This is a genomic window from Streptomyces diastatochromogenes (assembly GCF_002242805.1).
Classification (GTDB): domain Bacteria; phylum Actinomycetota; class Actinomycetes; order Streptomycetales; family Streptomycetaceae; genus Streptomyces; species Streptomyces diastatochromogenes.
In genome coordinates this window covers 57,672-112,376 of record NZ_MCGQ01000010.1, presented here as the reverse complement: position 1 = coordinate 112,376, position 54,705 = coordinate 57,672, and the positions used below count along the sequence as shown (strand labels likewise).

Annotated in this window: 56 protein-coding genes (2 of these 56 running past the window's edge); 29 read left to right on the top strand and 27 right to left on the bottom strand. The window is 71.5% G+C overall.

Going from position 1 to position 54,705, the window contains the following annotated elements; genetic code table 11:
* A protein-coding gene (locus BEK98_RS11380) for a hypothetical protein (protein WP_143684101.1) crosses the window boundary here: on the bottom strand, nt 1-1,453 show its 5' portion. It extends 59 nt beyond the left edge of the window; only the first 1,453 of its 1,512 coding nucleotides appear in the window; its start codon is at nt 1,451-1,453; its stop codon lies off the left edge, out of view.
* Nucleotides 1,454-1,546: 93 nt separating this feature from the next.
* Nucleotides 1,547-2,038, bottom strand: coding sequence for a MarR family winged helix-turn-helix transcriptional regulator (locus BEK98_RS11375; RefSeq protein ID WP_094216334.1), 492 nt, complete (start codon nt 2,036-2,038; stop codon nt 1,547-1,549).
* 132 nt (nt 2,039-2,170) lie between these two features.
* Between BEK98_RS11375 and BEK98_RS11370 the strand changes: the two genes are divergently transcribed.
* Nucleotides 2,171-2,686, top strand: a complete 516-nt coding sequence (locus BEK98_RS11370; RefSeq protein ID WP_094216333.1) for a YceI family protein — start codon at nt 2,171-2,173, stop codon at nt 2,684-2,686.
* Here BEK98_RS11370 and BEK98_RS11365 read toward each other — a convergent pair.
* Nucleotides 2,667-4,439, bottom strand: coding sequence for a hypothetical protein (locus BEK98_RS11365; RefSeq protein ID WP_425276604.1), 1,773 nt, complete (start codon nt 4,437-4,439; stop codon nt 2,667-2,669). The two genes, BEK98_RS11370 and BEK98_RS11365, sit on opposite strands and share 20 nt — an antisense overlap.
* 225 nt (nt 4,440-4,664) lie before the next feature.
* Here BEK98_RS11365 and BEK98_RS11360 point away from each other — a divergent pair, with 225 nt between their 5' ends.
* The 4 genes from BEK98_RS11360 (at nt 4,665) to BEK98_RS11345 (ending at nt 7,411) form a co-directional block, all read left to right on the top strand.
* Nucleotides 4,665-5,054 carry a cell division protein SepF gene (locus BEK98_RS11360; protein ID WP_094216331.1) on the top strand — a complete coding sequence of 130 codons (390 nt, stop codon included), beginning with the start codon at nt 4,665-4,667 and terminating at the stop codon, nt 5,052-5,054.
* A gap of 104 nt (nt 5,055-5,158) precedes the next feature.
* Nucleotides 5,159-6,403, top strand: a complete 1,245-nt coding sequence (locus BEK98_RS11355) for an AAA family ATPase (protein ID WP_208643078.1) — start codon at nt 5,159-5,161, stop codon at nt 6,401-6,403.
* Nucleotides 6,400-6,744 (top strand): nucleotide pyrophosphohydrolase, encoded by a 345-nt coding sequence (locus BEK98_RS11350; protein ID WP_094216330.1) that lies wholly within the window; start codon nt 6,400-6,402, stop codon nt 6,742-6,744. Before BEK98_RS11355 ends, BEK98_RS11350 begins: the two co-directional genes overlap by 4 nt.
* Nucleotides 6,745-6,946: 202 nt before the next feature.
* On the top strand, nt 6,947-7,411 hold the full coding sequence (locus tag BEK98_RS11345; protein WP_094216329.1) for a DUF6099 family protein: 465 nt from the start codon (nt 6,947-6,949) through the stop codon (nt 7,409-7,411).
* Between the two features lie 53 nt (nt 7,412-7,464).
* Here BEK98_RS11345 and BEK98_RS48940 read toward each other — a convergent pair whose 3' ends face one another.
* On the bottom strand, nt 7,465-7,623 hold the full coding sequence (locus tag BEK98_RS48940; protein WP_167444138.1) for a hypothetical protein: 159 nt from the start codon (nt 7,621-7,623) through the stop codon (nt 7,465-7,467).
* A 213-nt stretch (nt 7,624-7,836) separates the two neighbouring features.
* On the opposite strand from BEK98_RS48940, the gene BEK98_RS11340 reads away from it, so the two are divergent.
* The 3 genes from BEK98_RS11340 (at nt 7,837) to BEK98_RS11330 (ending at nt 10,109) form a co-directional block, all read left to right on the top strand.
* A complete protein-coding gene (locus tag BEK98_RS11340; RefSeq protein ID WP_094216328.1) occupies nt 7,837-8,760 on the top strand; it encodes an LLM class F420-dependent oxidoreductase in 924 nt (307 codons plus the stop codon).
* A gap of 124 nt (nt 8,761-8,884) precedes the next feature.
* Nucleotides 8,885-9,397 (top strand): hypothetical protein, encoded by a 513-nt coding sequence (locus BEK98_RS11335; protein ID WP_094216327.1) that lies wholly within the window; start codon nt 8,885-8,887, stop codon nt 9,395-9,397.
* Between the two features lie 19 nt (nt 9,398-9,416).
* Nucleotides 9,417-10,109, top strand: a complete 693-nt coding sequence (locus BEK98_RS11330; RefSeq protein ID WP_244201830.1) for a CbrC family protein — start codon at nt 9,417-9,419, stop codon at nt 10,107-10,109.
* A gap of 48 nt (nt 10,110-10,157) precedes the next feature.
* Here BEK98_RS11330 and BEK98_RS11325 read toward each other — a convergent pair whose 3' ends face one another.
* A complete protein-coding gene (locus BEK98_RS11325) occupies nt 10,158-11,087 on the bottom strand; it encodes a D-alanyl-D-alanine carboxypeptidase family protein (RefSeq protein WP_094216326.1) in 930 nt (309 codons plus the stop codon).
* A gap of 178 nt (nt 11,088-11,265) precedes the next feature.
* On the opposite strand from BEK98_RS11325, the gene BEK98_RS11320 reads away from it, so the two are divergent.
* The 3 genes from BEK98_RS11320 to BEK98_RS11310 are packed head-to-tail and all read left to right on the top strand — an operon-like array spanning nt 11,266 to nt 16,304.
* Nucleotides 11,266-12,216, top strand: coding sequence for a hypothetical protein (locus BEK98_RS11320; RefSeq protein WP_094216325.1), 951 nt, complete (start codon nt 11,266-11,268; stop codon nt 12,214-12,216).
* 60 nt (nt 12,217-12,276) lie between these two features.
* Nucleotides 12,277-13,743: a 3' terminal RNA ribose 2'-O-methyltransferase Hen1 gene (locus BEK98_RS11315; RefSeq protein WP_094216324.1), complete on the top strand. Its 1,467-nt coding sequence runs from the start codon at nt 12,277-12,279 to the stop codon at nt 13,741-13,743.
* A complete protein-coding gene (locus BEK98_RS11310) occupies nt 13,740-16,304 on the top strand; it encodes a polynucleotide kinase-phosphatase (RefSeq protein WP_094216323.1) in 2,565 nt (854 codons plus the stop codon). The genes BEK98_RS11315 and BEK98_RS11310 overlap by 4 nt, the downstream gene beginning before the upstream one ends.
* A gap of 1 nt (nt 16,305) precedes the next feature.
* Here the strand turns inward: BEK98_RS11310 and BEK98_RS11305 are convergent, their stop codons facing one another.
* On the bottom strand, nt 16,306-17,196 hold the full coding sequence (locus BEK98_RS11305) for an NAD(+)/NADH kinase (protein WP_094216322.1): 891 nt from the start codon (nt 17,194-17,196) through the stop codon (nt 16,306-16,308).
* Nucleotides 17,193-18,338 carry an SPFH domain-containing protein gene (locus tag BEK98_RS11300; protein ID WP_094216321.1) on the bottom strand — a complete coding sequence of 382 codons (1,146 nt, stop codon included), beginning with the start codon at nt 18,336-18,338 and terminating at the stop codon, nt 17,193-17,195. The genes BEK98_RS11305 and BEK98_RS11300 overlap by 4 nt, the downstream gene beginning before the upstream one ends.
* A gap of 130 nt (nt 18,339-18,468) precedes the next feature.
* Between BEK98_RS11300 and BEK98_RS11295 the strand changes: the two genes are divergently transcribed.
* The 3 genes from BEK98_RS11295 to BEK98_RS11285 all read left to right on the top strand — a co-directional run bounded on the left by BEK98_RS11295 (nt 18,469) and on the right by BEK98_RS11285 (nt 22,378).
* Complete coding sequence (locus BEK98_RS11295) at nt 18,469-19,692, top strand: arginine deiminase (protein WP_094216320.1); 1,224 nt, start codon at nt 18,469-18,471, stop codon at nt 19,690-19,692.
* 99 nt (nt 19,693-19,791) lie between these two features.
* A complete protein-coding gene (argF, locus tag BEK98_RS11290) occupies nt 19,792-20,820 on the top strand; it encodes an ornithine carbamoyltransferase (RefSeq protein WP_094216319.1) in 1,029 nt (342 codons plus the stop codon).
* Nucleotides 20,821-20,932: 112 nt separating this feature from the next.
* Nucleotides 20,933-22,378, top strand: a complete 1,446-nt coding sequence (locus tag BEK98_RS11285; protein WP_094216318.1) for an amino acid permease — start codon at nt 20,933-20,935, stop codon at nt 22,376-22,378.
* Here BEK98_RS11285 and BEK98_RS11280 read toward each other — a convergent pair.
* Nucleotides 22,338-22,790 carry an ATP-binding protein gene (locus tag BEK98_RS11280; protein WP_094216317.1) on the bottom strand — a complete coding sequence of 151 codons (453 nt, stop codon included), beginning with the start codon at nt 22,788-22,790 and terminating at the stop codon, nt 22,338-22,340. The two genes, BEK98_RS11285 and BEK98_RS11280, sit on opposite strands and share 41 nt — an antisense overlap.
* 294 nt (nt 22,791-23,084) lie before the next feature.
* Here BEK98_RS11280 and BEK98_RS11275 point away from each other — a divergent pair, with 294 nt between their 5' ends.
* From BEK98_RS11275 to BEK98_RS11260, 4 genes are all read left to right on the top strand, one after another.
* The gene (locus tag BEK98_RS11275) at nt 23,085-23,912 is read left to right on the top strand and encodes an enoyl-CoA hydratase family protein (protein ID WP_094216316.1); all 828 of its coding nucleotides are present in this window, start codon (nt 23,085-23,087) and stop codon (nt 23,910-23,912) included.
* Nucleotides 23,913-23,914: 2 nt separating this feature from the next.
* A complete protein-coding gene (locus BEK98_RS11270; RefSeq protein ID WP_094216315.1) occupies nt 23,915-26,197 on the top strand; it encodes a bifunctional salicylyl-CoA 5-hydroxylase/oxidoreductase in 2,283 nt (760 codons plus the stop codon).
* Between the two features lie 49 nt (nt 26,198-26,246).
* Nucleotides 26,247-26,750: a hypothetical protein gene (locus tag BEK98_RS11265; protein WP_094216314.1), complete on the top strand. Its 504-nt coding sequence runs from the start codon at nt 26,247-26,249 to the stop codon at nt 26,748-26,750.
* Between the two features lie 143 nt (nt 26,751-26,893).
* On the top strand, nt 26,894-27,229 hold the full coding sequence (locus BEK98_RS11260) for a hypothetical protein (RefSeq protein WP_094216313.1): 336 nt from the start codon (nt 26,894-26,896) through the stop codon (nt 27,227-27,229).
* A 12-nt stretch (nt 27,230-27,241) separates the two neighbouring features.
* Here BEK98_RS11260 and BEK98_RS11255 read toward each other — a convergent pair whose 3' ends face one another.
* Together BEK98_RS11255 and BEK98_RS11250 are read right to left on the bottom strand one after the other, a co-directional pair.
* Nucleotides 27,242-28,057, bottom strand: a complete 816-nt coding sequence (locus BEK98_RS11255; RefSeq protein WP_094216312.1) for a PaaX family transcriptional regulator — start codon at nt 28,055-28,057, stop codon at nt 27,242-27,244.
* 15 nt (nt 28,058-28,072) lie between these two features.
* On the bottom strand, nt 28,073-29,665 hold the full coding sequence (locus BEK98_RS11250; protein ID WP_094216311.1) for an AMP-binding protein: 1,593 nt from the start codon (nt 29,663-29,665) through the stop codon (nt 28,073-28,075).
* Between the two features lie 118 nt (nt 29,666-29,783).
* Here BEK98_RS11250 and BEK98_RS11245 point away from each other — a divergent pair, with 118 nt between their 5' ends.
* Together BEK98_RS11245 and BEK98_RS11240 are read left to right on the top strand one after the other, a co-directional pair.
* On the top strand, nt 29,784-30,920 hold the full coding sequence (locus tag BEK98_RS11245) for an acyl-CoA dehydrogenase family protein (RefSeq protein ID WP_094216310.1): 1,137 nt from the start codon (nt 29,784-29,786) through the stop codon (nt 30,918-30,920).
* A complete protein-coding gene (locus tag BEK98_RS11240) occupies nt 30,917-31,315 on the top strand; it encodes a RidA family protein (protein ID WP_094216309.1) in 399 nt (132 codons plus the stop codon). The genes BEK98_RS11245 and BEK98_RS11240 overlap by 4 nt, the downstream gene beginning before the upstream one ends.
* A 19-nt stretch (nt 31,316-31,334) precedes the next feature.
* Here the strand turns inward: BEK98_RS11240 and BEK98_RS11235 are convergent, their stop codons facing one another.
* Nucleotides 31,335-31,529 carry a DUF5999 family protein gene (locus BEK98_RS11235; protein ID WP_094216308.1) on the bottom strand — a complete coding sequence of 65 codons (195 nt, stop codon included), beginning with the start codon at nt 31,527-31,529 and terminating at the stop codon, nt 31,335-31,337.
* A 235-nt stretch (nt 31,530-31,764) separates the two neighbouring features.
* On the opposite strand from BEK98_RS11235, the gene BEK98_RS11230 reads away from it, so the two are divergent.
* Nucleotides 31,765-32,190 (top strand): DUF6299 family protein, encoded by a 426-nt coding sequence (locus BEK98_RS11230; protein ID WP_094216307.1) that lies wholly within the window; start codon nt 31,765-31,767, stop codon nt 32,188-32,190.
* Between the two features lie 83 nt (nt 32,191-32,273).
* On the opposite strand, the gene BEK98_RS11225 is transcribed toward BEK98_RS11230, so the two are convergent.
* The 4 genes from BEK98_RS11225 to BEK98_RS11210 form a co-directional block, all read right to left on the bottom strand.
* Nucleotides 32,274-32,465, bottom strand: coding sequence for an acyl-CoA carboxylase epsilon subunit (locus BEK98_RS11225; protein ID WP_094216306.1), 192 nt, complete (start codon nt 32,463-32,465; stop codon nt 32,274-32,276).
* Between the two features lie 11 nt (nt 32,466-32,476).
* Complete coding sequence (locus BEK98_RS11220; protein WP_094216305.1) at nt 32,477-34,021, bottom strand: acyl-CoA carboxylase subunit beta; 1,545 nt, start codon at nt 34,019-34,021, stop codon at nt 32,477-32,479.
* Between the two features lie 32 nt (nt 34,022-34,053).
* A complete protein-coding gene (locus tag BEK98_RS11215; protein WP_094216304.1) occupies nt 34,054-34,488 on the bottom strand; it encodes a hypothetical protein in 435 nt (144 codons plus the stop codon).
* Between the two features lie 122 nt (nt 34,489-34,610).
* Nucleotides 34,611-35,396 carry an AfsR/SARP family transcriptional regulator gene (locus BEK98_RS11210; RefSeq protein WP_094216303.1) on the bottom strand — a complete coding sequence of 262 codons (786 nt, stop codon included), beginning with the start codon at nt 35,394-35,396 and terminating at the stop codon, nt 34,611-34,613.
* A gap of 410 nt (nt 35,397-35,806) precedes the next feature.
* On the opposite strand from BEK98_RS11210, the gene BEK98_RS11205 reads away from it, so the two are divergent.
* The 7 genes from BEK98_RS11205 to BEK98_RS11180 all read left to right on the top strand — a co-directional run bounded on the left by BEK98_RS11205 (nt 35,807) and on the right by BEK98_RS11180 (nt 42,149).
* On the top strand, nt 35,807-36,814 hold the full coding sequence (locus tag BEK98_RS11205; RefSeq protein WP_094216302.1) for a DUF2156 domain-containing protein: 1,008 nt from the start codon (nt 35,807-35,809) through the stop codon (nt 36,812-36,814).
* A gap of 28 nt (nt 36,815-36,842) precedes the next feature.
* Nucleotides 36,843-36,992 carry a hypothetical protein gene (locus BEK98_RS48935; RefSeq protein ID WP_167444137.1) on the top strand — a complete coding sequence of 50 codons (150 nt, stop codon included), beginning with the start codon at nt 36,843-36,845 and terminating at the stop codon, nt 36,990-36,992.
* Between the two features lie 238 nt (nt 36,993-37,230).
* Nucleotides 37,231-38,346, top strand: a complete 1,116-nt coding sequence (locus tag BEK98_RS11200; protein WP_094216301.1) for a fatty acid desaturase family protein — start codon at nt 37,231-37,233, stop codon at nt 38,344-38,346.
* A gap of 162 nt (nt 38,347-38,508) precedes the next feature.
* Nucleotides 38,509-39,876, top strand: coding sequence for an MFS transporter (locus BEK98_RS11195; RefSeq protein ID WP_094216300.1), 1,368 nt, complete (start codon nt 38,509-38,511; stop codon nt 39,874-39,876).
* Between the two features lie 28 nt (nt 39,877-39,904).
* Nucleotides 39,905-40,234 carry a ferredoxin gene (gene fdxA / locus BEK98_RS11190; RefSeq protein WP_094216299.1) on the top strand — a complete coding sequence of 110 codons (330 nt, stop codon included), beginning with the start codon at nt 39,905-39,907 and terminating at the stop codon, nt 40,232-40,234.
* Nucleotides 40,231-40,998, top strand: a complete 768-nt coding sequence (fabI, locus tag BEK98_RS11185) for an enoyl-ACP reductase FabI (protein ID WP_094216298.1) — start codon at nt 40,231-40,233, stop codon at nt 40,996-40,998. Before fdxA ends, fabI begins: the two co-directional genes overlap by 4 nt.
* A 164-nt stretch (nt 40,999-41,162) precedes the next feature.
* Nucleotides 41,163-42,149: a L,D-transpeptidase gene (locus BEK98_RS11180; RefSeq protein WP_425276603.1), complete on the top strand. Its 987-nt coding sequence runs from the start codon at nt 41,163-41,165 to the stop codon at nt 42,147-42,149.
* A gap of 73 nt (nt 42,150-42,222) precedes the next feature.
* Here BEK98_RS11180 and serS read toward each other — a convergent pair whose 3' ends face one another.
* The 12 genes from serS to BEK98_RS11120 form a co-directional block, all read right to left on the bottom strand.
* Nucleotides 42,223-43,500: a serine--tRNA ligase gene (serS, locus tag BEK98_RS11175; RefSeq protein WP_094216296.1), complete on the bottom strand. Its 1,278-nt coding sequence runs from the start codon at nt 43,498-43,500 to the stop codon at nt 42,223-42,225.
* Entirely contained in the window at nt 43,493-44,974 is a 1,482-nt protein-coding gene (locus BEK98_RS11170) for an APC family permease (protein ID WP_094216295.1), read from the bottom strand. Before BEK98_RS11170 ends, serS begins: the two co-directional genes overlap by 8 nt.
* Nucleotides 44,975-45,082: 108 nt before the next feature.
* On the bottom strand, nt 45,083-46,303 hold the full coding sequence (locus BEK98_RS11165) for a beta-ketoacyl-[acyl-carrier-protein] synthase family protein (RefSeq protein WP_094216294.1): 1,221 nt from the start codon (nt 46,301-46,303) through the stop codon (nt 45,083-45,085).
* On the bottom strand, nt 46,303-46,533 hold the full coding sequence (locus BEK98_RS11160) for a phosphopantetheine-binding protein (RefSeq protein WP_020942802.1): 231 nt from the start codon (nt 46,531-46,533) through the stop codon (nt 46,303-46,305). The genes BEK98_RS11165 and BEK98_RS11160 overlap by 1 nt, the downstream gene beginning before the upstream one ends.
* A gap of 67 nt (nt 46,534-46,600) precedes the next feature.
* Nucleotides 46,601-47,608, bottom strand: coding sequence for a beta-ketoacyl-ACP synthase III (locus BEK98_RS11155; protein WP_094216293.1), 1,008 nt, complete (start codon nt 47,606-47,608; stop codon nt 46,601-46,603).
* A complete protein-coding gene (locus BEK98_RS11150; protein ID WP_094216292.1) occupies nt 47,605-48,585 on the bottom strand; it encodes a ferritin family protein in 981 nt (326 codons plus the stop codon). Before BEK98_RS11150 ends, BEK98_RS11155 begins: the two co-directional genes overlap by 4 nt.
* Nucleotides 48,582-49,130 (bottom strand): flavin reductase family protein, encoded by a 549-nt coding sequence (locus BEK98_RS11145; RefSeq protein WP_094216291.1) that lies wholly within the window; start codon nt 49,128-49,130, stop codon nt 48,582-48,584. Before BEK98_RS11145 ends, BEK98_RS11150 begins: the two co-directional genes overlap by 4 nt.
* The gene (locus BEK98_RS11140; RefSeq protein ID WP_094216290.1) at nt 49,127-49,660 is read right to left on the bottom strand and encodes a hypothetical protein; all 534 of its coding nucleotides are present in this window, start codon (nt 49,658-49,660) and stop codon (nt 49,127-49,129) included. Before BEK98_RS11140 ends, BEK98_RS11145 begins: the two co-directional genes overlap by 4 nt.
* An 18-nt stretch (nt 49,661-49,678) precedes the next feature.
* Nucleotides 49,679-50,164 carry a type II toxin-antitoxin system RatA family toxin gene (locus BEK98_RS11135; protein WP_094216289.1) on the bottom strand — a complete coding sequence of 162 codons (486 nt, stop codon included), beginning with the start codon at nt 50,162-50,164 and terminating at the stop codon, nt 49,679-49,681.
* 2 nt (nt 50,165-50,166) lie between these two features.
* Complete coding sequence (locus BEK98_RS11130; protein WP_208643077.1) at nt 50,167-51,474, bottom strand: aspartate aminotransferase family protein; 1,308 nt, start codon at nt 51,472-51,474, stop codon at nt 50,167-50,169.
* A 128-nt stretch (nt 51,475-51,602) separates the two neighbouring features.
* Nucleotides 51,603-52,745 (bottom strand): acyl-CoA dehydrogenase family protein, encoded by a 1,143-nt coding sequence (locus tag BEK98_RS11125; protein WP_094216288.1) that lies wholly within the window; start codon nt 52,743-52,745, stop codon nt 51,603-51,605.
* A gap of 27 nt (nt 52,746-52,772) precedes the next feature.
* Entirely contained in the window at nt 52,773-54,404 is a 1,632-nt protein-coding gene (locus BEK98_RS11120) for an aldehyde dehydrogenase family protein (protein ID WP_094216287.1), read from the bottom strand.
* A gap of 161 nt (nt 54,405-54,565) precedes the next feature.
* On the opposite strand from BEK98_RS11120, the gene BEK98_RS11115 reads away from it, so the two are divergent.
* Nucleotides 54,566-54,705, top strand: partial view of an acyl carrier protein gene (locus tag BEK98_RS11115; protein WP_094216286.1) — the 5' end (the start) only. 160 nt of this gene lie beyond the right edge of the window; the window shows 140 of its 300 coding nt (coding positions 1-140); it begins with the start codon at nt 54,566-54,568; its stop codon lies beyond the right edge, outside the window.

Sequence of the window (54,705 nt, the reverse complement as noted above, 5' to 3'; positions counted from 1 at the left end):
GCTTGATCTGGAAGAAGGCTTCCAGCCCCGGTTCCTCGTCGCGGTCCGTGCCGTACGTGACCGCGTGGGCCGACCCGTCGTCGAGCAGTCGGCCCACGATCTGGGCCAGCGTGCCGGGGCCCGATCCGCTGTAGCCCCAGGAGAGTCCGGGGGCGTCCATGCTCGGTGCGGGATACAGGACGCCCTTGGTGGTGCGGACCCAGATCGGGTCGTCGAGGACGACCTCCTTCAGGACCGACCCGGCGGGCAGCCGCTTGGGTGCGCTGCCGAGGTAGCTGATCTCGCGATGGCCGCCGGAGAGGAACCGCCCCTTGAACGCCACCACCGGACTGCCTGTGACGGGATCGACGAACGTTCCCACCGGAGCTTCGTTCCGCGTCCACACCCGGTGAATCGCCGTCGGGCTGACGCGGCGCAGGCGGTTGATCCACTCCGCGCCCTCGCGGGTGACACCGGTGCGTGTGATGCTGAAGGCACCACCGAACGGCAGGTGTTCGCCGCTCCACATGCTGATCTGCTCCAGGCACTCCACCGCGGCGTCGTCGGCGCGTGCGCACAACTCGGCCAGGCCCAGCACGACCATGTCGGGCAGGACGGTCTCGGACCGGCCGGGATCCTCGGTCGCGGGGGCCGCCGGGAGGACCATCGCGGCGCGTTCGGCTGTCGCCCGGGGACTCTTGGGGCCGCCGAACTCGCCCCTCTTCTCCAGGATCTGCGTCACCTCGTGCTCGACCCAATCGGCGGCCTGGGTCCGCATCTCGTGGCCGATGGTGAAGCAGGCGCCGCGCACGGGTGAGCCTTCCGGCTCTGCTCGAGCCAGCTCGTACAGAGGTTCCCAGGAGGGCCAGGTGATCACGGCCACGGGTGTCTGCTCGTCGCCGGGCCGCCAAGCGGTCAGGTGCTCCGGCCTGCGCAACTGGGAGGGCCACCAGGGAACCTGAGTGCCGATGTGGGACGCGATGTCCGACCACATGGGCTCGTACGGCAGATCGGGGTGCGCGCGGTCGATCGCTTCGAGGGCGGGGCCGTAGAGGTCGTAGTCGGACTGTACGACCACGACGGTCGCGGCGCCGTCGTGGAATTCGAGGAGATCGCGGGGCGCGCGGATCCGCGAGCGCGGGTAGACGACCGCTACGACTCCGCCGTCCGTCCTCCACAGCCCGGCGAAGTGTTCCCGGTCGTATCCCACCTCGTCGGATGCGGCGAACCGGCCCTCCAGGTAATGCGGTTTGGTCTCGGGCGCCGGACGCAGCAGGGCGGGGACGGCCTCGGCCAGCTCCGGGTGCCGACGGGCCAGCCAACGGGCGAACGCCTGCCCCGCCCACTTCGTGACGCCGTCGGTGTACCGCGGGTCGATCGGCTCGACCACGTCCGGATCCGAACTGATCCGTTCCCACGCGGCGCTCGACAGCCCGAACGCGCCCTGAAGTTCGGCCGCCGTCATGGATTCCAACGCATCCCCCTCCGAGTCCAGACCCTCGTCCGCCTCCCATCATGCGGGGGACCACTGACAATCGGGGCACCGCATGGTCGGTGAGGTGAGGCGTCAGGAGTCCGTGAGGTTGGGCACCAGTGCGAACAGCGCCTCGCGCTGCTCCGGGCCGACGAAGCGGGCGAGGGCCTCGCGGACCGTCTCGGCGAGGGTGTCGGAGGCCTCCCGCAGCAGGCGCCGGGCCTTGTCGGTGAGGGCTACCTCGATGCCGCGTTTGTCGCCGCACACGGACTCGCGGGTGACCAGGCCGGACCGCTGGAGGCAGGCGATCTGGTAGGTGAGGCGGGTCTTGGGGCGGCCGAGGAGCTCGGCGATCCGGGTCATGCGCAGGCCGCCCCGCGGCTGCTCGGCCAGCAGGCACAGGATGAGGAACTCGTCGTGCGAGACGTCGAGGGTCTGCTTCACCACCGACCGGAGCCGCTGCTCCACCGCTCCCGTCGCGGCCAGCAGCAGCATCCAGGCGCGCAGCTCGGCCGGGAGCAGTCCGCCGCCCGCGGCGGAGGGGCAAGGGGGCTGGTCGGCGGGGTGTGCGTCGGGGGCGGCCATGGCTTCGAGTCTACCTGTTGTCCAAATTTGGATAGTGGGCTAGCGTGAGGTCATCCAAATTTGAACGACTGTAGGTCGTCGAATCCGCGACCGAACCCGTCATCGAACGTGTCATCGAAAAGGAGGGCGGCCATGTCCGTCGCCGTGGAAACAGGTACCTGGCAGCTCGACCCGACCGCGTCCACCGTGGGCCTGCGGCACAAGACCTTCTGGGGCCTGGTCACCGTCAAGGGCACCTTCGCCGCCGTCACCGGCCACGGCGAGGTCCGGCCGGACGGCTCCGCCACCGGCACCGTGACGCTGGACGTGGCCTCCCTGGACACCAAGAACGCCAAGCGGGACGAGCACCTGCGCTCGGCCGACCTCCTGGACGCCGGCAACCACCCGGAGATCACCTTCGCCGTCCGCGGCGCCGACCGCCTCGACGGCGACAGCGTCCGGGTGACCGGTCAGCTGACCGTACGGGGCATCAGCCGGCCGGTGAACCTCAGCGCACGGCTGACCTCGGCGACGGCCGAGGCGCTCGGCCTGGAGGCCGAGTTCACCGTGGACCGCGAGCAGTTCGGCGTGACCTGGAACCAGCTCGGCATGATGCGCGGCCTGACCACGGTGACGGCCGCGCTCAAGTTCACCCGCGCCGCGGCCTGACGCCCAGCTCGGCCGGCCGTACGTCCAGGGTGGAGAGCGTCTGCGGGCTCGCCGTGAAGGCGCGCAGCCGGATGTGGGCGCTCTGCTTGACGGGCAGCGGGAACCGGCCGGAGGGCGCCCGCAGTTCGACGGTCGCCGTGCTGTGCGCCGGGATCGTGACCGGACCGCGCCCCAGGGTCCAGTACCTGCTCATGCCCTGGCCGTTCGTGAGCATGTAGTGCGGGGTGAGCGGGGAGCTCCCCGTGTTGGTCACCCGCACGGTCAGCGCGGCCAGCGACTGCCCCGTGGCTCGGCGCGCCGACGTGATGTCCATCCGCAGCGGCGGCCGGCCCGTCACCGCCAGGGTCGCGCTCACCAGCGCGGGCAGCACCAGCAGGACCACCGCGCCCACCAGCGCCGGGCGCCGGCGTGGCCCCTTCAGCCAGTGGGGGCGCGGCTGCCAGGCCCGCGCGAAGTCCGACAGGGGCACGGTGATCGCCGCCGCGAGCCACAGCGGGGTCATCATCAGGTAGTAGCCGTCCTGGGAGCGGGTCGCCAGGTAGAAGGCACACCAGGGGAGCACGGTCGCGGCCGGGCCCAGCCGCCGTACGAACAGCACGAACAGCGCCAGCAGGGCGGCGGCGAGCAGCACGCTCGCGTGGCCGTACCAGTCGAGCCGGTCGCTGCCGTGCGTGAAGTACAGGGAGATGTCCACCAGGCCCTGGCCGTGCAGCACCGCGCCCTGGGTGATGGGCAAGGCGATGCCCTGGAGCCAGGGGCCTGGCTCGGTCACGATGAAGTACGTGTTGATCAGCAGCCAGGTCAGGGCGGCGATCCCGGCGATCCGCAGCACCACGCGAACGGCCTCCCGCCCGCCCAGTTCACCGCGGCGTACGGCGTAGACGCCGGCCAGCAGGAACGGCGTCACGAACCAGGGCAGTTGCTGGGCCGCGCAGGCGGCGCCGAGGCAGACGGCCCGCGCGATCCCGGCGGCGCCGAGCCGTCCGCCGGTGCCGATCCGCGGCCAGCGCACCACCACCGGCACCAGCAGAGCCATGGCGACGATCGCCGGGTATCCCTGGCGGGCGTACATCGGAAGGAAACTGAAGCCCAGGCACACCATCGTCGCCGCCGAGCGCCACGGCACCGGCAGCATCCGCCACAGCACGACCGCGCCCACGATCAGTACGAGTGTCGCCATCGCCGTCGCCGGGGCGCCGCCGTGGCCCAGCCACAGCAGGGGCGCGGTGAGCAGGGGGGTCAGCGGGGGATAGCCGTACGTGAAGTCGTAACCGCCGTCTATCGTCGCGGTCAGGGCGACGCCCTTGGTGTGGAAGAGCCACGGCCAGGGCTGCGCGTACAGCCTGTGCCCGTTGACCATCTCCCTCGCGGCCTGCGTGGTCAGGACCGCCTCGTCGCCGCCGGCGTGGTTCAGCGCCCAGGTGCACAGGACCAGCGCGATCGCGGTCAGCAGGACGACGAGGTCCAGGCGGGCCAGTGAGCGCGCTCGGCGGACCGTCAGGGCGAGGACGCCGCTGACCAGGATCGAGGCGTAGCAGACGGAGATGACCGCGGCGAGGGCGAGACGGTGCGTCGCGGCCTGCGTCCACACCGCGCGGGTGCCGATGAAGAGGCTCACATCCGCGAGCAGGGTCAGGACGCGATGCCACTGCGCGGGGCTCTGGAGGTCTTCCGTGCGACCCCCCGGGGCGGCGGACACCGCCGACTGTGTCCGCCGGCCGGGTGTCACCAGCTGTGTTTCTGCCAAGTGCACGGCACCGGACGCTAGTGGCAGCCGGTGAGCGAGGCGTCGTGGCAGGTGAAGAGTCCGGTGTGAGGGCGGTAAGAAACGGGCGTATTCGTACATGTGCCGCGTGGCGGAGTGGAGGAGTGGCCGACGGATCTGTCGCGCTTCGTGTCGCTGTTGGGCCGAACGGGTGACTTGGCGTAAGAATTGGCTGGTGCAGGCATTGAGTGCGAGTCAGGTCAGGGGGAGCCGGTGAGCCGTTACGACGTCACCGATGAACAGTGGGAAGGGCTCGCCCAGGTCGTGCCGCTGCGGGGCCGGGACGCCTGGCCGTCCGCGGTGAACCACCGCTCGCTGCCGGACGCGGAGACCGAGACGCGGCGCCGTTTCGTCGTCCTGCGGGTCAACGTCTTCGCGGACGCCCGCGAGGTCGCCGAGACGCTGATGGCAGGGGTGCCGGTGCTGCTGGACCTCTCCAGCGCGGAGGGCGAGGTCGCCAAGCGCGTCCTCGACTTCAGCACCGGCGTCGTCTTCGGTCTGGGCAGCGGAATGCATCGGGTCGACCGCAACGTGTTCCTCCTGACCCCGCCCGGCACGGAGGTCAGCGGGCTGATGGAGGGCGCGGGGGTTTCCGGGGGCTGAGGTGCGGGGCGGGGGGCCGGTTTTGTGTCCTACGGTCCCCCGATCGTAGGAAGGTGCCCTCGGCAAAACGGTTCGGCGTTGCCGTGGAGGCCTACCGTCCGGATATGGCCGTGCCTTCCGCGTCCGCCGAGTCCTCCGCGTCGTGCGGGGCCTCCGCGGTCCCTGACCTCTCCGCGTCCACCGAGTCGGCGGTCGTTCCGGCGCAGCTTGCCCGTACGTCGGAATCCGCCCCCGTCGACGTACGCGCCCGGATCACCGAGTTGCGGCTGTCGGCCTTTGCCGGGCATCGGCGGGTCGCGTTTCCGCTGGGGGCCGCGACGCTGTTCGCCGGGCCGAGTGGTGCGGGGAAGTCGACCGCGCTCGGGGCGTACGGGGCGCTGGCGCGGCTCGGGGGAGGGGCCTGGCTCGCCGAGGTGTTCCCGGATCCGGTCGCCTGTGTGCCGGAGCGGGCACGGCCCGACGCCGAGGGGCGGCGGGGGTTCCGGATCGGGTGTACGGCCGACGGTGCCGAGGGACCGGTCCGGCTCGACATCGCCGTACAGGCCGAACCGGAACTGCGCATCGTGGGCGAGCGGCTGACGGCGCGGGGCGTGGTCCTGCTGGAGACCGCACTGCGCGACCCCGGCCGCCGGACCGTACAGGCCGCCTGGCACACCGCGGGCTCGGCCCCGGTGACCCGCGCCCCGCTGCCCGACGACCGGCTCGGCACCGCCCTGCTGCCGCTGCGGGTGGCCGGCAAGACGGACGGACAGCGGCATGTGCTGGCCGCCGCCGAGCAGATGGTCGTCGCCCTGCGCTCCGTCTTCGCCTGCGACCCGCGCCCCGAGTACATGCGCACCCCCGTCCCGACCGGTACGGGACGGCTCATGCCCGGCTGCGACAACCTCGCCGACGTCCTGTGGCGCACCCGGTTCGAGTGCGGCCGCCGGCACTCCGCGCTGGTCGAGGCGCTGCGCGCGGGCTGCGCGGGGCCGGTGACCGACCTGGTCGCCGAGCCACTGGCCGACGGCACGGTCCGGGCGCTGCTGGACCGCGGCGACGGCTTCCGCACCGAGCTGGCCCGGCTGGGCGACGGCGAACTGCGCTATGTGGCGCTGGCACTGGTGCTGCTGACCGGACCAGGCGTCCTGGACGTGGACACGCCGGGCGAGGTGCCCGACGCCCTGCGGACCCTCACCGTGCTCGCCGACGGCTTCGACCGCGCTCTCGACCCGGTCCAGCGCCGCGCACTGCTGGGGATGGCGGCCCGGATGGGCGAGCGCGGGCACATCCGCTGCGTCGGCGCGGTGAGCGACGCCTCGTGGGCGGCGGGGACCGAGGGGGTCACAGTGGTACACCTGAACGCGTGACGGAACACCCTGACCTCGCCGGACTCCAGCGCAGGCTGGCCGAGTTCGCCGCCGCGCGCAACTGGCAGCCCTACCACACCCCCAAGAACCTCGTGGCAGCCCTCAGCGTGGAGGCCTCCGAACTGGTCGAGATCTTCCAGTGGTTGACCCCGGAGGAGTCGGCCCGCGTGATGGACGACCCCGACACCGCGCACCGCGTCACGGACGAGGTCGCCGACGTGCTCGCTTATCTCCTTCAGCTCTGCGAGGTCCTCGGCATCGACCCGCTGACCGCCCTGTCGGCCAAGATCGACCGCAACGAACGGCGCTTTCCGGCCCCCGGCGCGGACGACACCCCCTGACATCGACCCGCCACCCCAACTCCCGGACCGCACGGCTCCGTTATTACTCTACGGAGTCAAACCCCCTACCGAATCCGAATTGTTGTCCACAGAATTCGGACTACCTCTGGCTTTTCACCCTAAGGGGTTTCACGCTGGGTAGTGGACAAGGGAGTTCAAGCGGACGTGCGACGACGCACGACGAGTGGGACGGGGGCAGCGCATGGATGCGGTGCGGCTCATTGGGACCAGCAGGCGTGCTCTGGCGGCAGGCGCCGACATACCCGAGATCATGGCCGAGGTGTGGCAGGCGCAGGCCCTGGCCCAGGCGATCGGCAGCCGCCTCGCGGTGTCCGGCCCGCCGGAGCTACGGGGCGAGGCACTGGGCCTGACCGAGCTGGCGGGCCGGGGCTGCGGCGTCCTGGACCCTCCCGAACTCGACCCGGGCGACCTGCGCGCCGCCCAGCTCACCGAGCTGGACGACGCCCGGCAGACGCTCCTCAGCCTCGGCGGGCTGCTCGGCGAGGTCGGCATCGCCCTGGTCGGCATGGCCAGCTCCGCGGCCGACGAGACGACCTACTGGCAGTGCATGGAGGCCATCGACGCCGCGGACGAGTCCCGGGACCGGGTCCTGGAGATGCTGCGCAAGCTGGCGGCGCGGGAGGAGGTGTTACCGGACCACACCTGAGCGGGGGTCATCGGCGGGGGCCTGGGGGCGGCGGCCCCCAGTGCGACCGCATGTCAGGCGAGCTCGCCCTCTTCGGCCGACGCCCGCTGCAGATCCGCGTCCAGGGCTGACAGATCCGCGTTCAACGCGGCCATCAGCTCCTCCATCTGCTCCAGCAGCCCCTTCGGCTGACCGGCGGATCCACCCCGCGAAGGAATGGACTCTTCTGACATGACGGCCTCCTCGGCCCGACGCGCGACGGCGACGACCGTCCGCCGCGGGTGCCGGACGGCCCGGCTCCGACGGCCCAACGATCACCGCCGGGGCCGGTCACTGGCCCACGCCTCACCCGGTGCGATGGGCGGGCGAATTTCACCCGACCGGGGACGGCCGCGCCCGGCGGTACCGGTGAGGTTGACGGGGCAGGGGCCGTGCAGGATAGGTGTATGGACCTTCGAATCTTCACCGAGCCCCAGCAGGGGGCGACGTACGACACCTTGCTCACCGTGGCCAAGGCAACCGAAGACCTCGGATTCGACGCCTTTTTCCGCAGCGACCACTACCTGCGGATGGGCAACGTGGACGGCCTGCCCGGCCCCACGGACGCCTGGATCACCCTGGCCGGCCTGGCCCGTGAGACCAAGCGCATCCGCCTCGGCACCCTGATGACGGCCGCCACCTTCCGGCTGCCCGGCGTGCTCGCCATCCAGGTGGCCCAGGTCGACCAGATGTCCGGCGGCCGCGTGGAACTCGGCCTGGGCGCAGGCTGGTTCGAGGAGGAGCACCGGGCGTACGGCATCCCGTTCCCGAAGGACAAGTTCGCGCGCCTGGAGGAGCAGCTGGAGATCGTCACCGGGCTGTGGGCGACCAAGGAAGGCGCGACCTTCGACTTCCACGGCACGCACTACGACCTCACCGACTCGCCCGCGCTGCCCAAGCCGGCCCAGGCGAAGATCCCGGTGCTCATCGGCGGGCACGGCGCGACCCGCACCCCGCGCCTCGCGGCCCGGTACGCCGACGAGTTCAACATGCCCTTCGCCTCCGTCGAGGACAGCGAGCGGCAGTTCGGCCGGGTGCGCGCCGCCGCCGAGGAGGCGGGCCGCAAGGCGGACGCCCTGACGTACTCCAACGCGCTCGTGGTGTGCGTCGGCAGGGACGACCAGGAGGTCGCCCGACGCGCCGCGGCGATCGGCCGCGAGGTGGACGAGCTGAAGGTCAACGGTCTGGCCGGCTCGCCCGCCGAGGTGGTCGACAAGATCGGCCGGTACGCCGAGGTCGGCTCCCGGCGGATCTACCTCCAGATCCTCGACCTGGCCGACCTCGACCACCTGGAGCTGATCTCCTCCCAGGTCCAGTCGCAGCTGTCGTAACGCCCCCCGTCCGCCGTCCCCTCCGACCCGGGTCGGAGGGGACGGCGTGACCTGTGACGGTCCTGTGACCGGAACTATGGCCTCCACCACAGCCATGCCGGCCGGTCCCTGGTGATCTCGTCCGATGGACGACGACTCCTTGCTCGGCACGCTGTTCGCCCTGCTGTGCATTCCCGCCCTCTTCGCCGTCCCGGTCTGGCTGATCGTGGTCGCCTTCAAACTCGTCTCCGTGGCCCTGCCCGGCCGGCGGCCGGACTGGCGGTCGGATCTGCTGCGCTGGTCCGCGCGGATGACCGGTTCGGGCGCCGTGATCCTCTACGTGCTCGGCGCCGGGGCGGTCGCGCTCTCCGTGCACGAGTCCTCGTCCGGCGCGGACTCGACGCCGGCCCACGAGTGCCGCGACGACCACCGGGCCGACCACCTGGTCGGCCAGACGGCCTCCTGGCTGCCGCTCCGCTTCGACTGTGTCCTGGACGACGGCGGCACCTACCCGAGCAGCCCCGCCTATTTCTGGATCAACACGCTGGTCGCCGTACTGGGCCTGGCCTCGATCGCGCTGGTCGTGGCGAACGGGTACGTCGCCGAATTCCGGGCCCGGGCGAAGGCAGACGAAGGAGAGCGAGGAGCAGAGCGATGAGCTGTTCTGTGCCGGCGAGTTGCTTCTCACAGCCTTCCGGGGTCCGCGGGGCAAGGCCACAAGCCTGTCGTTCACCCACGTCTCCAGCGGCCTCGTCCTCGACGCGCTGGCCGAACTCGCCCGCCGCACCGGTGCCGTGATCATGCCGCATGAGTGTCCCGTGCTCCTGCAGCGGGAGCACGACCGGCGGCACCTGCCCGACGACGACATGCGCGCCCCCGCGATCGTCGTGCCGCCCGCCGACTGGTCGGGCCGGGCGATCGAGCAGGTCGTCAGCCCCCTGCCGGAGCCCCCGCAGCGGCCGGTCCTGCCCCGGTTCGCCTACCACTCGCTGGTCGGGGTGGTGGTGCCGACGGACGAGCCGTGCGTGTGCTGCGGGCAGGTGCGCGGCTGGGTGTACACGGGGCCGGTGTTCGGGGCCGAGGCGCCGGGCGCGGGCATCTGCCCGTACTGCATCGCCTTCGGCAAGGCCGCCGCACGCTACGGCGCCACGTTCAACGACGTCATCGACGGTGACGTCCCCGACGAGGTGGCGCGGGAGATCCTGGAGCGCACGCCGGGCATCCCGTCCTGGCAGTCCCCGCGCTGGCTGACCCACTGCGGCGACGCCGCCGAGTACCTCAAGGCACTCGACGCGGACGGTCAGCCGACCTCCTACCAGTTCCGCTGCCGGGTCTGCGGCACCAGCCTCGCCTACTCGGACTTCACCTGAGGGGGCCGGGCAGGCAGACAGGTGCCCGCCTGCCCGGCCCGCCGTCCGTCAGCCGCTCTGCGTGAAGCCGTAGTCCAGGATCTTCTTCGCGTCCTTGAGCCGCTCGTCCACCGACGTGTCCGCGAGCACGGTGCCCACGACCGTCTTGCCGTTGCGGGTGGCCGCGAAGACCAGGCAGAACTTCGCCTCCGGCCCCGATCCGGTCTTCACGCCGATCGCGCCCCGGTAGGTGTTCAGCAGCGTGTTCGTGTTCTTCCACGGGGACATCGCGTGCGTTCCGCCACCGGGCCGGTACGACTTCATGTCGTCCTTCACCTTGGTGCCGACGACCGTCTTGAACGTCTTGTTCTTCAGCGCGACCCCGGCCAGCTTGGCCAGATCCCGCGGGGACGCGTGGTTCTTGCCGTTGGACACCCCGTCGAAGGAGTCGAAGTGGGTGTGCGTCAGGCCCAGTTCGCGTGCCTTGGCGTTCATCTTCGCGATGAACGACTTCGTCCGCTTGGCCGTCGTCGACCCCGACCCGTAGGTGTCCGCGAGCGCGTACGCCGCGTCGCACCCGGACGGCAGGAGAAGCCCGTACAACAGGTCCCGCACGTTCATCGAGTCGCCCAGGATCAGGTTGGCACTGGAGTACCGCTGGGTGTGGGTCACCGGATCGATGACGTAGTCCGTGTACTCCTTCTTGATCTTCACCTTGCGGTTGAGATCCACGTTCCGCTGCGACAGCACCACGAGGGCCGTCATGATCTTTGTCGTGGAGCCGGTCCGCAGCTCGGTGTCCGCCGCCTTCCCGAACAGCGCCTTGCCGGTGGCCGCGTTCATCGCGTACGCGCCCTGCGCCGACACGGAAGGCGCCGACGGAGCCGACGGAGCCGCATGGGCGGGAGCGGCCGCGAGAACCCCCGTGGACAGTACAGCGGCGGCCGTCGCCGCGATCGCGGCTCGTCTGTGCATGGGTACGCCTGTGTCGATGGTCATTCCCATCCCCGTTCTGTCAGTGGTCAGTTGACGGTCGCTCACTTCACCAGGTCCGGGACCGAAGGGCCATGGTGGAGATCACAGTGGGCAGGGTGATGTGCTCGGAATGTGGACTCTCCGTGCCGGAACTGTGGGCTCCATCACGGCGCACATGATCCAGTCCTGATCGGATGACCGGGTGCGTAAAGTGCTCCCTCTCGCCTCTCTCGCTGCCACCGGCCTGCTGGCCCTGTCGGCCTGCCAGTTCGCCGGCCACGACGACCCCGCCGACGCGGCCCGACGCCTCAACACCATGGAGTCGTTCCCGCTGCACGCCTACATACCGGACCCGTCGTCGGACGGGGGAAAGGCCGTCAGCAGGGCGCAGTGGATCCTCGCGAAGAAGTGCATGGTCCGGCTCGGCTTCTCCGGCTTCACGGTGCTCGACACCAAGGCCGTCGAGTCGACGTACCCGGTCCGGCAGGGAACCCTGGTGGGCCGCGGCACGACCGGTGACGACAGCCCCTACGGGGTGGACGATCCCGACCGGGCCGCCGAGCACGGGTACCACAACCGGAACCTGAAGGAGTCCGACGCCCAGCCCCAGGAGTGGCCGGCCGACCAGTACGTCGCCCTCACCGGCTCGTTCGACTCCGGTGACAGCCACCGTGCCCATGGTCAGCCCATCCCCGAGGGCGGTTGCCTGGGACGGGCGACGCGGACGATCTACGGCTCTCCACCCAAGGCGACGAAGGTCAACGGCGTGAAGCTCACCGGCTTCTACTCACTGGCCCTCGCACTGTGGTCCGAGTCCCACAAGGAGGCGCGGAAGGACCCGGCCTGGAAGAAGGCCGACCGCGCGTGGTCGGCCTGCATGAAGGAGAAGGGCTTCCGCTACCCCGACCCGGACGAGGCGTCGTTCGACACCGCCTGGTACCGGACGGACGAGCCGACGGGCCACGAGAAGAAGACAGCGGCCGCCGATGCCCGGTGCAAGCTCGACACCGACTACATCGACACCGTCCACGCCGTCGAGGCCCGCGCTCAGAAGACGGTCATCGGCCGGCACGAGAAGGACCTGGACGCCATGCGCGCGGCGGACGACCGGGCAGTCGAGAACGCCCGGACGATCGTCGAGAAGGAGTCCTGAGCCGGGCTATGCGCTAAAACCGATGGTCGGAGAGGTGCCGTACACGGGAGAATCGGACGCGTGTTCCTGACGATCTCCACGAGCGGCACCGCCGCCTTCCCGGCCACCGACCTCGGGTTCCTGCTGCACAAGCATCCCGACAAGGCGCAGAAGTTCTCGACCTCCTACGGCACCGCGCACGTCTTCTACCCGGAGGCGGACGCCCAGCGCTGCACGGCCGCGCTGTTGCTCGAGGTCGATACGGTCGCGCTGGTCCGGCGGGGCAAGGGCAAGGGCCGCGGCGGAGCACCCGACGCGGCACTCGCCCAGTACGTCAACGACCGCCCCTACGCGGCCTCCTCGCTGCTCGCGGTCGCGCTGAGCGGCGTGTTCTCCAGCGCCCTGCGCGGTGTGTGCAACGCCCGCCCGGAGCGGGCCGCCGCGCCCCTGCCGCTGCGCATCGAGGTGCCCGCGCTGCCCGCCCGCGGCGGTCCGGATCTCGTACGACAGCTCTTCGAACCGCTCGGCTGGGCGGTGACCGCCGACCCGGTCGCCCTCGACACCGAATTCCCGGGGTGGGGCGACTCGCGGTACGTCCGCCTCGTCCTGGAGTCGGAGAAGCTGACCCTCGCCGAGGCGCTGCGCCACCTGTACGTGCTGCTCCCCGTCCTCGACGACGCCAAGCACTACTGGGTCTCCTCCGACGAGGTCGACAAGCTGCTGCGGGCCGGGGACGGCTGGCTGCCCGGGCACCCGGAGCAGAAGCTGATCACCAGCCGCTACCTCTCCCGTCGCTGGTCCCTGACCCGGCAGGCGATGGAGCGGCTGGAGCTGGTGCGCCTGGCCGAGGCCGACGACAGCGAGGTCGAGTCGATCGACAACGCGGTCGAGGAGGAGTCGGAGGCCGAGGAGAAGCCGACCCCGCTCGCCGTGCAGCGGCGCGAGGCGATCCTCGCCGCCCTGCGCGCGTCCGGTGCCGCCCGGGTGCTCGACCTGGGCTGCGGGCAGGGCCAGTTGGTGCAGGAACTGCTCAAGGACGTGCGGTTCAGCGAGGTCGTCGGCGTCGACGTGTCCGTCCGGGCGCTCACCATCGCCTCGCGGCGGCTGAAGCTCGACCGCATGGGGGAGCGGCAGGCGGCCCGCGTCAAGCTCTTCCAGGGCTCGCTCGCCTACACCGACAACCGGCTCAAGGGCTACGACGCCGCCGTGCTCAGCGAGGTGATCGAGCACCTCGACCTGCCTCGGCTGCCCGCCCTGGAGTACGCGGTGTTCGGACACGCGCGCCCGCGCACGGTCCTGGTGACCACCCCGAACGTCGAGTACAACGTCCGCTGGGAGACCCTGCCCGCCGGACACGTCCGGCACGGCGACCACCGCTTCGAGTGGACCCGGGAGGAGTTCCGCACCTGGTCGGCGACGATCGCCGAACGGTACGGCTACGAGGTCGAGTTCGCTCCCGTCGGGCCGGACGACCCCGAGGTGGGTCCGCCCACCCAGATGGCCCTGTTCCACCGCAACGACACCGAGAAGGAGGCGAAGGCAGCATGACCGAGAACCGTACGGGACGGGTCCTCCCCGTCACCGACCTCTCCCTCGTCGTCCTCGTCGGCGCCTCCGGCTCCGGCAAGTCCACGTTCGCCCGCCGGCACTTCAAGCCGACCGAGGTGATCTCCTCCGACTTCTGCCGCGGTCTGGTCTCCGACGACGAGAACGACCAGAGCGCGACCCGGGACGCCTTCGACGTCCTGCACTACATCGCCGGCAAGCGGCTGGCCGCCGGCCGCCGTACCGTCGTCGACGCCACCAGCGTGCAGCAGGACAGCAGGCGCCAGCTCATCGAGCTGGCCAAGCAGTACGACGTGCTGCCCATCGCCATCGTGCTGGACGTGCCCGAGGAGGTCTGCGCGGAGCGCAACGCGGCCCGTACCGACCGCGCCGACATGCCCCGCCGGGTCATCCAGCGGCACATCCGCGAACTCCGCCGCTCCCTGCGGCACCTGGAGCGCGAGGGCTTCCGCAAGGTGCACGTCCTGCGCGGGGTCGAGGAGGTCGACAGCGCCACCGTCGTCACCGAGAAGCGCTTCAACGACCTGACCCACCTCACCGGCCCCTTCGACATCATCGGCGACATCCACGGCTGCGCCTCCGAACTGGAGTCGCTGCTGGCCGAGTTGGGCTACTCCGACGGCGTGCACCCGGACGGCCGTACCGCCGTGTTCGTCGGCGACCTGGTGGACCGCGGCCCGGACAGCCCGGGTGTGCTGCGCCGGGTGATGTCCATGGTCGGGTCGGGCAACGCGCTGTGCGTGCCCGGCAACCACGAGAACAAGTACGGCCGTTACCTCAAGGGCCGCAAGGTCCAGCACACCCACGGGCTCGCCGAGACCATCGCGCAGATGGAGGGCGAGAGCGAGGAGTTCAGGGCGGAGGTGCGCCGCTTCCTGGAGGGGCTGGTCAGCCACTACGTCCTCGACGGCGGCAAGCTGGTCGTCTGCCACGCCGGTCTGCCCGAGAAGTACCACGGCCGCACGTCCGGCCGGGTGCGCTCGCACGCCCTGTACGGCGACACCACCGGCGAGACCGACGAGTTCGGGCTGCCCGTGCGCTACCCGTGGGCCGAGGACTACCGGGGCCGCGCGGCGGTGGTGTACGGCCACACCCCGGTCCCGGAGGCCACCTGGCTCAACAACACCATCTGCCTGGACACCGGCGCCGTCTTCGGCGGCAAGCTGACCGCGCTGCGCTGGCCGGAGCGCGAACTGGTCGACGTACCGGCCGAGCAGGTCTGGTACGAGCCGGCCAGGCCGCTGCGCGGCGAGGCGCCCGGCGGGCACGACGGGCGGCCGCTGGGCCTGGCGGACGTGCACGGCCGCAGGGCCGTGGAGACCCGGCACGCGGGCCGGGTCGCGGTCCGCGAGGAGAACGCGGCCGCGGCCCTGGAGGTCATGAGCCGCTTCGCGGTCGACCCGCGCCTGCTGCCGTACCTGCCGCCGACGATGGCACCGACGGCGACCTCGCAGGAGGATGGCTACCTGGAGCACCCGGCCGAGGCCTTCGCGCAGTACGCGGCGGACGGCGTCGCGCGGGTCGTGTGCGAGGAGAAGCACATGGGCTCGCGGGCGGTGGCCCTGGTGTGCCGGGACGCGGACGCTGCTCGCGAGCGGTTCGGTGTGGACGGGCCCACGGGGTCGCTGTACACCCGTACCGGACGGCCGTTCTTCGACGACGAGACGGTGACCGAGGAGATCCTCGGCCGGCTGCGCTCGGCCGTCGGGGACGCGGGCCTGTGGGAGGAGCTGGCTGCAGCCGACAGCGCCTCCGGCGCGGGCGACTGGCTCCTGCTCGACGCCGAGCTGATGCCCTGGTCGCTGAAGGCCTCGGGGCTGTTGCGCAGCCAGTACGCGGCCGTGGGCGCCGCCTCCGGTGCGGTGTTCCCGGGTGCGCTGGCCGCACTGGAGGCCGCCGCGGCCCGTGGCACCGACGTGGGCGGGCTGCTGGACCAGCAGCGTGACCGCGCGGCCGACGCGGCCGCGTTCACCGACGCCTACCGCCGGTACTGCTGGACGACCGACGGCCTGGACGGGGTCCGCCTGGCCCCCTTCCAGATCCTGGCCACCCGCGGGCGCAGCCTGGCCGCGCTGCCGCACGACGAGCAACTGGCCCTGATCGACCGGCTGGTGGAGCACGACGGCACCGGACTGCTGCAGACCACCCGGCGCCTGTACGTCGACACGGGCGACCCCGAGTCGGTCCGCGCCGGCGTCGACTGGTGGCTGGAGATGACCGGCCGGGGCGGCGAGGGCATGGTCGTCAAGCCGGTGGGCGCGGTGGTCCGCAGCCCGGAGGGCCGGCTGGTGCAGCCCGGCATCAAGTGCCGGGGCCGCGAGTACCTGCGGATCATCTACGGTCCCGAGTACACCCGGCCGGACAACCTCGCCAAGCTGCGGCAGCGGTTCCTGAACCACAAGCGGTCGCTGGCGATCCGCGAGTACGCCCTGGGCCTGGAGGCCCTGGACCGGCTCGCGGACGGGGAGCCGCTGTGGCGGGTGCACGAGGCGGTGTTCGGTGTGCTGGCCCTGGAGTCCGAGCCGGTCGACCCCCGTCTCTGAGCTAACCCGCCAGCCGCAGCCGCTGCCCGCACACCCCCACCCGGACCGTCTGTCCCCAGGTGAGCTGGAGTGCGTCGCTCTCGATGCCGTCGCCGAAGGCGATGAGCCGGTCGGACTCCACGGTGACCGTGAGCGACGCCGAGGCCGCGAGTTCGCCCGCCACCAGGGTCGTACCGGTGGCGGGTGACGGCCAGGCCTCCCGGACGAACCACACCAGCCGGTCCTCGGTGGGGGAGGGCAGCGGGAGCCGGCTGTCCCGCTCCTGCCACACCGAGCGCAGCCAGCCGGTCGCGCCGGTGCCGGTTCCGACCAGCACCCCGGAGGAGGCCTGGGCCTCGACGGCACCCCCGTCGTCGTCGAGGCCCAGGCGGTAGCGGGCGGTCTGGTGGCCCGGTGTGCCGAGGTAGATCTCGTTGAGCGCCACCAGCCGCTGGGTGTCGTCGGCGACGGCCTCGACCATGGTGAGTTCGTCCACCGTGACCGGTGCCGCCGCCAGCAGCTTCACCGCGTCCTGCGGGCGGTGCCGGACCAGCACCCCGGGGTTGCGGCCCGGGTCGGTGTCGATGCCGATCACCGGCTGGCCCGTCAGGTACTTGGCGACGTTGGCGACCAGTCCGTCCTGGCCGACCACCACGACCACGTCCTCCGGCGCGAACAGGAAGCGGTCCAGGTCGGCCCGCTCCACCCGCGCCTGACGCCAGGTCAGGGGGACGGCCGCGGTCACCTCGGCCAGGGCGCCGCGGGCCCGGCGGTGGCGTTCGGCGACCTCCTCGATGTCCCGGCCCCGGGAGGCGAGGAAGAAGGCGGCCTGGCCGTGCGTGCCGTGCCGGGCCACCAACTCCTCGTACTCCGTGGTGCGATGGACCAGGACGGCACGCGGCGCGAGGCTCACTCCGCGCTCCCCGGGGAGAGCCTGGCGAGCAGTCCGGTGAGCACGTCCGGCGAGACGGTGACGCTGTCGATGCGGGGCAGGTTCTCGGCCAGCCGGGTCGCGGTGAGCGCCTGCAGGGTCGTCGTCCCGTCGATCCCGGCCTCCGCGTGCACCCGCAGCCAGGCCGCCTGGGCCTGCGCCCGCGCCTCGCCGACCTCGCGCGCGCCCTCGGCCTCCGCGCGGGCGACCCGCTCGGCCCGTGCCGCCTCCGCCTCGGCGAGCTTCGTCGTCCGGGCCGCCTCCGCCTCCGCCAGCGTGACCGACCGCGCCGCCTCGGCCTCGGCGAGCTTGACCGACCGCGTGGCCTCGGCCTCGGCGAGCTTCACCGACCGTGCCGCCTCCGCCTGGGCGCGTACCGCGTCCGCGGCCGCCTGCTCCTCGGCCTCGCGGCGCGCGTTGGTGCCCCGCTGCTCGACCAACTGCTCTTCCCGGCGGGCGAGTTCGATCCGGCTGGCCAGTTCGTTCTCGGCGATGGTCCGCTCCCGCTCGACCGCGACGGCCCGCCGCTCGTAGGTCGCCCGGTCGGCCTCCTGCTGGATCTGCTCCCGGGCCGGAGTGCGCAGTGCCCGCTCCACCTCCGGTTCCGGCCGCAGCGCCATCACGCGTACGGCCACCACCTCGATGCCGGTGGCGGGCAGCCGCGGTTCCGCGCCGAGCCCGGCCGCGACCCGCTCGCGCACCGCCGCGACCCCGTCCACCAGCGCCGCCGAGAGCGGCGTACGGGCGAGGACGTCCAGCGCGTGCTGCTGGGCCGTCTCGGTGAGCAGCGTGCCCAGCTGTTCCAGCGGGGTGCCGCGCCAGGCGCCGGTGTCGGGGTCGATCGAGAAGTCCAGGCGGGCGGCGGCGACGCCCGGGTCGGCGATCCGGTAGGTGACCGTCGCCTGCACCGCCACGTCCTGGAAGTCGGAGGTGCGGGCGTGGAAGGTCATCGCCAGTTCCCGGTCGTCCACCGGCACCTCGGACAGGGCGGCGGACAGCGGGCGGAACCAGAAGCTGAGCCCGGGACCGTCGTGGACCAGGGTGCCGGAGCGGTGGTGCCGGATGTGCGCCGTGGGCGCGCCGCGCAGATGGCGCCAGCCCAGGCGCCGGGTGATGTCGGCCATGAGTCCCCCTCGCTTTTCGTCATGGCGACGATAATCGTACGACCGCTTCTCGTCAAGGGGACGAAAACAGGAAGGGGCGGAAACGGCCAAGAAGGGCGTGAAGGCGAGCATCAATGGCCAGGATGGTGGCATGGCATACCACGTCGACTCCGAGGCCGGTCGGCTGCGCCGCGTGATCCTGCACCGGCCCGACCTGGAGCTCAAAAGGCTCACCCCCAGCAACAAGGACGCCCTGCTGTTCGACGACGTGCTGTGGGTGCGCCGGGCGCGCGCCGAGCACGACGGGTTCGCCGACGTCCTGCGCGACCGCGGGGTCGCCGTGCACCTCTTCGGCGACCTGCTCGCGGAGGTGCTGGAGTTCCCGGCGGCGCGGGCGCTCGTCCTGGACCGGGTCTTCGACGAGAAGGAGTACGGCCCGCTGGCCACCGACCACCTCCGGGCCGCCTTCGAGTCCCTGCCCGCGCGCGAGCTGACCGAGGCCCTCGTCGGCGGCATGACCAAGCGGGAGTTCCTGGAGGCGCACGAGGAGCCGACCTCCGTGCGGTTCCATGTCATGGACCTCGACGACTTCCTGCTCAGGCCCCTGCCCAACCACCTCTTCACCCGCGACACCTCCGCCTGGATCTACGACGGCGTCTCCATCAACGCCATGCGCTGGCCGGCGCGGCAGCGCGAGACCGTGCACTTCGAGGCGATCTACCGGCACCACCCGCTCTTCCGCGACGAGATGTTCCACATCTGGTCCGAGGGGCAGGCCGACTACCCGTCCACCATCGAGGGCGGCGACGTCCTGGTCATCGGCAACGGCGCGGTCCTCATCGGCATGAGCGAGCGCACCACCCCGCAGGCCGTCGAGATGCTCGCGCACAAGCTGTTCGCCGCGGGGTCCGCGCAGACGATCGTCGCGCTCGACATGCCCAAGAAGCGCGCCCTGATGCACCTCGACACCGTGATGACCATGGTCGACGGCGATGTCTTCACCCAGTACGCGGGCCTCGGCATGCTCCGCTCGTACACCATCGAGCCGGGCGCCGCCGACAAGGAGCTGAAGGTCACCGACCACCCGCCGGAGCACATGCACCGCGCGATCGCCGCCGCCCTCGGGCTCAGCGAGATCCGCGTCCTGACCGCCACCCAGGACGTCCACGCGGCCGAGCGCGAGCAGTGGGACGACGGCTGCAACGTGCTCGCCGTCGAGCCCGGTGTCGTCGTCGCCTACGAGCGCAACGTCACCACCAACACCCATCTGCGCAAGCAGGGCATCGAGGTGATCGAGATCCCGGGCAGCGAGCTGGGGCGGGGCAGGGGTGGCCCGCGCTGTATGAGCTGTCCCGTCGAGCGTGAGGCGGTGTGACCGAGCGGACTGCATCGGCCCGCATACCGGACTGTATATAAATGCTGACCGTCGTATAGAATTCCAAGGTCCGTCCACCCGTACCCCTGGAGCGCCCCCATGGCGACAGTTCCGACCGCCCTCGCCGGCCGCCACTTCCTCAAGGAGCTTGACTTCACCGAGGAGGAGTTCCGCGGTCTGGTCGAGCTGGCCGCCGAGCTGAAGGCCGCCAAGAAGGCCGGGGCCGAGACGCAGTACCTGCGCGGCAAGAACATCGCACTGATCTTCGAGAAGACCTCGACGCGCACCCGCTGCGCGTTCGAGGTCGCCGCCGCCGACCAGGGCGCCCACACCACCTACCTCGACCCGTCCGGCTCGCAGATCGGGCACAAGGAGTCCGTGAAGGACACCGCCCGCGTCCTCGGCCGGATGTTCGACGGCATCGAGTACCGCGGGCACGGTCAGGGCGTGATCGAGGAGCTGGCCACCTACGCCGGAGTCCCCGTCTACAACGGCCTCACCGACGAGTGGCACCCCACCCAGATGCTCGCCGACGTGCTCACCATGACCGAGCACAGCGACAAGCCGCTGGCCGAGATCGCCTTCGCCTACCTCGGCGACGCCCGGTACAACATGGGCAACTCCTACCTGGTCACCGGCGCCCTGCTCGGCATGGACGTCCGGATCGTCGCGCCCAAGCTGCTGTGGCCGGACGAGACGATCATCGAGGTGGCCCGGCAGCTCGCCACGGCCTCCGGCGCCCGGATCACCCTCACCGACGATGTGAAGGACGGCGTGCGGGGCGCCGACTTCATCGCCACCGACGTCTGGGTCTCCATGGGCGAGCCCAAGGAGGTCTGGGACGAGCGCATCGCCCTGCTGGGCCCGTACGCCGTCACCATGGACGTGCTGCGCGCCACCGGCAACGACCAGGTGAAGTTCCTGCACTGCCTGCCGGCCTTCCATGACCTCGGCACCGCCGTGGGCCGCGAGATCCACGAGCGGCACGGACTGACCGAGCTGGAGGTGACCGACGAGGTGTTCGAGTCCGAGCACTCCGTCGTCTTCGACGAGGCCGAGAACCGGATGCACACGATCAAGGCGGTTCTCGTGGCCACCCTGGCGGGCGCGTCACACAGCCTTGCCTGACCCACCTCACCAGGCCTTATCCTGACCGGCGGCCCGGCGCCACCCCTGCCACGGCCGCCGCAGCGATCGACCAGTGATCGCGCCCGCACCACCAGAAACGAGCACCACCCGCATGCCCGCTCCCCGCATCAAGTCCCCCGGCGCGCTCATAGCCGAATCCGGCGCCGACCGCGAAGGCCACGGCCTCAAGCGCACGATGGGACTCTTCCAGCTGATCTGCTTCGGCGTCGGCGCCATCGTCGGTACCGGCATCTTCGTCGGCCTCTCCGACTCCGTCGCCCAGGCCGGCCCCGCCGTGGTCGTCTCCTTCGTCCTCGCCGCGATCACCTGCGTCTTCACCGCCCTCTCCTTCGCCGAGCTGGGCGGCGCGATCCCGGTCTCCGGCTCCTCGTACTCCTTCGCCTACGCGGGCCTCGGCGAGTCCACCGCCTTCCTGGTCGGCTGGTGCCTGCTGCTGGAGTACGGCATCTCCATCTCGGCGGTCGCGGTCGGCTGGAGCCAGTACGTCAACGAACTCCTGCACAGCCTCACCGGCTGGCAGCTTCCCGCCGTCCTCTCGGCCGGTCCGGGCGACGGCGGCGTCGTGAACCTCCCCGCCATGATCGTCATCGCGATGGCGTCCCTGCTGCTGGTGCGCGGGGTGCGCGAGAGCGCCCGGGCCACCGCCGCCATGGCGGCCGTGAAGCTCGTCATCCTCCTGGCCTTCTGCGCCATCGGCTACAGCGCCTTCAAGGACGGCAACCTCACCCCGTTCTCCCCGGCCGGCCTCGGCGGCATCGGCGCGGGCACCACCGCCGCGTTCTTCTCCTACATCGGCTTCGACGCGATCACCACGGCCGGTGAGGAGGCGAAGAACCCCCGCCGGGACATCCCGATCGCGATCCTGGTCTGCATGGGCCTGGTCACCCTCCTCTACTGCGCGGTCGCGGTCGCCGCGATCGGCGCCATCGGCGGCGACCAGGTCGCCGGCCGTCCCGCTGCCCTCTCCTACGTCGTCAACGAGGTCACCGGCTCCACCGTCGGCGGTGGGGTCATCGCCTTCGGCGCGGTCGTCGCCATCGCCTCCGTCGTCCTCGCGGTGATGTACGGCCAGACCCGCATCCTGATGTCGATGTCCCGGGACGGCCTGATCCCGCGGGTCTTCGAGAAGGTGTCGCCGCGGACCTCCACCCCGGTGGCCGGAACGGTCATCGTCGCGGTCGTCTTCGCGGTCCCGGCGGCCTTCGCCTCCCTGGACGCGGTGATGAACCTGTGCACCATCGGCACGCTCGCCATCATGGCCGTGGTCAACATCGCGGTGATCGCCCTGCGCCGCCGCGAGCCGGGCCTCGACCGCAGCTTCCGGGTGCCGCTCTACCCCGTCGGCCCGCTGCTCGGCGTCGCCTTCTGCCTGTACCTGATGTACGAGACCGGCTGGCAGACCTGGCTCCAGTTCGCGGTGTTCCTCGCGGTGGGCCTGCTCGTCTACGTCGCCTACGGCCGCCGGCACTCCACGCTGGCCCAGCCGTCCCGCGAGGTCACGCCGGACGCCGCTGACCAGGAATTGCAGGCAGTCTGAACCACACCGCCTTGCCCGACGGGGTCGGGCGGTGACCGCAGGACGAGCTGAGAGCGCGGATCAGCAGCAGACCGCGCCCTCCCTCCTGCCAGGGGTCGGGCTCCTCGATCACCGGACGGGTGAGATGGCCCGGCGGCGCCGGGTCCGGGTCGTGCACCTCGACCTGGCAGCCGCTCGGCAGCAGCTCGACCACCAGCTCTATCGGGCCACGCCCGTCGGTGTGCTCCACCGCGTTGGCGACCAGCTCGGCCGTCAGCAGCTCGGCGGTGTCGGGATCGGCCGCGTGCTCCACCTCGGCGAGGGCCGTTCGGACCAGGGCACGCGCCACGGGCACCGCCGCTGCGGTGTGCGGCAGCGGGATGCGCCAAGAGGCCGGTTGGGCGGGGCGTTGGTACAAGGCGAGTCCGTTCATGGAGCAGGCTGTCCTGCTTTCAACCTCAGAAATGGTACGGGCCCGGCCACAGGGACCGTCGTCGGGCACCGCTCGGGACCTTCGGCCCCGGTACCGGGCGGCTTACCCGGCTGAACGTCCCGCCTCGCCCGGCTGTGCCCACTGTTACGACGCTGTGGACGATCAGTGACGCGCGTGACGGGACCCGGCCATCCAGAGGCGCGCTGTCGCGCCCTCGTGACGACAGTCACAAACACGTGTTAACTTCGTGGGGAGCGCTGCGTGAGGCACCACCCCCCTAGGAGGCCGCACGTCATGAGTCCCTTCACCGGCTCCGCCGCCCGCACCTCCGACTGGGAGCACCTGCGGGTCCAGCTCGCCGACGGGGTGGCCACCGTCACCCTCGCCCGCCCCGACAAACTCAACGCCCTCACCTTCGGCGCCTACGCCGACCTGCGCGATCTGCTCGCCGAGCTGAGCCGGGAGCGGTCGGTCCGCGCCCTCGTCCTGGCCGGCGAGGGGCGCGGCTTCTGCTCCGGCGGCGACGTGGACGAGATCATCGGCGCCACCCTGTCCATGGACACCGCCCAGCTGCTCGACTTCAACCGGATGACCGGTCAGGTGGTACGGGCGATCCGCGAATGCCCGTTCCCGGTGATCGCCGCCGTCCACGGCGTGGCGGCCGGCGCGGGCGCGGTCCTGGCCCTGGCGTCCGACTTCCGGGTCGCGGACCCCTCGGCCCGCTTCGCCTTCCTCTTCACCCGCGTCGGCCTCTCCGGCGGCGACATGGGCGCGGCGTACCTGCTGCCCCGGGTCGTCGGCCTAGGTCATGCGACCCGCCTCCTGATGCTCGGCGAGCCGGTACGCGCACCCGAGGCCGAGCGCATCGGCCTGATCAGCGAACTGACGGAGGAGGGCCGCGCGGACGAGGCGGCTTCGGAGCTGGCCCGCCGCTTGGCAGACGGCCCGGCTTTGGCGTACGCCCAGACGAAGGCCCTGCTCACGGCAGAACTGGACATGCCCTTGGCGGCATCGGTGGAACTGGACGCCTCGACCCAGGCGCTGCTGATGAACGGCGAGGATTACGCCGAGTTCCACGCGGCATTCACGGAGAAGCGCCCGCCGAAGTGGAGGGGGCGGTAACCATGCCCACTCAAGGCCGACGCATCGCGATCATCGGCGGAGGCCCCGGCGGCCTGTACGCGGCAGCGTTGCTGAAACGACTGGACCCCTCCCGCGAAGTCACCCTCTGGGAACGCAACGCCCCCGACGACACCTTCGGCTTCGGAGTGGTCCTCTCGGACGAGACCCTGGGCGGTATCGAACACGCCGACCCCGTGGTCTACGCGGCCCTACAGAAGGACTTCACCCGCTGGGACGACATCGACATCGTCCATCGAGGCACCCGCCACACCTCCGGAGGACACGGTTTCGCGGCCCTCGGCAGGAAACGCCTCCTCCAAATCCTGCACGACCGCTGCCGCACCCTCGGCGTGGACATCCGCTTCCGCACTGAGGCCCCGAACCCCGACCACCTCTCGGCGACCCACGACCTGCTCATCGCCGCCGACGGAGTCCACAGCACCACCCGCCAGACCTACGCCGATGTGTTCCGTCCCCATGTGACCGAACACCACTGCCGCTACATCTGGCTGGCCACCGACTTCGCCTTCGACGCCTTCCGCTTCGAGATCGCCGAGACCGAACACGGTGTGATGCAGCTGCACGGCTACCCGTACGCACCCGACGCCTCCACCGTGATCATCGAGATGCGCGAGGAGGTCTGGCGCGCGGCGGGATTCGACGAAGCCACCCCGCAGGAGTCCATCGAGCGCTGCACCAAGATCTTCGCGGAAGCGCTCCGCGGACGACCCCTGCGCTCCAACAAGTCCACCTGGACCACCTTCCGTACGGTGGTCAACGACCGCTGGTCCCACGGCAACGTCGTCCTCCTCGGGGACGCGGCCCACACCGCCCACTTCTCCATCGGCTCCGGCACCAAGCTCGCCGTGGAGGACGCGCTGGCCCTGGCGGCCTGCCTGGAGGAACAGCCCGACGTGCCACGGGCGCTCGCGGCGTACGAGGAGGAGCGCAAGCCCGTCGTCGCCTCCACCCAGCGGGCCGCCCGGGCGAGCCTGGAGTGGTTCGAGAACCTGCGGCGCCACCTCGACCAGCCGCCCCGCCAGTTCGCCTTCAACCTCCTCACCCGCAGCCGCCGCGTCACCCACGACAACCTGCGGCTGCGCGACGCCCGCTTCACCGAGGCCGTCGAGCGCGAGTTCGGCTGCCCGCCCGGCACACCCCCGATGTTCACCCCGTTCCGGCTGCGCGGCCTGACCCTGCGCAACCGGGTCGTCGTGTCCCCGATGGACATGTACTCGGCCGTGGACGGCGTCCCGGGCGACTTCCACCTGGTCCACCTCGGCGCCCGCGCCCTCGGCGGGGCGGGTCTGGTGATGACGGAGATGGTGTGCGTGAGCGAGGAGGGCCGGATCACCCCCGGCTGCACCGGCCTCTACACCGGCCGCCAGGCGGACGCCTGGAAGCGGATCACCGACTTCGTGCACACCCAGGCACCGGGTACGGCGATCGGTGTGCAGCTCGGGCACTCCGGCCGCAAGGGCTCGACGAAGCTGATGTGGGAGGGCATGGACGAGCCGCTCCCCGACGGCAACTGGCCGCTGGTGGCCGCCTCCCCGCTGCCGTACAAGCCGGACAGCCAGACCCCGCGCCAGCTCTCCAGGGCCCAACTCACCGACATCCGCGAACAGTTCTCGGCGGCCGCCTGGCGGGCCGCCCGCGCCGGTTTCGACCTGCTGGAACTGCACTGCGCGCACGGCTACCTGCTCTCCGGCTTCCTCTCCCCGCTCACCAACCGGCGCACCGACGCCTACGGCGGCTCGCTGGAGAAGCGGCTGAGGTTCCCGCTGGAGGTGTTCGACGCCGTACGCGGGGTGTGGCCGGACGAGAAACCCCTGACCGTGCGCATCTCGGCCACCGACTGGGCCGAGGGCGGCACCACCGCCGAGGACGCGGTCGAGATCGCCCGGGCCTTCGCCGCGCACGGCGCCGACGCGATCGACGTGTCGACGGGACAGGTGGTGGCCGAGGAGCGGCCGGAGTTCGGGCGGTCGTACCAGACGCCGTTCGCCGACCGCATCCGGCACGAGGCCGGCGTCCCGGTGATCGCGGTCGGCGCGATCTCCTCCTGGGACGACGTCAACTCCCTGATCCTGGCCGGGCGTACGGACCTGTGCGCCCTGGCCCGGCCACACCTGTACGACCCGCACTGGACCCTGCACGCGGCCGCCGAGCAGGGCTACGACGGCCCCGGCATCACCTGGCCCGCGCCCTACCGGGCGGGCAGCCGCCGCCCGCAGACCGGCCGCACGGACGCCCCGAAACCCCGCCTGACGCTCGGCGGCTGAGGCTCGTCTGCTGTACTCGCGTGCGACACGGCGAGACGACGGAGAGACCATGAGCACGCTGTACGACTACTTCTGGGCGGCCGACCGGGCCACGGCGGTCGACTGGGCGGTCGGCCCGGACGGGGACTGGCGCAGCGGAGGGTCGCTGGAGGAGGCGTGCGCGGACCGGCTGGAGGTCAAGGGCCTGGACCCGAACGTGGTGCTGGGCAAGCTGGTCTCCTTCGCCGCCGGCATACCGTTCGGCAGCGTCGTGGACCCCGAACTGGTCTGGCCCGACCCGGTGGAGTGGCCGTACGGCCGGCAGGCGCCACCCGGCACGGCGTCCCCCTGGGAGAGCGGCCTCATCCTCCAGGAGCTTCCCGAGAGCTGGCGGGACGCCCTCGCCGGGGTCGTGGAGGACGCCGTGCCCATGCTCGCCCTCCAGTGGTGGGACATCGAGGAGACCCGCTTCGCCGACTACCTGCACGCCGAGGAAAGCGTCCGCACGTTCGTCGGCATGGCCCGCCGGGCCAGGTCGGCCGGTGCGCGGCTGTACTGCTCCTGCTACGTGTGACCGGCCGCGCGGCCCGGACAGCCTGCCCCCCGCTTGGTCACACCCCTTCCACGTGATTCGCACGGTTCCTGAACCGACCTGTTATCGGCGGCTGCCTAGGTTCTTTCGAGCCATTCGGAAGACGCACAGGGATCGAGACTCAGATGACTGACACCAGGCCGCTGCCCGAGCCCCCGGGATACGGCTACGACCCCTCTCCGCGCCCGGGCACCCAGCGTGCCGCGCTGGTCATCCACACGATCGCCGACGTCGCGGCGGCGTTCCTGGGGCTGTGGATCGCGCTGTACCTGCTGGAGGCCAACCACGCGAACGTCTTCGTCGGGTTCGTGGAAGGTGTGGCGGACACATTGGCCTGGTGGTCGCAGGACATCTTCACGATGGACACGGAGAACCTTCGGGTGCTCCTCAACTACGGTCTGCCCGCGGTGATCTACCTCGTGGTCGGGCACGGCATCGCGATGCGGCTGCGCCGCTTCTGAGTCACCGGCCGCTCACGCCGCTCCCGCGAACCCCGCCCCCGCGTCCCGCAGCCGCTCGTGCAGCCCGCGGAACACCTGGGCCGAGCGGACGCCCGGCCAGTCGGTGGGGAGGAGGTGGGTGGGGAGGCCGGGGTCGGTGTAGGGGAGGTGGCGCCAGGAGTCGAGGGCGAGGAGGTAGTCGCGGTAGGCCTCCTCGGGCGGGGTGTCCGTGCGGTGTTCCCAGGCGCGCAGGACGGGTGCGTGGGCGTCCAGGAAGCGCTCGTGTTCCTTGGCGATCGCCGCGAGGTCCCACCAGCGGGTGACGGCCTCGGGCGTGGCGGCGAAGCCGAGGTGTTCGCCGCGGAAGAGGTCCACGTAGGGGTCGAGGCGGAGCCGGCGCAGGGTGTGCCGCGTCTCCTCGTAGAGCCGGGCCGGGGCGATCCACACCCCGGGGGCCGCCGTGCCGAAGCCCAGGCCGGCCAGCCGGGAGCGCAGGACGTGCCGTTTCTGCCGCTCCGACTCGGGGACGGAGAAGACCGCCAGGACCCAGCCCTCGTCCTCGGGCGGGGCCGTCGCGTAGATACGGCGGTCGCCGTCGTCCAGCAGCTGGCGGGCCTCGGGGGAGAGTGCGTACCCGGCGGCCCCGGTCTCGGTGCGGGCCGGCAGCAGCAGGCCGCGGCGTTTGAGCCGGGACACCGAGGAGCGTACGGAGGGGGCGTCCACCCCGACCGCGGCCAGGAGCCGGATCAGCTCGGCGACGGGCACCGGGCCGGGCATGAAGCGGCCGTACGCGCCGTAGAGCGTGACGATGAGGGACCTGGGGGCGTGCTGCTCGGACACGTTGATCATTTTAAGTCGTCGGCATCACTGCTGGTCGCCTCCGGTCCGCAGCCGGAACCGCTGCAGCTTGCCGGTGGCCGTACGGGGCAGTGAGTCGAGGAAGACGAACTCGCGCGGGCATTTGTAGGGCGCCAGTTCGGACGTCAGGAAGGTGCGCAGGGGTTCCGGGTCGTGCGGTGCCCCGTCCCGCAGGACCGTGTAGGCGACCACCACCTGGCCCCGCGCCTCGTCGGGGCGGCCGACGACCGCCGTCTCGACCACGTCCGGGTGGCGCAGCAGCGCGTCCTCCACCTCCGGTCCGGCGATGTTGTAGCCAGCGGAGATGATCATGTCGTCGGCGCGGGCCACGTAGCGGAAGTAGCCGTCGCTCTCGCGGACGTAGGTGTCGCCGGTGATGTTCCAGCCGCCGCGCACGTACTCCCGCTGCCGCGGGTCGGAGAGGTAGCGGCAGCCGACCGGGCCGCGGACCGCGAGCAGGCCGGGCTCGCCGTCGGGCACCGGGTCGCCGTCGGCGTCCTGGACGCGCGCCTGCCAGCCCGGCACCGGGACGCCCGTGGTGCCGGGTCTGATCCGCTCGTCGGCGGCGGAGACGAAGATGTGCAGCAGCTCGGTGGCGCCGATGCCGTTGATGAGGCGCAGCCCGGTGCGCTCCTGCCAGGCCCGCCAGGTGGCCGCGGGCAGGTTCTCGCCGGCCGACACACAGCGCCGCAGGGACGAGGTGTCGTACCTGGCCAGGTCGTCGAGCATCGCCCGGTAGGCGGTCGGCGCGGTGAACAGGACCGAGACCCGGTGCTCGGCGACGGCGGGCAGCAGCTGGCGGGGACCGGCCTGTTCGAGCAGGAGGGAACTGGCGCCGGCGCGCAGCGGGAAGACCACCAGGCCGCCGAGGCCGAAGGTGAAGCCGAGCGGGGGACTGCCGGCGAAGACATCGTCCTCATGGGGGCGCAGCACATGTCGGGAGAAGGTGTCGGCTATGGCCAGCACATCCCGGTGGAAGTGCATGCACCCTTTCGGGCGACCCGTGGTGCCCGAGGTGAACGCGATCAGGGCCACGTCGTCGGAGGCGGTGTCGACCGCCGGGTAGGGGGTGCCGGGCGCGGGCAGGTGCAGCAGGTCGTCGGGCCCGTCACCGCCGTACGTGGTGATGCGCAGGCCCGGGATCCCTGCTTTCGCCAGGTCGTCCACGGCCCGGATGTCGCACAGGGCGTGCCTCACCTGGGCGATCTCGCACACCGTGGCCAGCTCGTGCGGACGCTGTTGGGCCAGCACGGTGACCGCGACCGCGCCCGCCTTCAGCACGGCCAGCCAGCAGGCGGCCAGCCAGGGGGTGGTGGGGCCGCGCAGCAGGACGCGATTGCCGGGTACGACGCCCAGCTCGCCGGTGAGGACGTGCGCGATGCGGTCGACGCGGGCGCGCAGGTCGCCGTAGGTCCAGCTGGGACCGTCCGGGGTGTGGAAGGCCGGGCGGGCGGGGTCGGTGCCGCCGAGCAGCTCGACGGCGCAGTTCAGCCGTTCGGGGTAGCTCAGCTCCGGCAGCTCGAAACACAGCTCGGGCCACTCGTCCGGCGGCGGAAGGTGGTCGCGCGCGAAGGTGTCGACATGGGCCGAGAGATGCATGGCGCCCCCTTTGCCGGGTTGGCTCGTGGTGGCCTAGCACAAGGAGCGTATCGTGTTGGTGACGACAGTCAATGGAGCGCGATACGGTCGGGTGACAGCACGGGAGAGGGGACCGGCGATGCCTGCATTCTCACTCGGACCGGAACAAGTCGCCTGGTGTGCCGAGCTGCGCACCCTGGCCGCGGAACGGCTGCGCCCGCTCGCCGAGAAGGCCGAGCCCGGGCGGGTCGACCGGCCGCTGGTCGCGGAACTCGGGCGGCTGGGGCTGCTGTCCCGGCTGTTCGCCTCCGGCGCCCTGGACCTCTGCCTGATGCGGGAGTCCCTGGCCTACGCCTGCACAGAGGCCGAGACCGCCCTCGCCCTGCAGGGCCTGGGCGCCCACCCCGTCCACGCGCACGGCACCCCGGCCCAGCGGGAGCGCTGGCTGCCCCGCGTGACCGACGGCACCGCGGTGGCCGCGTTCGCGCTCAGCGAGCCGGGGGCGGGGTCGGACGCGGCGGCCCTCGCTCTGGCGGCCGAGCCGGACGGCGGTTCCGGCTGGCGGCTCACCGGGCGCAAGTGCTGGATCTCCAACGCCCCCGAGGCCGACTTCTACACGGTCTTCGCGCGCACCACCGCCGACGCCGGCGCCCGTGGCGTGACCGCCTTCCTCGTCCCCGCCGACCGGCCCGGCCTCACCGGCTCCGCCCTGGAGATGCTCTCCCCGCACCCCATCGGCAGTCTCGACTTCGACGCCGTACCCGTGACCCAGGACGACGTGCTCGGGGAGGCCGACCGCGGTTTCCGGGTCGCGATGGGCACGCTCAACCTCTTCCGGCCGAGCGTCGGCGCCTTCGCCGTCGGCATGGCCCAGGCGGCGCTCGACGCGACGCTCGCCCACACCGCCCGGCGGGACGCCTTCGGCGGCAAGCTGATGGACCTTCAGTCCGTCGCCCACCAGGTGGCCGAGATGGCCCTGCGCACGGAGGCGGCCCGGCTGATGGTGTACGCGGCGGCGACGGCGTACGACGAGAGCGCCCCGGACGTGCCCAAGCGGGCCGCGATGGCGAAGCTGCTGGCCACCGAGGCCGCGCAGTACGTCGTCGACGCGGCCGTCCAGCTGCACGGAGCGCGGGCGCTGGAGCGGGGCCATCTGCTCGAACACCTCTACCGCGAGGTGCGCGCCCCGCGGATCTACGAGGGCGCGAGCGAGGTCCAACGGGGCATCATCGCCAAGGAGTTGTACGCCACCGCCACCCGGGAGGACCGACCGTGACGACCGAGCGCATCAACCCGCCGGAGCTGTCCCCGCCCACGGGCTTCTCGCACGCCGTCGTCGCCGTCGGCTCCCGTGTGGTGTTCCTGGCCGGCCAGACCGCCCTCGACGCCGACGGCAAGGTCACCGGCGCCACGCTCCCCGAGCAGTTCGAGAAGGCGCTCACCAACCTCCTCACCGCACTCGGCGCGGCCGGCGGCACCCCCGCCGACCTCGCCCGCGTCACCGTCTACGCCACCGACGTCGCCGCCTACCGCACCCACGCCCGTCAACTGGGCGGCATCTGGCGGCAGTTGGCGGGCCGGGACTATCCGGCGATGGCGGTCGTGGAGGTCGTACGGCTGTGGGACGAGCAGGCGCTGGTGGAGCTGGACGGGTTCGCGGTGCTGCCGTAGCCGGTCAGGTCAGGGCCGGTCAGGCCGCCACGGCGAGCCGGCCCGCGGGAACCCGGCGGGGCGGGACCACGCGGCCGTCCGCGAGCAGCTCCCCGCTGTCGTCGAAGCGGATCGAGCCGTCGCAGAGCAGGGCCCAGCCCTGTTCGGGGTGGGCGGACACGGTGTGCGGGGTGCCGGTGTCGGACGCGGCGCACGAGATTTCGTAGGAGCACATGGCGCACCTCCACAGCGGATGTGAGGGGGCGGACCGGTTCGGCCGCCGCCCGTCATGGATAGACCATGCTCCCGGCGTGAACGCCCCGGAACCGCCCGCCGTGAAGCGTGACAACATGCGGACAACTCCCGGACGGTTCCATGACGCGCCACCGAAGGGGTGACGATCACGCCCGGCGGCACGGCCGCCCGGTACCAGTGGAAGCCCCCACCCCCACGGAACCGGGAGGTTTCCCATGCCCGTACGCCCCGCCCTCGCCGCCGCACTCGGTGCCGCGGCGCTGCTGTGTGCCGCCGCCGGCCCGGCCACCGCCGACGCGAGCGAGACCGTCACCGTCGCCCCCACCGGCCGGATCGCCGCCGACGGCACCATCACGCTCTCCGGCACCTACCGCTGCACCGGCAACACCGGACCGGTCTTCGTCAGCTCCTCGGTCAGCCAGGACGACCCCCGGCTCAAGCACGGCATCGGCGGCAGCGCCGCCCTGTGCGACGGCGCCGAGCACCCCTGGCAGAACTCCGGCAAGGTCTCGGCCGACTCCCTCAGGGCCGGCACGGCCCATGTGGAGGCCACCCTCATGGAGCTGCGCCCCTCGGGCATCGTCCCGCTGCCCGCCTTCCACGCGATCCAGGAGCAGGACGTCACCCTCGTCCAGGAGTGACACCCACGCCGAACGGCCCGGCACCCGTCCAGGTACGTGTGCCGGGCCGCTCGGTCCTGTCGTCAGGAGTCAGGAGTCAGGAGTCAGGAGCGCTGCCAGCTGTGGGGGGCGTGGAAGGCGTGCGGGCGCCAGGACGTGGTGCCGGGGGAGGCGGGCTCGGCGCCGGATCCGGCCAGGGCGGTGCGGCTGAGCAGCAGCACCGCGAGGGCGGCCAGCTCCTCCTCGGTGGCCTCGCCCTTCTCGACGCGGATGGGGGCTGTGGGGGATACGGACATGGGGACCTCCGTCACTGAGGGGGGTTGCCGTGCTTGCGGGCGGGGCGTTCGGCGTGCTTGGTACGCAGCATCGCCAGCGCGCCGATGAGGACGCGGCGGGTGTCGGCCGGGTCGATCACGTCGTCCACCAGGCCGCGCTCGGCGGCGTAGTACGGGTGCATCAGCTCGGCCTTGTACTCCTTGACCAGCTCGGCACGCTTGGCCTCGGGGTCGTCGGCCTCGGCGATCTGGCGGCGGAAGATGACGTTCGCGGCACCCTCCGCGCCCATCACCGCGATCTCGTTGGTGGGCCAGGCGTAGGTGAGGTCGGCGCCGATCGACTGGGAGTCCATGACGATGTAGGCGCCGCCGTACGCCTTGCGCAGGATCAGGGAGATGCGGGGCACGGTCGCGTCGCAGTAGGCGTAGAGCAGCTTCGCGCCGTGGCGGATGATGCCGCCGTGCTCCTGGCCGACGCCGGGGAGGAAGCCGGGGACGTCGAGCAGGGTGACGATCGGGATGCTGAACGCGTCGCACAGCTGCACGAAGCGCGCCGCCTTCTCGGACGCCTCGATGTCCAGGACGCCGGCCAGGCTCTGCGGCTGGTTGGCGACGATCCCGACCACCTGGCCGTCGAGGCGGGCCAGCGCACAGATGATGTTCCGCGCCCAGCGCTGGTGGACCTCCAGGTACTCGCCGTCGTCGACGATCTCCTCGATGACCTTGGCCATGTCGTACGGCCGGTTGCCGTCGACCGGCACCAGGTCGGCCAGCGACTCGCAGACCCGGTCGGCCGGGTCGTCGCAGGGCACCGCCGGCGGGGTCTCGCGGTTGTTGCGGGGGAGGAGGGACAGCAGATAGCGGACCTCCTCCAGGCAGGTCTCCTCGTCGTCGTACGCGAAGTGGCACACGCCGCTGGTCTCCGCGTGCACGTCGGCGCCGCCCAGGCCGTTCTGGGTGATCTCCTCGCCGGTGACCGCCTTGACCACGTCCGGTCCGGTGATGAACATCTGGGAGGTCTCGCGGACCATGAACACGAAGTCGGTGAGCGCGGGGCTGTAGGCGGCACCTCCGGCGCACGGGCCGAGCATCACGCTGATCTGCGGGATGACCCCGGACGCCGCCGTGTTGCGCCGGAAGATGCCGCCGTAGCCCGCGAGGGCGGTGACGCCCTCCTGGATGCGGGCGCCGGCGCCGTCGTTCAGGGAGACCAGGGGCGCGCCCGCCGCGAGGGCCATGTCCATGATCTTGTGGATCTTGGCGGCGTGGGCCTCGCCCAGCGCACCGCCGAAGATCCGGAAGTCATGGGCGTAGACGAAGACGGTACGGCCCTCGACCGTGCCCCAGCCGGTGACGACACCGTCGGTGTACGGCTTCTTCGCCTCCAGGCCGAAGCCGGTCGCCCGGTGCCGGCGCAGCGGCTCGACCTCCTGGAAGGAGCCCTCGTCGAGGAGCAGGCCGATCCGTTCGCGCACGGTGAGCTTGCCCTTGGCCTTCTGGGCGGCCGTCGCCTTCTCACCGGGGCCGGCGAGGACGCTCTCGCGTATGCCGGCCAGTTCCTCGACGTGGGACCTCATGTCTCCCCCTGCTTCCCTGAAGTGACGGAACGTCAGTTGCCGAGCCGGCGCAGCCCGCTCGACTGGAGCGCGGCGAACGCCCCTACGACCGCTGCCTGCAGCACGGTCCACACCGTGCCGACGATGTTCGGGCCGAACCAGCCGAAGACCGCGGTGGCGACGGACGCCACCGTCCACAGCGCGTTGGCCTCGATGACCGCCTTGGTGGCGGCCGTGCCCGGGACCGGGCGGCTCGCCAGCAGCGCCACGAGGCCGCCGTACAGCGTGAGGAACACGCCGATGCCCCGCAGGAACCCGGTCCCGAGGCCGAGCAGGTCGCCCACCGGGCCCGCGGCGAGCAGGTAGATCAGGCCGTTGGCGGCGGTCACGGCCGCGTCCAGCGCGAGGAAGGTCCGTAACGGGCGCGCCGCGGCGGCACGGGTGGGCGCATGCGTCGCCGCGTGTGCCGGGGTCTGGCTCGTGGTCATGGGGCCTCCGTAGGTAGGGGGTCTGATTCCACTTGCCCGTCGAGCGTGCCAAGGCGGACTGACCGGTGGCTGACGGAAGGCTTACGCGGTCCGGCTCGCGCCGTCCTCAAGTCGCCCGGCTGTCAGGCGGGTTGCAGCCGCAGGTCTCCGGTGAGCGCGGGGTCGTGGGAGAGGATCGCGCTCTCCACCCGGCGCAGGGCGGGGGAGGGCTGGATGCCGAGTTCGTCGTCGAGGTGGCGGCGCATCCGGCGGAAGACGTCGAGGGCGTCGGCCTGCCGTCCCGAGCCGTACAGGGCGATCATCAGCTGCTCGCAGAACCGTTCCCGCAGGGGGTGGTTGGTGTGCGCCTCCGTCAGCTCCGCGAGCACGGCGGAATGCCGGCCGAGCCGCAGCTCGGCGTCGAAGCGCAGCTCCATGGCCCGCATCCGGTACTCCTCGTAGCGGGCGCCCGCCAGCTGGCACAACGTCCCGCCGGCGAAGCCGCCGAAGACGGGGCCGCGCCACATCCCGAGCGCGTCGCCCAGCAGCCGTGCGGTGCGGGCTGCGTCGTCCGGCGCGGCGGACTCGGCCAGCCGCACCGCCCTGATGAACTCGGCCGCGTCCAGCTCGCCCTCCCCGACGCCGAGCCGGTACCCGGAGGGGTGCATGGTCACCCGGGAGGCCGGCCGGTCCGGCTCCAGGTCGCGGAGTCTGCGGCGCAGCCGGCTGACATGGGCCTGGAGCGCGTTGGCCTGGTTGTCGGGGACGGCGTCCCCCCACATCTCCTCGGCCAGGCTCTCCCCGGACACCGGCTGGCCCTCGCTGACCAGCAGCGTCTGCACGAGAGTGCGCTGCAGATCGCCGGAGATGTCCGCCGGGCCGAACGCGGTGAGTATCTGCAGTGCACCGAGAACGGAGAACCTCAGCATGTATTCCCCCCTTGGTGAAAAATCCTGGCGAAGGTGTTTCTTTCTGGGGTCGGGCCGCGGTGAAAGAAAGGGTGACCGAACGCGCCACGCCCCGGCGGGCGTCTGCTTCCTCGACGACCCGCCGGGGCGGTTGCTCCGCCGGGACGGGGGGCGGCCGGCGGTCCTGGGACAACCGGTGCCGAGCCGCCATTGGCGCAGCACCGGGTGGGAAAAGCTCGTTCCGCACGACGTCGGTGAATTCGAGGTCACCGTGTACGGAATTCCGGTCGAGCACCACATTGGCACCACTCGCTGACGGAATGCTGACACGCTTCTGACACCGGCAATGAATTCCTTGTGGCCCTTTTCCCGGGCCTCCTCTCGGTGCTGTACTCCCTTCGATGGAAAACGCTCCCGAAAGGGGTACGGGAATGACCGCGACCACCACCGAAACCAGCACGGACAACCCGCTTCTCGACGCCGTACGCACCCACACGGCAAGCGAGAACCCGAGTTCGTTCCTGGCGCTCAACAGCGGAAACAGTACGTTCACCGTCCCGGACGCGGACGGTGTCGTCGTCTACCGTCGCACCGGCCGCTACGCCGTGCAGTTCGGCGGCCCCTTCGCTGCCGAGCAGGACTACGGCACCCTCCTGGCGGCCTTCCGGCAGTACGTCCGTGACGAGGGCCTCACTCTCGTCGGCGTCCAGCTCCAGCGCGCCGACGCCGAGCGCTACGCCGCGCTCGGCCTCACCGTCAACCAGGTCGGCGCCTCCTGGGCGGTGAGCCTGCCGGAGTTCACCCTGCGCGGCACCAAGTTCATGCAGCTGCGCAACAAGATCTCCCGCGCCCACCGCAACGGCCTGCAGATCCAGGAGGCCGACGCGGCCGACGTGCGGGACGCCATCGCCGCCATCGACCAGGCCTGGCTCGGCTCCAAGGGCGGCGCCCAGCAACTGGAGTTCCTCGTCGGCCAGATCGGCGGCGAAGCCCAGGAGCACCGCCGGCTCTTCATCGGCACCATCGACGGCGCCCCCGTCGCGTACATCTCGTACTCGCCGGTGTACGGCAGCCGGGCCGGCTGGATGCACGACCTCAGCCGCCGGATCCCCGAAGGCTCCCCGGGCCTGATGGAGGCCATCAACGCGCACGCCATCGAGGTGTTCCGGGCCGAGGGCGTCGAGTGGCTGCACTTCGGGTTCACGCCGTTCACCGGCCTGGACGCGAGCCACGAACTCGACGGCCACAGCCCCGCGTTCCAGTGGCTGATGCACGCCCTGTGGGCCGAGGGCGCGGCGCTGTACCCGGCGCAGACGCAGCTGTCGTACAAGCAGAAGTGGGCCCCCGACGTGGTGATCCCCGAGTACGTCGCCTTCGACGGCCCGCAGGCCTCACTGCCCGGCTTCGCGCACATCTTCCGTGCCTGCAACGCCTTTTGACGCACCGCCACAACGACAGGAGACCGACATGAGCCAGTCCACCGAGGAACTCCAGCACGCCATGGTCGAGCAGCTGATGGCCGTCATCGGCGCCCCCGACGACCAGGCGGTCGCCGAGGCGGCCGACGCGGTCGTCCGCGCCCTGGACGAGCGGCTGAACGCCGGGGCGGCTGCCTGAACCCGGCACGGCACGTCCGATCAGAGAGACATCAGTGTCACATCAGCGCTCCACGGAACGCTGGACACACGTTCGCCCGGCGGTCCGGGCCCGGGAGCACCGCACTGTGCCCCCGTCTCCTCGGTCCGCCGGGCGGGCACCCCGCACGCGGGAGCCTTGTCGACTCGCGGCGCCCGCAGGTCCGCGGGGCAGCGGCGCCGCCGCCCGATCCGGGCACTTCTCCCAAGGAGAGCAACGCATGCAGCGTCCGCACACACAAGAAGCCGGGGCACTCGCCGCCGGTGGAGGCGCCGGCGCCGGGCAGCGCTCCGGTGCCTCGGCGACCTTCGCCGAGCTGCTCAAACGGGTCAAGGCCGAGGGCCTCCTCGACCTCGACCCCCGTTACTACGTGGGCAGGCTGGCCCTCAACACCACCCTGCTGCTGATCGGGTTCGCCGCCTTCTTCGAGCTGGGCGACTCCTGGTGGCAGCTGGTCACGGCCGTGTGGATGGGCCTGTGCGGCGGCCAGTCGGCGTTCATGTGGCACGACGCCGGCCACAAGGCGATGTTCCGCAGCAAGAAGGCCGCCTCCGCGGTCGGCTACGTCCACGCCAACCTGGTCAACGGGGTCAGCTACGGCTGGTGGGTCAACCACCACAACCGGCACCACAGCAACCCCAACCACCTGGACATGGACCCGGACATCGGCCGGCGCACCGCCATCTTCGACCTCAAGCAGTACCCGAGCCGCAAGGGCACCCAGAAGTTCGTCGTGCGCTACCAGAGCGTGCTGTTCTTCGTGCTGCTGGTGCTCGAAGGCTTCAAGATGCTGCGGACCGCCGTCCTGTCGATCGTCCAGGGCAAGACCAAGCGGCCCGCCCTGGAGACGTTCCTCATCGTGCTGCGCGCCGCCGTCTACCTCGGCCTCGTCTTCACCGTGCTGTCCCCGGGCCTCGCGGTCGCCTTCATCCTGGTCCAGCACGCCGCCCTCGGCGTCTACTTCGGGATGATCTTCGCCCCGAACCACAAGGGCATGGACGTCCGCGACGGCGAGGAGGAGACCCTGGACTGGCTGGAGCGCCAGGTCCTCACCTCCCGCAACATCCGCCCCAACTGGCTCGTCGACTTCCTCTACGGCGGCCTCAACTACCAGGTCGAGCACCACCTGTTCCCGGCCATGCCGCAGAAGAACCTGGGTCGCGCCCGGGAGCTGACCATGGAGTACTGCGCCGAGCGCGGGGTGCCGTACCACGAGGTCGGGTTCTGGGCCTCGTACCGCGAGGTCGCCGCCTACCTGCACGAGGTCAGCGCGCCGGTGCGCCGCGGCGACGTGGCGGAGCAGCTCCGCCGCCGGGCCATGGAAGAAGTGGCCTGACCTCCCCCCACTCCCTTACTCACACCGCTACTTCCCCCACACCCCCCACATCCCCCACACCCCGGCCCCCGGGCCGCACGCCCGGGCCGGCCGGTGGCCCGGGCGGTTCCTTCCCGGAAGCGACGGGGGCGTTCGCAAGGAGTCCCCAAAGGAGCCAGCCCCATGTCCCAGACCACCGCGGCGGCGGGCGGTGTCACCGCTCCCGCCTCGATCGGGGTCCGCCTGGACCGTATGCCGATCACTCCCCTGCACCGAAGACTCACCGCGGTCATCGGCGTCGGCCTGTTCTTCGACACCTTCGAGAACAACCTTTCGGGCACCATCGGCAAGGTGCTGCAGAGCGACTTCGGCTTCGGCGCCACCTCGCTCAAACTCACCCTGGCCTCCGTGTTCGTCGGCCAGTTCATCGGTTCCCTGACGCTCGGCCGGATCGCCGACCGGTTCGGCCGGCGCCGGGCCTTCCTCGTCAACCTCGCCATCTACTCCGTCTTCTCGCTGCTCGGCGCCTTCTCGCCGAACGCAACGTGGCTGATCGTCACCCGCTTCCTCGCCGGGATCGGCATCGGCGCCGAACAGGCCCTGTCCGACTGCTACCTGGCCGACGTGCTGCCCGCGAGGAAGCGCGGCCGGTTCATCGCCTCGGCCTACACCCTCGCCTTCTGCGGAGTGCCCGCGGTGGGCTTCGCCGCGTTGTGGCTGGTGCCGCTGACCCCGCTGGGCGTGGCCGGCTGGCGCTGGCTGTTCGTGCTCGGCGCGCTGGGCTCGGCCGTGGTGTGGGTGCTGCGCCGGCAGCTGATCGAGTCCCCGCGCTGGCTGGCCGCGACCGGCAAGGCCGCCGAGGCCGAGCGGCTGGTGGCCCGGATGGAGGCGGAGGCGGCGGGCCGTGGGCTGCCGCTGGAGACGCCCGGGCCGGAGCCCGAGGAGTCCGCGGACCACTCCCGGCTGCGTGACGTCTTCCGCCCCGGCATGCTCCGCCGCACCCTCGTGCTCTGGCTGTTCTGCGTGCTGTCGGTCATCGGCTACTACGGCTTCGGCACACTCGCCCCGCAGATCGTCGCCGCCAAGGGCTACGGCATCGTCGCCGGCCTCGGCTTCACGGCGCTGTCCTTCCTCGGCTACCCGGTGGGCTCCGCGCTCGCCCTGCCCGTCGTGGACCGCGTCGAGCGGCGCACCCTGATCGCGCTGTCGGCGGCCGCGATGGTCCTGGCCGGACTCGGCTTCGCCTACGCCGGCTCGGCCGCGCTGATCGTCACCAGCGGCTTCGCCTACACGCTGTGCAGCAACGTCTTCTCCAGCGTCTCGCACGTCTACCTGTCCGAGCAGTACCCCACCGCGATCCGGGCCACCGCCTCCGGCGCCGCCTACTCGCTGTCCAAGCTCAGCGCCGCCGCACTGCCGTTCGTGCTGCTGCCGGTCCTGGAGGCGCACGGACCCGGCGCCCTGTTCGCCGTCATCGCCGCGGCCATGGCTCTCCTCGCCGCCACCGTGCTGACCCTGGGCGAGCGCACCACCGGCCGGCCGGTCCGTTGAACTCACCTGTTTATAGAAGGAGTTGAGCATGGCCTACGTCATCGGACTGCCCTGCGTCGACGTCAAGGACCGCTCCTGCATCGACGAATGCCCCGTGGACTGCATCTACGAGGGCCGACGCGCCCTGTACATCCACCCGGACGAATGCGTGGACTGCGGCGCCTGCGAACCGGTGTGCCCGGTCGACGCCATCTACTTCCAGGACGACCTGCCCGAGGAGTGGGGCGACGGCCACGCGGCCTCCAACGCCGCCTTCTTCGAGAGCCTCGGCGAACCCGGTGGCGGCAGCGCCCTCGGCCCCCAGGACCATGACTCCCCGCTGGTCAGCGCCCTGCCGAAGGGGGTGTCGGTGGCATGAGCGGCATCCTCGCCGGCAAGCGGATCCTGGTGACCGGGGTCGTCACGGACGCCTCCATCGCCTTCCACGCGGCCCGGATCGCCCAGGAGGAGGGCGCCGAGGTCCTGCTGACCGGCTTCGGCCGGCTCACCCTGATCGAGCGCTTCGCGTCCCGGCTGCCCAAGCCCGCCCCCGTCATCGAGCTGGACGTCACCGACCAGGGCCACCTGGACACCCTCGCCGACCGGATCGGCGAGCACGTCGACTCCCTCGACGGCGTCGTCCACTCCATCGCCTACGGCCCCCAGGGCGCCTTCTCCTTCCTGGACGGCACCTGGGACGACGTGTCGACGGCCGTGCACGTCTCGGCGTACTCCCTGAAGTCCCTGACCACGGCCTGCCTGCCACTGCTGGAGCGGCGCGGCGGCTCGGTCGTGGGCCTCACCTTCGACGCGACGGTCGCCTGGCCGCACTACGACTGGATGGGCGTCGCCAAGGCCGCCCTGGAGTCCACCAGCCGCTACCTCGCCCGAGACCTCGGCCCCCGCGGCATCCGCAGCAACCTCGTCGCGGCCGGCCCCCTGCGCTCCATGGCCGCCAAGTCCATCCCCGGCTTCTCCCACCTGTCCGACGTCTGGGAGACCGAACGGGCCCCGGCCGGCTGGGACCTCACCGACCCCGACCCGGCCGCTCGCGCGGTCGTGGCCCTGCTGTCGGACTTCTTCCCGCGTACGACGGGCGAGATCGTGCACGTGGACGGCGGGGTGCACATGATGGGGGCGTGAGCGACGGACCACGACGGGGCGGGAGCCGAGGCCGCACACCTCGATCCCGCCTCCCGAGTCTTGAGACACGCTTTACGCAACGCATGCAACTGCGCCCCACGCCCTCGCTGTCTGACAGGGAGGTGGGCCCGTCAGGGCCGAGGCGCGAGAGAGCGGGGCAGGGCGTGGGACGGCGCAAGGGCGGCATAGGGATCGCACTCGTCACGGGTGCGATGCTGGTGGGCGCGAGCGCCTGCGGCGGGGGCGGCAGCGACAAGGCGGGCGGGGACGACGCGAAGGCGCCGGGCAAACCCAGTGCCAGCGCCTCTCCGTCGCCGACGAAGCCCGCGGGGCCGCCGATGCTGCTGGAGACGATCACCCCGCAGACGGGTACCACGGTCGGTGTGGCCATGCCGATCTCGGTGATCTTCACGAACCCGGTGGCGGCGAAGGCACGGGCCACGGTCGAGAAGCACATGAAGGTGAGCGCCTCGCAGCCGGTGGCCGGCGCCTGGCACTGGTTCGGCGACAGGCGCGCCGACTGGCGGCCGAAGACGTACTGGCCCTCCGGCACGAAGGTGAAGATCGACGCCGACATGCAGGGCGTCAGCAACGGCAACGGACGCTACGGCGTGCACAGCTACACGCACACCTTCACGGTCGGCGACGACGTGCGCGCGGATGTCTCGGTGACCGGCCACACCATGAAGGTGACCCGCAACGACAAGGTGGTGCGCACCCTGTCGATCAACGCGGGCAGCCCCCAGTATCCGACGTGGAACGGCACGATGGCCGTCATCGACAAGCAGGAGAAGGTCCACATGACCTCCTGCAGCGTCGGCATCAGCTGCGACAAGGGCAGCCCCAACTACTACGACCTGACGCTGCCCTGGGACGTCCACCTGACCCAGTCCGGCACGTACGTGCACTACTCGACCGGCGACCCCAATCCGGGCAGCGGCAGCGCCCGCGGCTCGCACGGCTGCGTCCACCTGTCCATGTCGGACGCCAAGTGGTTCTACGGCCAGGTCAAGCAGGGCGACCCCGTCACCATCACCGGCTCGACCCGGGCCAAGGCCCCGGCCGACAACGGCTACGCCGACTTCAACCTGGGATGGCAGGAGTGGCTCGCCGGCAGTGCGTCCGGTGAGGGGACGACCGCGACGCTGTGACGCGCGCACGCGCCCGCCCCGCCTGAGGAGCGCAAGCCTCGGGCGGGGCGGGTCTTCGTCGCGCTCACGTGCCTTACTCGGTCGCCCCGCCCGGCAGGATCCGTCGGAACCCGGTGTACGGGACCAGTGCCTCGGGCAGGACCACCGACCCGTCCTCCTGGACGCCCTGTTCCAGCAGTGCGGCGACCGTGCGGCCGATCGGCAGGGCCGAGCCGTTCAGGGTGGCCGCCGGGGTCTTGCGGCCGTCGGCGCGCTTGACGCGGATGTCGGCGCGGCGGGCCTGGAAGGTGCCGCAGTCGGAGACCGAGGAGATCTCCCGGTAGGAGCCGCCACCGGGCAGCCAGACCTCGATGTCGTACGTCATCCGGGCCGAGAAGCCCATGTCGCCCGCGGGCAACAGGACGGTGCGGAAGGAGAGTTCGAGGCGGCGCAGGCACTCCTCGGCCTGCGAGACCATCAGCTCCAGTTGCTCCTGGGCCTCCTCCGGGGCGCAGACGCGCACCAGCTCCACCTTCTCGAACTGGTGCAGGCGCAGCACACCCCGGGTGTCCCGGCCGTACGCCCCCGCCTCGGCGCGGAAGCAGGGGGTGCGGGCGGTGAACGCGTACGGCAGGGTCCGCGCGTCCAGGAGCTGTCCGGCCACCAGGTTGGTCAGCGGGACCTCGGCGGTCGGGATCAGGAACAGCTCGCGGTCGCCGACCTGGGTGCGGAACAAGTCCTCCTCGAACTTGGGCAGTTGGCCGGTGCCGGTCATCGTGTCGCGGCTGACCAGGAACGGCACCGACTGCTCGGTGTAGCCGTGCTCGCGGGTGTGCAGGTCGAGGAAGAAGTCGCCGAGGGCCCGCTCCAGACGGGCTCCGGCGCCGTGCGAGACGGTGAAGCGGGCGCCGGAGAGCTTGGCCGCCGCGGGGGAGTCGAGGATGCCGAGGGCTTCGCCGATCTCCGCGTGGTGGCGGGCGCCGGCCGAGGGGCGCGGGGCCGGACCACCGCGCCGTACCTCCACCGCCTCCTTCTCCGAGTCGCCGTCCGGGACCGTGTCCAGCGGGAGGTTGGGGATGCCGAGCAGCAGCTCGGTCAGCTCACCGGCGGCCGTGCGGGCGGCACCCTCCGCCTGCTGCACCTCGGCGCGCAGCGCGCGGGCGGCCTCCTTCTCCGCCTCGGTGGGCGGGCCGTTGCGGCGGGCCTTGGCGGTGCGGTTCAGCTCGGTGCGCAACCGGGTCACGTCGGCCTGGGTGGCCGAGCGGGCGTGCAGCGCGGTGCTCAGGGTGTCCAGGTCGAGCGCGTAGCGGCGGCGGGCCAGGCGCCGTACCGCGTCCGGACCGGCCTCGATCAGCTCGTGGGGATCATGCATGGCGGTCTCCTGACAGGGCGGGGGAGGAGGCGGGGGACTGCTCCGGTACGGCGGTTGCGGTGTGCCGGGTGCCGAGCAGGCGGTAGCGGAGCGGGTGGGCCGAGCGCAGGCGGGCCGCGTACACCAGGCCGCCCAGGGCGACCAGCGGCAGCAGCCAGGGCAGCGCGGCGATGACCTTGGACGGGGAGCCGGTCAGCATGTCGAAGTTGCCGACCACCAGCCACACCGAGGCGGCGAGGCCGGCGAAGCCCAGCAGCGGCGCGACCACCTCCCGCCACCAGTGCCCGCCACCGCCCCGCAGCCGCAGCCCGAGCACGGACAGCGCGGCCAGGGCCTGCAGAGCGACGATGCCCAGGGTGCCGAGGCCGAGCATGCTGGTGGTCAGGTCGGCGTACGGGTCGAGACCGGCGACGGCGAAACCGGCCACGACCAGCGTGGTCAGCGCGCTCTGCGCGAGGCTGGCCCGGTGCGGGGAGTGGTGCCGCGGGTGCTCGGCGGCCAGGGCGCCCGGCAGCAGACCGTCCTCGGCGAGGACCTGGGCGTAGCGGTTGGCGGCGCTGTGCAGGGCCAGCGTCGCCGCGAACAGGCTGGTGCAGAGCAGGACCTGGAGCCCGGTGCTGCCCGCCTTGCCGAGGAAGTCGTCGCCGAGGGCGAAGAACAGGTCGCCCATCTGCTTGCCCGCGACCTCGCGCACCCGGTCGCTGCCGACCGCGCCGACCGCCAGCCAGCTGGTCAGGGCGTAGAAACCGGCGATCAGGACGACGGCCGCATAGGTGGCCCGGGGCACGCTGCGCTGCGGGTCCTTCGCCTCCTTGCCGTACAGGGCGGCCGACTCGAAACCGATGAAGGAGACGAACGCGAACATCAGCGAGACGCCGGCCCCGTGCCCGGCCGCGACATGCGGGGAGAAGGAGGCGGTGGGCAGGGCGTGCAGTCCGTGCCGGGCCAGGATCGCCACGTCCAGGGCGGCCAGCACGCCGATCTCGCCGAGCATCAGCAGCGCCAGCACCCGGGCGCTGAGCGCGATCTCCCGGTACCCGAGGACGGCCGACAGCACCAGTCCGACGGCGGCGCACCACTCCCAGGACACCGACAGCCCGTGGGCGGCGAAGACCAGGTGGGTGAAGTACCCGAGCGCACCCGCGAGCCCGATGGTCGCGCAGTTGTAGGAGAGCAGGGCGACATACCCGGCGGCGACCGCGGGCGGCCGCCCGAGCCCGTCGGCGACGGAGGCGTAGAAGCCGCCGGAGCCTCCGGTACGGCGGGCACTGACCGCATACCCGACGGAGAAGCAGAGGAGGGTGACTCCGGCGAACAGGAAGGCCGCGGGTACACCGGCTCCGTCGCCGAAGGCGAAGGCGAGGGGGACGGTGCCGACCATGGCGGAGAGGGGGGCGGCCGCGGCGACGATGAGGAAGAGGATGTGCCCGGTGCCGAGTCGGCTCCGGGAGGGTGGGGAACCGCTGGTGGACATGGGTGACTCCCGGGTTGCTCAAAGGGGTTGGGGAGAGGGACGGGAAACGTGCGACAGCCGCCCGCGGCGGACCGGCGGACGGCTGTTCGCTGTTGGCTTCGTACCTGGTCAGGCAGGTGCGATCGCCAGTGCCGTGTTCTGACCGCCGAAGCCCAGGGAGTTGCTCAGGGCCAGATCGATGGGCATCTCGGTGACGGTCTGGGCCAACTTGATCTCGATCCGGGGATCGGGCATGACCAGGTTGGCGACAGGCGGAATCAACTCGTGCTCGACACTCAGCACAGCGAACGCCGCCTCGACCGCGCCCGCCGCGCCCAGCAGATGACCGGTGACTCCCTTCGTCGAGGTGACCAACGGATCCCCACGCAGGGTCCGCTGGATCATCCGGGCCTCCGACAGGTCGTTCAACGGGGTCGAAGTCCCATGGGCGTTGACGTGCTGCACATCGTCCGGATCGGCCCCCGCGTCGGCGAGAGCCGCCCGTACGGCCGCCTCGATGCCGACGCCGTCGGGATGCGGTGACGTCATGTGATGCGCGTCAGCCGTCGCGCCGTACCCGATGATCCGGCCGTGGATGTGCGCACCGCGGGCGCGGGCGTCCGCGACACGCTCCATCACGAGGATCCCCGCGCCCTCACCGGCGACGAAGCCGTCCCGGTCCACGTCGAACGGGCGGGAGGCGGTCGCCGGATCGTCGTGCCGCTTGGACAGGGCGCCCATCTGCGCGAACCCGGCCATGACCAGGGGGGTGACCATGGCCTCGCTGCCGCCGGCCAGCACGATGTCGCACCGGCCGAGCGCCAGCAGGTCCCGGGCCGTCCCGATGGCGGTCGCGCCCGAGGCGCAGGCGGTGGCCACCACCAGGTTGGGTCCGGTCGCCCCGAACTCGATGGCCGTCTGACCGGCCAGCATGTTCGGCAGCTGCATGGGCAGCAGCAGCGGCGACACCCGGGCCGCGCCGTGCTCGCGCAGCACATGGTGCTGTTCCTCGACCGTGCCCGGACCGCCGTCGGCGCAGCCCAGCACCACGCCCACGCGGGCGCCGTCCCAGGTCTGCGGGTCGAGGCCCGCGTCGGCCACCGCCTCGTGCGCGGCGACCAGCGCGAACTGCACGAACCTGTCCAGGCGGTGGGCCCGCCGCGCACTCAGCAGGGTCTCGGGGTCGAAGCCCGGCACTCGGCAGGAGATCTGTACGGGGTTGTCCGCCAGCACCGGATCGAGGGCGGCGGCCGGCCTGCCGTCGCAGACCGCCGCCCAGCTCGGCCCGACCCCGACGCCACCCGGGGTGACCAGGCCGAGCCCGGTGACGGCGATGTCCATCCCGGCCATCAGACCTTCGCGCTCCGCTCCTCCATGAGCCGGACCATGTCGCCCACGGTCTCGGCCTCCAGGAGGTCGTCGTCGCTGATGTCCAGGTCCAGCTCGGACTTCAGCAGCAGCGACAGCTCCACCACGGCCAGCGAGTCCAGCTCGATGTCCTCCCGGGTGGCCTCCGGAGTGATCGACTCGGGCGACACCTTGAGCTTGTTGGACAGTATTTCCTTGAGCTGCTCCAGCATCTCGGTTCCTTTCGAAGGTGTACGCGCCCCGCGTACCGCTGAATCGATATGAGTGACTGACGATCGGTCAGATGGTTTGCAGCTCCGGCCAGATGAGACTGGCGGCGCCCCAGGACAGACCCCCGCCGAACGCGGTGAGCAGTACCCGGTGGCCCGCGGCGAGCCGGCCCTCGGCGGTGGCCTCGGCGAGCAGCAGCGGGATCGAGGCGGCGCCGGTGTTGCCGACCCGCGCGATGTTGCTCAGCTGCCGCTCGGCGGGGATGCCGAGCCGGTCCGAAACGGCCTCCAGGATCCGGGCGTTGGCCTGGTGCGCCACGAACCGGTCGACCTCGTCCAGCCGCCATCCGGCCCGTTCGGCCGCCTCGGTGGACGCGGCGGTCATGTGCTCGACCGCGTGCCGGTAGGTGTCCCGGCCGAGCATCCGGAAGTAGTGGTCCTCGGGGGCGGCCGGCCGGTCGGTGGACCGCTGCCGGGAACCGCCCGCCGGGACCTCGATCAGATGGCTCAGTTCGCCGTCGCTGCCGAGCACCAGCGGGCCGATCGCCCCGGGTTCACCGGCCGAGCCGGCGCGCAGCACCACCGCGCCCGCGCCGTCCGCGAAGATCACCGCGGTGGTGCGGTCCTCGGGGTTGATGATCGTGGTGAAGGCGTCCGCCGCGATCAGCAGCACCCGGTCCGCGATCCCGGCCGCGATGAGCCCCGCGGCCGAGGCCAGTCCGTACAGGAACCCGGAGCAGACGGCCGCCACGTCGAAGGCGGGCACCTGCCCGAGCCCCAGCCGCGCGGCCACCTGCGGTGCGGTGGCCGGGCAGGGCTGGTCCGGGGTGGTGGTGGCCAGCACCACCGCCCCCACCTCCTCGTCACCCGCCGACTTCAAGGCCCTGAGGCCCGCCTCCACCGCCAGATCGCCGGTGGAGGTGCCCGGGGAGATGAAGTTCCGCTCGGCGATGCCGGTGCGCGACCGGATCCAGGCGTCGGAGGTGTCGAGGCGGGCGGCCAGGTCGTCGTTGGTCACCACATTGGGCGGGACGTACGACCCGATGCCGGTGACGACCGCGGCCCGCCCGGTGCTCATGCGCCGGCCTCCGAGGCGAGGACGCCGACGGGCAGGCCCATGTAGTCCATGCGGACCTCGGCCATCTCGTCGGTCCACCGCTCGGCCATGTCGTAGCGCTGTTCGGCGGTGGTGTCGAGCAGCCGGACGCCCGGCCAGATCTCGTAGTCCCCGATCTTGTCGGCGTGCTGGAGCATGCCCTCCTGGAACAGCTCCTCGCGGTGGATGACGAACTCCCGGTCCGGGATCTCGTCCCACAGCTTCACGCCCGAGCGCAGGATCTCCAGCAGCCGCGGCTTGTACTCCGGGTGCTCGATCACGTGGTCGCGCAGGATGGTGCTGGCCACGGTGAGGTGGCGGATCTCGTCGATCGCGGTGCCGCGCGAGATCTCGCCCGTCGCCGGGGACAGCGGGGTCCACTTGCGCTCGCTCAGCTCGGCGGCCGGCGCGAGCACGCCCTCGATGATGATGGCGAACACGGCGACCCCGCCGGGGAAGTCGGCCTGGTCGCGGACGATGTCCAGGGTGAAGTCCACCACCGGGTCCAGGACCCGCTTGCGGTAGTCCCGGGCCATCTCCTCGATGTCCTTGAGCAGGGTGCTCGCCGGGACGCCCAGCTCCACCAGGTGCTGGCGGAAGACCCGGGCGTGCCGGGCCTCGTCGATCAGCTGGGTGGCGTAGAACTCCATCTGCGGGATGCCGGGCGCGATGGAGACGTAGTGGCCGAGCAGCCGGGTGGCCAGCTCCTCCGCCAGTGCCCGGAAGCCGAACTCCAGCACCAGCGCCTCGCGCAGCGGTCCCGGCGCCTTGAGGAAGTCGGGCGTGAGCGCGTTCTCGTGGTGGCCGGTCACCCCGCGGTCGCGCAGCGTGCCCTGGGCCACCGAGGTGATCCAGTAGGCGAGGTCGCACTCCTCGGGGCCGAGGGTGAGTTCCTTCGCGCCGTCCAGCAGACCGGGTGCCTTCTCCCAGTCGGCCTCGGGTGCTACGGGTGCGGTCATGATGCGGCGGCCTCCTTCGCCGGGCGCAGGGAGCCGGCGAACAGCCCGCCGGCGTAACTGAACAGGGGGAGCCGCCCGTTGTCGGCGGTGGCGCGGACGACGTGGCCGAGCAGCAGCTCGCTGTCGCCCGCTTCGTGCGCGGAGTGGAACCGGCAGACGTAGTGGGCGAGCGCCCCCGCGATGAGCGGGGCGTGTGCGTACCGGTCCGCCGTCCAGGCGAGGCCCGTGAAGGCCGCGTCGCCGTCGGGCCGGCCGCTGTCGGCGAACCGCCGGGCCACGTCGGCCTGGTCGCCGCCGAGCACGTTGATCGCGAACCGGCCCTCGTCGGCCGCCAGCCGGGCGAAGGACGACCCCGCCCGCAGGACGACCCCGACCAGCAGGGGCGAGCGCGAGACGAGGGTGACCGTGCTCGCGGTCGTCCCGTGCATCCGCTCCTCCGGCCCCGTGGTCAGCACGGACACGGGGGAGGCCAGGTGGTACAGGGCCTGGCGGCGCTCGGCCGGGTCCTGCCGGACCGCGCGTCGTACGCCGGTCGCGGTGGTCATCGCACGGCCTCCGTCTCCCGTACGACCGGCCGCGCCGGGACGTGCCCCACCGGCACCGGGTCCATGGCGTGCCCGACCGGCTTCGGGTGCGGCAGGCCCAGGTCGTCCAGCAGCCGCAGATAGCCCTCCTGGCGCACCGGTTCGAAGGGCAGCGCGAAGGACTTCATGAAGTTGCCGAACAGGCCGCGGTCGCCGAACAGATGGAACGGCAGCACCAGCAGCGCCCACTCCGGCTTGACCAGCCAGCACCACAGCGCGGCCACCGCGCCCTGGGTGATGAGGCTGTGCATGACGTTGTAGAGGACGTAGTACGCCTTGTGGATCGGCCGGCCGCCGCTCTTCTTGAACGCGACGGCGCCGGGGATGTAGCCGATCAGGTCGATGTAGAGGAACAGTCCGATCGCCGGCAGCCAGCGGATGTCACCGAAGTGGTAGACGATCAGGCCGGTGGTGACGGCGAGGCCCACCAGGTACTCGGCGCGGTGCAGCGAGTACGTGCGCGGTGTCTCGAAGGGGTTCGCCTGGTCCATGGTCAGCTCCTCGGCGGACTACTGGGCGCCGACCGCGGCGGGCTCGGTGAGTTGGATGCCGCCCTGGATGCGCACGGCCGGGTACAGCCCGGTCAGCGCCCAGGCGACGGTCTCCTTGATGACCCGCTCGGCGATCGGGTCGAGGATGCCCTCCAGGCTCGGGATGCCGAAGTCGAAGTCGGCGTCGAAGCGGACGGTGACGTCCGCGCCGTCCTGCTGCACCGACCAGGTCCCGGTGAAGGAGTCGAAGTCGCCGTCGGACTGCTCGAAGCGGATCTCGCCGCTCTCCGGCAGCACGGTGTCGTCCTCGGTCCAGCGCAACAGGCCGCTGCGGAAGTGCAGCTCCCAGCTGGAGGACGCCTTCGGGTCGGGGTAGGAGGCGTGCACGGTGGTCGCGTTGACGTGGGGCGCGAGGTCCGGGTACTTCTCCCAGCGCCGTACGGCGTGCAGGACCGTTTCGGCCTGCTCCGCGGGTATCAGGGCATCGAGTTCGACGTGCCGCACGATCAGTTACCGCCTTCCGGCATCTTGGCCGCGCCCCGGATGAGGTCGCGGGTGGCCAGGTCGAAGGAGTTGACGAGGAAGTCCACGTCGGTGTCGTCCAGCACGGCGGGCGGCGTGAACCGCACCACCGAGCTGCCGTTCATGGAGTGGTTGGCGACCACGCCGTGGTTGAACAGCTCGATCAGCAGCTCGCCGGCGAGGCCCGCCTCGACCAGCTCCACACCGATGAGCAGACCCCGGCCGCGCACGTCCACCACCAGCTCGGGGATGTTGCGGTGGGCGACCTCCGCGATCCGCGGCAGCAGCCGGGCACCGAGGTCCATCGCCCGGGTGACCAGGCGCTCCTCCTTGACGGCCCGGATCGCGCCCTGCACCGCGGCCATCAGCACCGGCTGCCCGGAGAAGGTGGCGGTGTGGACGTAGGGGTCCTTGTCGAAGGGGCGGAACGCCTTGCGGGTGGCGACGGCCGCCGACACCGGCATCACCCCGCCGCCGAGCGCCTTGCCGGTGAGCAGGACGTCCGGGACGACGCCCTCGATGTCGGCGCCCCACCACTCGCCGAGCCGCCCGAAGCCGGACTGCACCTCGTCGAGGATCAGGAAGCCCTCGTACTCGCGGACCAGCTCCTCGACCCGCTTCAGGTAGCCCTTCGGCGGGAGGATCACCCCGCCCTCGCCCTGCACCGGCTCCAGGATCACGCACACCTCGCCCGGGTGCGCCCGCAGTTCCGCCTCCAGGGCGTCGGCGTCACCGAACGGCAGGTGCTGGAAGTCGGGCACGAGCGGGCGGAACGGCGCCTGGTAGACGTCCTTCGCGGTCGCCGACAGGGCGCCCAGCGTCTTGCCGTGGTAGCCGCCGCGCATCGAGATGGTGCGCTTGAAGCCGCCCGCGCGGGCCAGCTTCAGGCCGGTCTCCACCGCCTCCGCACCGGACAGCGCGAAGTGCACCCGGTCGAGTCCCGGCGGCAGTACGGAGACCAGGGCTTCGGCGGCGCGGGCCACCGTCGGCTCCAGCAGGATGCGGGTCGCGGTGGGGTGGGTGCGCAGCTGGCGCTCCACCTCCTCCATGACGATCGGGTGCCGGGCGCCCATGATGAACACGCCGTAGCCGCCCGCGTTCAGGAAGCGCTCACCGTCACTCGTGGTGAGCCAGGCGCCCTCGGACGCCACCTCCATATGACTGCCGAACAACTCGGCGAGCGTGGCCCGGCCCTTGCTGAGGTGGGCCCGGTACAGATTGAGGATCTCGGCCTCGTCGACGGCGGCGGTCGCCGACGCGGGGACTTCGGGGGATTCCTGGATGACGGTCACTTGTCGTTCACTCCAAAGGGGGGTGTGCCATTGAGTCGGTGGGGTGCAGCGCCCCAAAGGGGCGCGGGGAACTGCGCGACCAGCCACGACGGACCCGCAGTCGCCCACTCGGCTCTGCCGACCGAGCTCTACGCCAGTACCAACGGCCCCCCGTCGAAATACGCGAGCAGCGGCTCCGCAGCGGCGATACGGGACGGCGGATGGAAAGCCAGGGCACGCGTCGCGGCAGCGACCAGCGCACTCGCCGGATTGCTGATGAAGTCCAGCCCCCCGAGCAACTCCAGCGCCCGAGCCACAATGTCCGGCAGCGCGTTCTGCACCGCGTACCGAGCGACCAGCACCCGCGCCACCGACTCCTCGTCACCGGGCTCGGGACCGGTCCCGCGGGCCACGCCCTCCAGCAGAGCGAGGGCGGCTTCCATGTCCACGGCGAGAGCCGCTCGCTCCTCGACGCTGCCCCGCTGCCGCTCCAGCACCTGTTCCACCAGCGCGGCGGCGGAGCCCGCGTACCCGGCGGAGATCAGCATCTCGAACCAGACGAACCCGGCCGACTGCAGGTCGTCGAGGCGGGTGGGGTCGTCGGCGCCGGCCCGGACGACCATCTCGGCCGGGACGAACACGTCCTCCAGACGCACCTCGTCGCTCTCCGCGCCGGCCAGCAGGTCGTTGCCCCAGAACGGGTGCACGGTCATGCCGGGCGCGTCGGCGGGCACCAGGGCGAGCGCCAGCTCGGGCTCGCCGCCGTCCTCGCCGTGGATGGCGATGGACGCGGTGAGCAGGCTCATCGAACGGGACAGGCTGCACGGCTTCTTCGAGCCGGACAGCAGGAACCCGCCCTCGACCGGACGCGCGGTCACGGCCGGCTTCAGGATGTTCTGCGCGGTACGGCCCTCGGCCCAGCCGGAGGCCATCACCTGCTGCTCCGGCACGATCCGGTGCAGCAGTTCGGTCTGCCCGGCGGTGAGCCGGCCCGACTTGACCGCCAGCGAGTACAGCATGGCGGCGGTGAAGTGGTGCATGGACACGGCCGCGACCAGGGACGGCGAGAGCGCGCCGAGGGCGAGCTGGACCCGCAGCGCCTCGAGCGGGGCGGCGCCGTGGCCGCCGTAGGCCTCGGGTATCAGCAGACCGACCCCGCCGTGGATGCGGAACAGGTCGATCACCGGGCTGCCGGGCCGCTCCCGCTCGGCGTACGGAATCTGCTCCAGCTCCTTGAGGAGTCCGGGGTGGAACCGCTCGCAGACGGTCCGGGCAGCATCGAGGGAACGCACGGGAAACCTCCGCAGGACTGGGTGTGGTCAGGCGCCGAAGACCGCGTCGTACGGGCTCACGTCGCGGGCGATGCTGACTCCCTGGACGTGGGAGGTCTTGAGCATCGGGTAGTTGGCCTCGCCGAAGGCGCCGCCGGTGCGGCCGGTGCCGCCGTGGCTCGGCAGGTAGGGCAGGAAGCCGATGTGGGAGTCGTTGACCTTGAGCAGGCCGCCGTTGACCACGCGGCGCACGAAGGTCTCGATGACGTGGTCCGAGCGCGACCACAGGGAGTTGCGCAGCCCGTAGTCGTTGCTGTTGACGAACTGCAGGAAGGCCTCGAGGAGGGCGTCGTCGTTGTCGCGCTCCGCGACCACGATCGGGATCAGCGGGAAGAAGGTCTCCTCGCGGACCACGTCGTACGTCCGGGCCCGGTCCAGGCCGTCCACCCGGACCACCGTCGGCTGCAGGAAGACACCGGTCTCGGAGACCGTGCCGTCGACCTCGGTGCGGTTGCCGCCGGTGATCAGCTCGGCGCCGTTGTCCATCGCCTGCCGCAGCAGCCGGAAGAAGCGCTCGCTGCGCCGGACCGGCGACAGCAGCACGTCCTCCTCCTCGGGCAGGCCCGGCTTGATGCCCTTGACCTGCTCCTTGACCTCGGCGATCAGCGCCTCGGCGATCTCGGGGTGGACCAGCACGTAGTTGGGCACCATGCAGATCTGCCCGGAGCCGTAGAACGACTCGGTGATGGCCTCGGCCGCCCACTTCACGTCGGCGTCCTTCCACACCACGATGCCGTCGTTGCCGGCGAGTTCGAGGATCGGCTTCTTGCCGTGCGCCACGCACTGCTGCTCGAAGCGCAGGCCCTCCTGACTGCCGCCGATGTAGAAGATGTCGTTGATCAGCGGGTCGGCGATCCAGCGGTCCATGGTCTGCTTCGGGTTGGAGCACACCGCGTTGAGCACGCCGGCCGGCGCGTCGATCTCCTCCAGCAGCGGCGCGACGATGTCGCGCAGCAGCCACATGGTGGACAGCGCGATGCTGCGGGGCGCCCGCACCACCACGGCGTTGCCGGCCATGAGCGCCAGCACGCACAGGGCGGTGCTGGGCAGCGGGGCGTTCTGCGGCGGGTTGAAGGCGACCACACCGTCCGGCTGGCGGTGCAGGATCAGCTTGCGGCCGTTGTACTCCTTCTCGACCCGCATCTGCTTCAGGTACCAGCGCAGGGAGCCCGGGGAGTAGATCTGCAGCAGGCAGCTCAGCTCCCAGCGGGCCAGCTTCACGGGGTGGGACTCGGCGACCAGCATGCGCAGGAACTCGTCCTGGTGCTTGATCAGTTCCTCGCGGAAGCGGGTGCCCAGCTGCATCCGCCGCTCCAGCGGTACGGCCGCCCAGTCGGGGGCGGCCGCGGCGGCCGCCTGGGTGGCCAGGTCGATGGCGGAGTCGTCCGCGATCGCGCAGCGCCCGACGACATAGGGGTGCTTGGCCGCCTCGGATTCCGGGTCCTGTTCGAGCGAGCGCTTCAGGGTGACGCTGGTGAACACGTCCTCCAGCAGGGAGCGCCCGCTGACGGTGTAGACCCATCCGTCCCCGGCGACGTCCTTGCCCGCGATGTAGAGGTCGTAACTCTTCAATCCGGAAGGTGCCTCAGCACTCTCCTCCTGCGCGGCTTCGCGAAGCATCTTCAGCCTTTCGGATATGGCGTGTGGATTTCTTGAAGCAATGCGAGCCTGACAGCGGAATCTGACCCGGCGCTGACACGTGACTGACCGCGCCGATCAAGCCATGGGAGCGCTCTCGGAGCTGTCAGCGGGGTGTCAGCCGCCCTTGCTTGCATGACCGCATGCCACCTGTCGACAGCACGATCCAGCGGTTGCGCGATCTGCCGCGCAGTGAACTCGCCGAAGAAATCGAGTCAATCGTCCTGAAGAAATTCAGGGCCGTACTGCTCATGGACGATTCCGAGGATCTCCCCCTCGACGT

What these genes read in the sequence shown, in the direction of transcription:
- serS (WP_094216296.1), bottom strand. Translation starts at nt 43,500, where the DNA reads ATGCATGATCCCCACGAGCTGATCGAGGCCGGTCCGGACGCGGTACGG.
- BEK98_RS11215 (WP_094216304.1), bottom strand. Translation starts at nt 34,488, where the DNA reads ATGACCACGAGCCAGACCCCGGCACACGCGGCGACGCATGCGCCCACC.
- BEK98_RS11335 (WP_094216327.1), top strand. Translation starts at nt 8,885, where the DNA reads ATGGACGACGACTCCTTGCTCGGCACGCTGTTCGCCCTGCTGTGCATT.
- BEK98_RS11355 (WP_208643078.1), top strand. Translation starts at nt 5,159, where the DNA reads ATGGCCGTGCCTTCCGCGTCCGCCGAGTCCTCCGCGTCGTGCGGGGCC.
- BEK98_RS11260 (WP_094216313.1), top strand. Translation starts at nt 26,894, where the DNA reads ATGACTGACACCAGGCCGCTGCCCGAGCCCCCGGGATACGGCTACGAC.
- BEK98_RS11375 (WP_094216334.1), bottom strand. Translation starts at nt 2,038, where the DNA reads ATGGCCGCCCCCGACGCACACCCCGCCGACCAGCCCCCTTGCCCCTCC.
- BEK98_RS11225 (WP_094216306.1), bottom strand. Translation starts at nt 32,465, where the DNA reads ATGTCCGTATCCCCCACAGCCCCCATCCGCGTCGAGAAGGGCGAGGCC.
- BEK98_RS11145 (WP_094216291.1), bottom strand. Translation starts at nt 49,130, where the DNA reads ATGACCACCGCGACCGGCGTACGACGCGCGGTCCGGCAGGACCCGGCC.
- BEK98_RS11155 (WP_094216293.1), bottom strand. Translation starts at nt 47,608, where the DNA reads ATGAGCACCGGGCGGGCCGCGGTCGTCACCGGCATCGGGTCGTACGTC.
- BEK98_RS11165 (WP_094216294.1), bottom strand. Translation starts at nt 46,303, where the DNA reads ATGGCCGGGATGGACATCGCCGTCACCGGGCTCGGCCTGGTCACCCCG.
- BEK98_RS11370 (WP_094216333.1), top strand. Translation starts at nt 2,171, where the DNA reads ATGTCCGTCGCCGTGGAAACAGGTACCTGGCAGCTCGACCCGACCGCG.
- BEK98_RS11295 (WP_094216320.1), top strand. Translation starts at nt 18,469, where the DNA reads ATGGCATACCACGTCGACTCCGAGGCCGGTCGGCTGCGCCGCGTGATC.
- BEK98_RS11235 (WP_094216308.1), bottom strand. Translation starts at nt 31,529, where the DNA reads ATGTGCTCCTACGAAATCTCGTGCGCCGCGTCCGACACCGGCACCCCG.
- BEK98_RS11275 (WP_094216316.1), top strand. Translation starts at nt 23,085, where the DNA reads ATGAGTCCCTTCACCGGCTCCGCCGCCCGCACCTCCGACTGGGAGCAC.
- BEK98_RS11120 (WP_094216287.1), bottom strand. Translation starts at nt 54,404, where the DNA reads ATGCTTCGCGAAGCCGCGCAGGAGGAGAGTGCTGAGGCACCTTCCGGA.
- BEK98_RS11310 (WP_094216323.1), top strand. Translation starts at nt 13,740, where the DNA reads ATGACCGAGAACCGTACGGGACGGGTCCTCCCCGTCACCGACCTCTCC.
- BEK98_RS11200 (WP_094216301.1), top strand. Translation starts at nt 37,231, where the DNA reads ATGCAGCGTCCGCACACACAAGAAGCCGGGGCACTCGCCGCCGGTGGA.
- BEK98_RS11220 (WP_094216305.1), bottom strand. Translation starts at nt 34,021, where the DNA reads ATGAGGTCCCACGTCGAGGAACTGGCCGGCATACGCGAGAGCGTCCTC.
- BEK98_RS11150 (WP_094216292.1), bottom strand. Translation starts at nt 48,585, where the DNA reads ATGACCGCACCCGTAGCACCCGAGGCCGACTGGGAGAAGGCACCCGGT.
- BEK98_RS11345 (WP_094216329.1), top strand. Translation starts at nt 6,947, where the DNA reads ATGGATGCGGTGCGGCTCATTGGGACCAGCAGGCGTGCTCTGGCGGCA.
- BEK98_RS11340 (WP_094216328.1), top strand. Translation starts at nt 7,837, where the DNA reads ATGGACCTTCGAATCTTCACCGAGCCCCAGCAGGGGGCGACGTACGAC.
- BEK98_RS11205 (WP_094216302.1), top strand. Translation starts at nt 35,807, where the DNA reads ATGACCGCGACCACCACCGAAACCAGCACGGACAACCCGCTTCTCGAC.
- BEK98_RS11245 (WP_094216310.1), top strand. Translation starts at nt 29,784, where the DNA reads ATGCCTGCATTCTCACTCGGACCGGAACAAGTCGCCTGGTGTGCCGAG.
- BEK98_RS11210 (WP_094216303.1), bottom strand. Translation starts at nt 35,396, where the DNA reads ATGCTGAGGTTCTCCGTTCTCGGTGCACTGCAGATACTCACCGCGTTC.
- fdxA (WP_094216299.1), top strand. Translation starts at nt 39,905, where the DNA reads ATGGCCTACGTCATCGGACTGCCCTGCGTCGACGTCAAGGACCGCTCC.
- BEK98_RS11285 (WP_094216318.1), top strand. Translation starts at nt 20,933, where the DNA reads ATGCCCGCTCCCCGCATCAAGTCCCCCGGCGCGCTCATAGCCGAATCC.
- fabI (WP_094216298.1), top strand. Translation starts at nt 40,231, where the DNA reads ATGAGCGGCATCCTCGCCGGCAAGCGGATCCTGGTGACCGGGGTCGTC.
- BEK98_RS11160 (WP_020942802.1), bottom strand. Translation starts at nt 46,533, where the DNA reads ATGCTGGAGCAGCTCAAGGAAATACTGTCCAACAAGCTCAAGGTGTCG.
- BEK98_RS11270 (WP_094216315.1), top strand. Translation starts at nt 23,915, where the DNA reads ATGCCCACTCAAGGCCGACGCATCGCGATCATCGGCGGAGGCCCCGGC.
- BEK98_RS11195 (WP_094216300.1), top strand. Translation starts at nt 38,509, where the DNA reads ATGTCCCAGACCACCGCGGCGGCGGGCGGTGTCACCGCTCCCGCCTCG.
- BEK98_RS11230 (WP_094216307.1), top strand. Translation starts at nt 31,765, where the DNA reads ATGCCCGTACGCCCCGCCCTCGCCGCCGCACTCGGTGCCGCGGCGCTG.
- BEK98_RS11255 (WP_094216312.1), bottom strand. Translation starts at nt 28,057, where the DNA reads ATGATCAACGTGTCCGAGCAGCACGCCCCCAGGTCCCTCATCGTCACG.
- BEK98_RS48940 (WP_167444138.1), bottom strand. Translation starts at nt 7,623, where the DNA reads ATGTCAGAAGAGTCCATTCCTTCGCGGGGTGGATCCGCCGGTCAGCCG.
- BEK98_RS11250 (WP_094216311.1), bottom strand. Translation starts at nt 29,665, where the DNA reads ATGCATCTCTCGGCCCATGTCGACACCTTCGCGCGCGACCACCTTCCG.
- BEK98_RS11170 (WP_094216295.1), bottom strand. Translation starts at nt 44,974, where the DNA reads ATGTCCACCAGCGGTTCCCCACCCTCCCGGAGCCGACTCGGCACCGGG.
- BEK98_RS11300 (WP_094216321.1), bottom strand. Translation starts at nt 18,338, where the DNA reads ATGGCCGACATCACCCGGCGCCTGGGCTGGCGCCATCTGCGCGGCGCG.
- BEK98_RS11265 (WP_094216314.1), top strand. Translation starts at nt 26,247, where the DNA reads ATGAGCACGCTGTACGACTACTTCTGGGCGGCCGACCGGGCCACGGCG.
- BEK98_RS48935 (WP_167444137.1), top strand. Translation starts at nt 36,843, where the DNA reads ATGAGCCAGTCCACCGAGGAACTCCAGCACGCCATGGTCGAGCAGCTG.
- argF (WP_094216319.1), top strand. Translation starts at nt 19,792, where the DNA reads ATGGCGACAGTTCCGACCGCCCTCGCCGGCCGCCACTTCCTCAAGGAG.
- BEK98_RS11280 (WP_094216317.1), bottom strand. Translation starts at nt 22,790, where the DNA reads ATGAACGGACTCGCCTTGTACCAACGCCCCGCCCAACCGGCCTCTTGG.
- BEK98_RS11325 (WP_094216326.1), bottom strand. Translation starts at nt 11,087, where the DNA reads ATGACCATCGACACAGGCGTACCCATGCACAGACGAGCCGCGATCGCG.
- BEK98_RS11140 (WP_094216290.1), bottom strand. Translation starts at nt 49,660, where the DNA reads ATGGACCAGGCGAACCCCTTCGAGACACCGCGCACGTACTCGCTGCAC.